The organism is Sphingobacterium sp. BIGb0165 (assembly GCF_024810095.1).
GTDB lineage: Bacteria > Bacteroidota > Bacteroidia > Sphingobacteriales > Sphingobacteriaceae > Sphingobacterium > Sphingobacterium detergens.
Window position 1 is genome coordinate 346029 of record NZ_JANUEB010000009.1, and the last position, 51249, is coordinate 397277.

33 protein-coding genes and 5 tRNA genes (1 of these 38 cut by a window edge) are annotated in these 51249 nt (G+C 39.5%); 24 read left to right on the plus strand and 14 right to left on the minus strand.

Translation table 11 applies throughout. The annotated features are described in order from the left end of the window. From M2408_RS21425 to M2408_RS21475, 11 genes are all read right to left on the minus strand, one after another. On the minus strand, positions 1–1272 hold the 5' portion of the coding sequence (locus M2408_RS21425) for an ABC transporter permease (RefSeq protein ID WP_259186510.1). 1119 nt of this gene lie to the left of the window's left edge; the window shows 1272 of its 2391 coding nt (coding positions 1–1272); it begins with the start codon at positions 1270–1272; its stop codon lies beyond the left edge, outside the window. 213 nt (positions 1273–1485) lie between these two features. Next, positions 1486–3852 (minus strand): ABC transporter permease, encoded by a 2367-nt coding sequence (locus M2408_RS21430; protein ID WP_259186511.1) that lies wholly within the window; start codon positions 3850–3852, stop codon positions 1486–1488. Between the two features lie 90 nt (positions 3853–3942). Next, positions 3943–6324, minus strand: coding sequence for an ABC transporter permease (locus M2408_RS21435; RefSeq protein ID WP_259186512.1), 2382 nt, complete (start codon positions 6322–6324; stop codon positions 3943–3945). Between the two features lie 58 nt (positions 6325–6382). Continuing rightward, entirely contained in the window at positions 6383–8791 is a 2409-nt protein-coding gene (locus M2408_RS21440) for an ABC transporter permease (protein ID WP_259186513.1), read from the minus strand. Between the two features lie 38 nt (positions 8792–8829). Beyond that, on the minus strand, positions 8830–11232 hold the full coding sequence (locus M2408_RS21445; RefSeq protein WP_259186514.1) for an ABC transporter permease: 2403 nt from the start codon (positions 11230–11232) through the stop codon (positions 8830–8832). A gap of 57 nt (positions 11233–11289) precedes the next feature. Further along, positions 11290–13707 (minus strand): ABC transporter permease, encoded by a 2418-nt coding sequence (locus tag M2408_RS21450; protein WP_259186515.1) that lies wholly within the window; start codon positions 13705–13707, stop codon positions 11290–11292. Positions 13708–13907: 200 nt separating this feature from the next. Continuing rightward, a complete protein-coding gene (locus M2408_RS21455) occupies positions 13908–16313 on the minus strand; it encodes an ABC transporter permease (RefSeq protein ID WP_259186516.1) in 2406 nt (801 codons plus the stop codon). Between the two features lie 43 nt (positions 16314–16356). Further along, the gene (locus M2408_RS21460; protein ID WP_259186517.1) at positions 16357–18774 is read right to left on the minus strand and encodes an ABC transporter permease; all 2418 of its coding nucleotides are present in this window, start codon (positions 18772–18774) and stop codon (positions 16357–16359) included. Between the two features lie 94 nt (positions 18775–18868). Next, positions 18869–19561, minus strand: coding sequence for an ABC transporter ATP-binding protein (locus tag M2408_RS21465; RefSeq protein WP_259186518.1), 693 nt, complete (start codon positions 19559–19561; stop codon positions 18869–18871). A gap of 101 nt (positions 19562–19662) precedes the next feature. Then, the gene (locus M2408_RS21470) at positions 19663–22029 is read right to left on the minus strand and encodes an ABC transporter permease (protein ID WP_259186519.1); all 2367 of its coding nucleotides are present in this window, start codon (positions 22027–22029) and stop codon (positions 19663–19665) included. Between the two features lie 88 nt (positions 22030–22117). Next, the gene (locus M2408_RS21475; RefSeq protein ID WP_259186520.1) at positions 22118–23371 is read right to left on the minus strand and encodes an efflux RND transporter periplasmic adaptor subunit; all 1254 of its coding nucleotides are present in this window, start codon (positions 23369–23371) and stop codon (positions 22118–22120) included. A gap of 324 nt (positions 23372–23695) precedes the next feature. On the opposite strand from M2408_RS21475, the gene M2408_RS21480 reads away from it, so the two are divergent. From M2408_RS21480 to M2408_RS21495, 4 genes are all read left to right on the plus strand, one after another. Beyond that, positions 23696–25078, plus strand: coding sequence for a TolC family protein (locus M2408_RS21480; protein WP_259186521.1), 1383 nt, complete (start codon positions 23696–23698; stop codon positions 25076–25078). Between the two features lie 31 nt (positions 25079–25109). Further along, positions 25110–26471: a sigma-54 dependent transcriptional regulator gene (locus tag M2408_RS21485; RefSeq protein WP_259186522.1), complete on the plus strand. Its 1362-nt coding sequence runs from the start codon at positions 25110–25112 to the stop codon at positions 26469–26471. Positions 26472–26474: 3 nt separating this feature from the next. Continuing rightward, positions 26475–27794: a PAS domain-containing sensor histidine kinase gene (locus M2408_RS21490; RefSeq protein ID WP_259186523.1), complete on the plus strand. Its 1320-nt coding sequence runs from the start codon at positions 26475–26477 to the stop codon at positions 27792–27794. A 259-nt stretch (positions 27795–28053) separates the two neighbouring features. Next, on the plus strand, positions 28054–28581 hold the full coding sequence (locus M2408_RS21495) for a hypothetical protein (protein ID WP_259186524.1): 528 nt from the start codon (positions 28054–28056) through the stop codon (positions 28579–28581). A 149-nt stretch (positions 28582–28730) separates the two neighbouring features. On the opposite strand, the gene M2408_RS21500 is transcribed toward M2408_RS21495, so the two are convergent. Next, positions 28731–29894 (minus strand): outer membrane protein assembly factor, encoded by a 1164-nt coding sequence (locus tag M2408_RS21500; RefSeq protein ID WP_259186525.1) that lies wholly within the window; start codon positions 29892–29894, stop codon positions 28731–28733. Between the two features lie 325 nt (positions 29895–30219). Here M2408_RS21500 and M2408_RS21505 point away from each other — a divergent pair. The 8 genes from M2408_RS21505 (at position 30220) to nusG (ending at position 32959) form a co-directional block, all read left to right on the plus strand. Beyond that, positions 30220–30292, plus strand: a tRNA-Thr gene (locus M2408_RS21505). A gap of 26 nt (positions 30293–30318) precedes the next feature. Further along, positions 30319–30399 (plus strand) — tRNA-Tyr (locus M2408_RS21510). Between the two features lie 49 nt (positions 30400–30448). Beyond that, a tRNA-Gly gene (locus tag M2408_RS21515) sits at positions 30449–30521 on the plus strand. 95 nt (positions 30522–30616) lie between these two features. Further along, positions 30617–30688: transfer RNA gene (locus M2408_RS21520), tRNA-Thr, on the plus strand. Between the two features lie 72 nt (positions 30689–30760). Beyond that, positions 30761–31945, plus strand: a complete 1185-nt coding sequence (tuf, locus tag M2408_RS21525; protein WP_120261630.1) for an elongation factor Tu — start codon at positions 30761–30763, stop codon at positions 31943–31945. 160 nt (positions 31946–32105) lie between these two features. Beyond that, positions 32106–32176 (plus strand) — tRNA-Trp (locus tag M2408_RS21530). A 23-nt stretch (positions 32177–32199) separates the two neighbouring features. Then, positions 32200–32394, plus strand: coding sequence for a preprotein translocase subunit SecE (secE, locus tag M2408_RS21535; protein ID WP_028072657.1), 195 nt, complete (start codon positions 32200–32202; stop codon positions 32392–32394). 19 nt (positions 32395–32413) lie between these two features. Beyond that, positions 32414–32959 (plus strand): transcription termination/antitermination protein NusG, encoded by a 546-nt coding sequence (gene nusG / locus M2408_RS21540; protein WP_046672242.1) that lies wholly within the window; start codon positions 32414–32416, stop codon positions 32957–32959. A gap of 114 nt (positions 32960–33073) precedes the next feature. Here the strand turns inward: nusG and M2408_RS21545 are convergent, their stop codons facing one another. Further along, positions 33074–33367, minus strand: coding sequence for a helix-turn-helix domain-containing protein (locus M2408_RS21545; RefSeq protein WP_120261632.1), 294 nt, complete (start codon positions 33365–33367; stop codon positions 33074–33076). Positions 33368–33517: 150 nt separating this feature from the next. On the opposite strand from M2408_RS21545, the gene M2408_RS21550 reads away from it, so the two are divergent. After that, entirely contained in the window at positions 33518–33658 is a 141-nt protein-coding gene (locus M2408_RS21550; RefSeq protein WP_167457347.1) for a hypothetical protein, read from the plus strand. Here M2408_RS21550 and M2408_RS21555 read toward each other — a convergent pair. After that, positions 33655–34299: a rhomboid family intramembrane serine protease gene (locus tag M2408_RS21555; protein WP_259186526.1), complete on the minus strand. Its 645-nt coding sequence runs from the start codon at positions 34297–34299 to the stop codon at positions 33655–33657. The genes M2408_RS21550 and M2408_RS21555 overlap by 4 nt on opposite strands. A gap of 98 nt (positions 34300–34397) precedes the next feature. On the opposite strand from M2408_RS21555, the gene M2408_RS21560 reads away from it, so the two are divergent. The 11 genes from M2408_RS21560 (at position 34398) to rpoC (ending at position 50755) form a co-directional block, all read left to right on the plus strand. After that, a complete protein-coding gene (locus tag M2408_RS21560) occupies positions 34398–35501 on the plus strand; it encodes an HlyD family secretion protein (protein WP_259186527.1) in 1104 nt (367 codons plus the stop codon). 68 nt (positions 35502–35569) lie between these two features. Then, entirely contained in the window at positions 35570–37732 is a 2163-nt protein-coding gene (locus tag M2408_RS21565; RefSeq protein ID WP_259186529.1) for a peptidase domain-containing ABC transporter, read from the plus strand. Between the two features lie 58 nt (positions 37733–37790). Next, entirely contained in the window at positions 37791–39116 is a 1326-nt protein-coding gene (locus M2408_RS21570; protein WP_259186530.1) for a TolC family protein, read from the plus strand. Between the two features lie 5 nt (positions 39117–39121). Beyond that, a complete protein-coding gene (locus M2408_RS21575) occupies positions 39122–39439 on the plus strand; it encodes an HTH domain-containing protein (protein WP_259186531.1) in 318 nt (105 codons plus the stop codon). A 92-nt stretch (positions 39440–39531) separates the two neighbouring features. Continuing rightward, entirely contained in the window at positions 39532–39687 is a 156-nt protein-coding gene (locus tag M2408_RS21580) for a class IIb bacteriocin, lactobin A/cerein 7B family (RefSeq protein WP_120261638.1), read from the plus strand. Positions 39688–40285: 598 nt separating this feature from the next. After that, positions 40286–40729 (plus strand): 50S ribosomal protein L11, encoded by a 444-nt coding sequence (rplK, locus tag M2408_RS21585; protein WP_028072660.1) that lies wholly within the window; start codon positions 40286–40288, stop codon positions 40727–40729. Between the two features lie 22 nt (positions 40730–40751). Then, positions 40752–41450 (plus strand): 50S ribosomal protein L1, encoded by a 699-nt coding sequence (gene rplA, locus M2408_RS21590; RefSeq protein WP_046672240.1) that lies wholly within the window; start codon positions 40752–40754, stop codon positions 41448–41450. Between the two features lie 2 nt (positions 41451–41452). Continuing rightward, the gene (gene rplJ / locus M2408_RS21595) at positions 41453–41971 is read left to right on the plus strand and encodes a 50S ribosomal protein L10 (RefSeq protein ID WP_223583976.1); all 519 of its coding nucleotides are present in this window, start codon (positions 41453–41455) and stop codon (positions 41969–41971) included. Positions 41972–42049: 78 nt separating this feature from the next. Continuing rightward, a complete protein-coding gene (rplL, locus tag M2408_RS21600; protein WP_002992785.1) occupies positions 42050–42427 on the plus strand; it encodes a 50S ribosomal protein L7/L12 in 378 nt (125 codons plus the stop codon). 168 nt (positions 42428–42595) lie between these two features. After that, a complete protein-coding gene (gene rpoB / locus M2408_RS21605; protein WP_223583977.1) occupies positions 42596–46405 on the plus strand; it encodes a DNA-directed RNA polymerase subunit beta in 3810 nt (1269 codons plus the stop codon). 72 nt (positions 46406–46477) lie between these two features. Next, positions 46478–50755, plus strand: coding sequence for a DNA-directed RNA polymerase subunit beta' (rpoC, locus tag M2408_RS21610; RefSeq protein WP_259186540.1), 4278 nt, complete (start codon positions 46478–46480; stop codon positions 50753–50755). The last annotated feature ends 494 nt before the right edge of the window (positions 50756–51249 follow it).

Consider the following 51249-nt stretch of genomic DNA (forward strand, 5'->3'; position numbering starts at 1 on the left):
GGTGACCAATACCTTGCTAAAAGAAATCCCGCGTTGTTTCTCCACCAATTTCCGTTTGAAAATAGACATTGGTTTTGAGCTGGCAATGGAATAGGCTGGCCATCCACCAGAAATTAGTGTCAATAGGATAAAAAATAAAAACAGGATAGCATAGAACCTAGGATCTGTCCATACTGTTAATTGCATTTCGCTTCCCATGTACGAACTGAATACGGGCAATAATAGAAATGTAGCCAGCAAACCTAAAGAAAGGGAGAGCAATACCATCAAACTACATTCAAAGAAGAATTGCAAGAAAATCGTTTTTCGAGCAGCGCCTAAAACTTTCTTAACTCCAATTTCCTTTTTGCGTTCGATGGCATGTGCCAATATTAAATTTGTGAAGTTAATGCTCGTCAAGATAATAAGCGCAGCTCCTAGAGCCATCAAAATATAGATATATACCAGGTTGCCAGAACCCGCAGCTTTAGAATGCAGATGAATATCTATTAGTTTTTCAATTGAAAAGCTAAATTGATAACCTTGTTTGGTTGCCTCGGCAAATTTCGCTTTGGTGATCTGATCTAATTTTTGTTGAATGGCGCCAAAACTGTCTTTGTTTTTTAGTAGCGCAATGGTAATGTCATTTGCCGAAGACCATTCTGGTTGCTTGTAGCGTGCTAAATCTTTGTTGGAAAGAATGGCCGTGAAATTTATCTGCGTATTTGTCGGTAAATCTTGTATGACACCAGAGACTTTCCAATTGACTTTATCTATCGCTAAGGTTTTTCCTAATGCGGATTGTTTTGGGAAGTATTTTTCGGCTAGTTTTTTGGTTAATACGATTTGATTCGGTTCAGTTAATGCATGTTTTGCATCGCCCTCGATAAATGTGTAACCTAATGTATTAAAAAAATTAGGATCAGCATACATCAGTTTTTTTTCCTTCGTCGTTTCGTCTTTCGATTCTACATTTCCGGCTTTGGAATATTCAAATAATCGGGTTGCCTGTTCGATTTCGGGAAGCTCTGCTTGCAAGGTGGGAGCCAAGGCTGTTGGTGTTACACTGGAATTTACCTCTTCGGTACTATTGGGTGCCTTATAGGTCAGGCTGAAATAAGCTAAACGGTCAGCATTTGGAAAAAAACGTTCATAACTTGATTCGTGAAATATATAGGCTGCCAGTAACAGAAAGCAGGTAATGCCCAAACTTAAGCCAAACATGTTTAACAAGGAAAACCCCTTATTTTTTTTGATATTCCGCCAGGCAATTTTAAGGTAATTCTTAACCATCGTATTGAGTTTTTGACTTTTTCATAATTTTCTGTCCCGCAAAGTCGTTTATCCAGATGGATAGGCTTTTGCTGGTCATGCCACAATAGAAATAGCTAATTCAATTCGTTTGCCACAAGTGTAACTTGTTGATTATTAAATGGTTTTTTGTTTTGATGGCCTGTTATATGTTCGGAAACGGACAGTCTGCTGTCCGTCGCCGAACATGTGGATCTACTCGTTCCGTAATGTGGTCACGGGGTTAGCCAATGCTGCTTTAATGGCTTGATAACTGACCGTGATTAGGGTGACACCCAGTGCAGTTAATCCCGTAAAGGCAAATACTGTCCAGCTAATTGAAATGCGATAAACATAATCGTCGAGCCATGTTTCCATTAACAGATAGGCCAGAGGAGCGGCGATAAGAAAACCGATCAGTGTCAACCAGAGGTATTCGGTGCACAATAATCTCCATAAACCAACCTCTGATGCGCCAAGAACCTTACGAATACCAATTTCTTTTTCGCGTTGCTCGGTTAGAAATGCGACCAATGCATATAGCCCAAGACAGGAAATCAGTATGGCAAGCCCCGTAAAAATACTGGTCAGGCTTTTGATCATTTCCATTTGTTCAAATTGCTTGGCATATTCTTTATCTGTGAACGCATAATCAAAAATGAGATCTGGATCAAAACGATTGAATTGTTGGGCTATTGCTTTCATCGTCTGACTGATATCTTGTTGTTCATTCAGTTTGAGTGTTATTTTATTTTTTGGTAGAAAATCAAGAAAATAGGCAGTAGGTGTAATGGACTTGAATGGCGATTCGGATAAGGTGTTCTGTATAATACCGATAATGGTATAGTTGATACCTCTTTTGGATAGCTGTTTGCTCGTCAGGTCTGTAACCCCCATAAATTTGGCTGCTGCTTCATTGATGATTATTCCCGTGGAATCTGTCTTGAAATCTTTGGAGAAATTTCTTCCCTTCAAAAAATTCCATTGTACGGTTTTCGCAAAGTTTTCGTCTATCGTGAAAATCCCCATAATGGATCCTTCCTTTGTTTCATTCCCCTGCCAGTTAAAACCACCGCCAGTTAAGGAGAGGCGATTAACGAAACTAGAAGAAAGGGAAGCGTCCTGGATCAAACGGTGATTGATCAGTTCTTTTCTCAGGATATCAAAGTTTTTGACAATTAACTCGCTACGACTGGTAACATTCACTAGGTTTGAGCTTTTGTAACCAATCGGACGATCCTTTGTATAGTGCAATTGTTTTATCACCAAATAGGTTGCAATCATCAGAAAGATGGAAATAGCAAACTGCACGATTACCATTCCTTTTCTGGCACTGAATCCACCTCTACCGATGTTCATCTTTCCCTTGAGCGCAAGGATTGGATTAAAAGAGGATAAGAATAGCGCGGGATATAGTCCGGCCAGAACTCCGATAGCGATAATCCCCAAAATGGAGTATAGGTAGAACTGAATACACATAAATGGAACTTGCAATGAGGTGTTGGTGATGGTATTTATCCATGGAAGAAACAAGGTCGCTATTATAATCGCCATCAGAAAAGCACAGGATACAGATAGGATAGACTCAACTAGAAATCCGGCAATCAGTTGCCGGCGGTTTACACCAACAGATTTTAGAATACCAATTTCCTTTCCTCTTTTTAAACTTCGGGCTGTGCTGAGGTTAATAAAGTTTATACTGGCCAGCAAAAGAATAAATATACTGATCCAGGCAAACATCCACACATATTGAATCTGTCCACCTGCATTTTTACCATTTTTGAATGAATCATAAAGATTCCATTTGGAGATGGGGTGCAACAGAATCTCAGGGTTGATATCTGTAAGATTTGTTCTAAAGATGTTGGTTAGTTTTTGCTCAAGCCCTGGGATGTTTTGTGGGTTCTCGATCTTACCATAGGTACTAAAAAAACAGTTTGACCACTTTTTTTCGATACCCTCATTTTTGTGGAGGTAATCGACAAAGGGCAGGATATATTCCAGTTCGCGAAATGTGTTGTTTTCAGGAATGTCTTTAAAAATACCTTGTATCGTATATTGCTCTTTTCCGTTGAGCTGAATGGTTTTTCCGATCACATCAGTTGACCCCATTAAGCGATTGGCTAATGATTCCGAGATAATCATGGTAGATGCTGCGGTTGGGGTGGAAATATTTCCTTGTACGGATTCGAACGAGAATAGTTCCGAAAATTTGCCCATGGCATAGAAGCCATTGGCATTCAATTTCTTGTCACCCACCTTAATATTACTGCTTTCAACATCTGTAATTAATGTGACGTCTCGGATTTCGTCTTTGAAATCCGATGCAATAAGCTTTGCTAATGGGATAGGAGTAGCACTTCCATCTGTGGATTTTTCATTATTGAAAGTACCGGTCATCATCAACTGATGGATCGTGTCATAATTCTTGTAATAGTGGTTGAAGGAAAACTGTTTCAAGATCCATAGGGTGCTCACCAAAGCAACCGTAAATCCCAAAGACAATCCGAGAATGTTGATTGCCGTATTTAAGGGGTTGCGTTTAAGATTGCGTAAAGCGGTTTTCAAAAATAATTTAATCATGGCGGTACTTGATGGTTATGTTTGTTATTTCGGTGTGCTAATTAATTGTTCAAAATATATTATACGGGGTTGATTTTTTATGAATAAAAGCTATTCGTCTTTTAAACTTTTGACGGGGTTGGCGATAGCTGCTTTGATCGATTGAAAACTAACAGTAAACAGGGCAATCATAATCGTTAGGAAGCCTGCACCTAAAAATATGGTTATCGGCACTGTTGTTCTAAAGGCAAATCCATCTAACCAGTTCGAAGTGAAATATAAGGCGACAGGAAGTGCGATAATATTAGCGATAATGATCAAAAGCAAAAATTCTTTATTCAGCATTTGCATAATATTGAAGACAGTTGCACCGAGGACTTTTCTGATGCCAATTTCCTTGGTTTTCAGTTGTGCGGTATACGTGCATAGCCCAAGAAGTCCCAGACAAGAAATAAGTATCGCTATGATGGCAAAGAAATTAAACAATGTTCCTTGTTTTTGCTCGCTCATATATTGCTGTTGGTAGCTTTCGTCCAGAAAACTATAACTGATCGGCATATCGTCATAGTAGCTTTTCCAGATCTGTTGCAGCGCATGCAATGCCGATTCGGTTCCGGTAGGGTTTGTTTTTATATAAAGCTGCTGGCAATCTTTTGGACTAAATTGAAAGACCATAGGTTCGATCTTTTGACGTACACTTGCGTAATTAAAATCTTTGACCACACCAATAATGGTTCCCGGAACAGTTCGGATTCGTAAACGGGCACCAATTGGATTCTTCAATCCCATCTCACGCACGGCAGTTTCATTGATAAGAAAATGTGTAGAATCTGCGATTGAGCCGGTGAAATTTTTTCCTTGAGTCAGTTTTATCTTGAAAAAATCAAGTGCATAGTGATCCGAATGCGTAATGCTGAACCAAAGATTTGAATTGCTGGGTTTTCCGTCCCAATCGTTATCTCCTGTCGATCCGCCACCATATACCATATCCCTTCCAAGTCGAATGACATCACTTACGCCTTTATTTTTCAGGAGATCACTTTTGACGGCATCAAAATGTTGCGCCATTTTTGGGGCCATTGAGACAGCTATAATATTGCTCTTTTCGTAACCCAGGTTCTTGTTGCGTATATATTCCAATTGTCGACCGATGACGATCGTCATTGTGATGAGAACAATAGATACCGTAAACTGTAACACGACTAGTATCTTTCTAAAATTTGATTTCTTCATTCCGAATCTGCCCTTTAATACTTTGATCGGGTCAAAGTTTGAAAGTAATAATGCCGGATAAATGCTGGTCAATAGTAACGTACCGATCAACATGATTAAAATATAGCTCCAGAGATCAATACTAGATAGCTGCAAAGAAATATGCTTGCCCGAGAAATTGTTGAAAAAGGGGAGAAAGATAAAAACAATGCTGACTGCTAAAGTCGCGGCGATCGAGAAGAGCAGTGTCGTCTCCAGAATAAATTGGAAAAATAACTCCTTTCTTCCGGCCCCGATAATTTTACGGATACCCACTTCTTTGGATCTGGATAAGGAGCGCGCTGTGGAGAGGTTGATGTAATTGATACTAGCAATAACAAGAATCATCAATGCGACACCGATAAAGATACGGACAGTACCAATTCCTCCATCGCTGCCATCCATTTGGTAAAGGTGCATTTGCGCCAATTCTTGTGTGACATAGGGCACGGGAGTATCTTCGGGTTTATTGCGTTCATGTATCTTTTGTAATTTCTGAGCCACCACAGCGGGGTTTGCATCAGGTCTCAACTGCAGGTAGGTTCCAAAGGAGAAACTCGACCAATCTTCATCCATCGATGACAGATAGGTTTTATTGTCATAGGTGGTTTTGTTTTTGATGTAAGCCTGTTCATTAAACCGTGAAAGGGGGAGTAGTACCTGAAATTGAAAGGAGGAGTTTTCGGGATAGTCAGGGATAACTCCGCTCACTACACATAAATCTTCTATGCCCAATACCACCGTTTTACCAATTGGATTTTCATCACCAAAATACCGATGGGCGGTAGTCTCAGTAAGAACAACCGAATTGTTGTTGGGAAAAGGTTGTTTCTGGTTGCCCTGAATGAGCGGGAAATCAAAAACACTAAAATAACTGGGATCTACAAAAGCGAAATTCTTTTCTCTAAATCGTTTGTCTTTATACTTTATGGCAGCATCACCGATCCTAAGGATACGCACGGCGTCCTGAACCTCGGGAATTTCTCTCTTAGCAAAACTCCCAACTGGGGCAATGATAGATCCAAATATTCGTTTTGAGATCCCCGTTCCACCTTCAATCCCAATTTTGTAGATCGAGCCTTGATTCTTGTGAAAACGATCAAAGGACAATTCATCCTTTATCCATAGTAATAGGAAGATTCCCACAACTAATCCTGCGGTTAACCCGAGGATATTGATAGCGCTATAGAATTTGTTGGAAAAAATACTGCGCCAAGCGGTTTTGATGAAATTCTTTATCATTGCGATCTGTATTAGATTCAAAATTAACGGTATACCATTCTCGCCGCCATCAGCTGATCTATTCGTCTCTTAGACTATCGACTGGATTTGCTTTTGCGGCCATAATACTTTTGGTTGATAGCACGAAGCTTGCGAATGCAATCAAGCCTAGGGCAGATAAGCCAAAAATCCATGGATTTATTGCGGTGCGATATGCAAAATCATTTAACCAATGATGCATAAAGTAATAGGCAATCGGGAACGCGATCAAACAGGCTATAGCCACTAGCGTAAGTAAATTCTTAAGCAATAAAAAGGTAATCTGTAACACGGAAGCACCCAAAACTTTACGTATGCCGATCTCTTTTGTCCTTTGATTGGCTGTAAATATGGTTAACCCAAATAATCCTAATCCCGCAATAAATACGGAAAGCCCTACAGCCCAGGACAACAATTTGGAAAGCCGTTTTTCCTGGTCATAGAATTTTTGGACAATCTCATCCACAAAGCGGAGGTCGATCTCGTCGTCAGGGAAGGAAGCTTTGTAAGTAGATGTAATCTTATCAACAGCTGTTTTCCAATTTTCCGGATGCTTTTGGTCTAAAGCGATATGAAGCACATAACCAGTCTTGCTTCCGATGTATAGAACAGGTTTGACAGCCTGACGGGCCGAAGCGATGTCAAAATTTTCCATAACACCGACGATAATGGACTCCCCATTTTCAAATGTTTTACCGATTGCATCCTGTGGATCTTGGATACCTAGTAATTCTAAACCTTTTCTATTGATCAACATTTCGCTTGTTGAGTCCAGTAAACGAATATTCCTTCCTGCCAAAAGTGGAATTTTATAAACATCTAAATAGTTCTCATCTCCTGATCGGTTATCAAAAGTTAAGGATTTTTTGTCCGAAGATTGATCATAAACCATTGACGTGGTCATAAATCCATTCATTGCTGGCGCAATATTGCCAAAGCTTATGGCTTTCACCTCAGGAAGTTTCAGTAATTCATTTTTGAGCATAAGCCCTTTGTCCGAGTTTTGAAATGCTCCGGGGATATCTATGTTGATGATTGCATCCCGTTGAAATCCCATGTCCTTGTGGGATAGATAATTGATTTGTCGGATTACAATCAACACACAGATCAGAAAAGCTTGGGCCATCACAAATTGAAAAATGGTCAGTGCTTTACGTATCCATGCACTTCTGGAAAGATTGGTGTTTTTTCCCAATTGATTTTTGAGGGCTAATACCGGAGCATATCCCGTCAATACCCAAGCAGGGTAAAAACCAGCCAATAACGTGACCAGAATAAGTTGGGCAAACAGGAACAGCACGATCAATTTTTTATCTAGCAATTCCAGACTTAAATTTTGGGGGATAAATCCTTCAAAAACACGTAAAAACAAGGGTAATAATAGGACAGCAAACAGTGTCGCTGTTAGGGTGATCAGGAATGTCTCTACTAAAAATTGTTTAATTAACGTGGATTTTGAACTGCCCAATGTTTTGCGAATACCCACCTCTTTTGCTCGTTCGATAGATTGTGCGGTAGATAAGTTGATAAAGTTGACAGCTCCCAATGCTAACAGAAATATGGCGAGTAAAATCAGGTTACGGAGTGTTTCGGGCTTAGTAGCTCCATAATTGAAAGTCGTGTCAAAATGAACCTCCGATAAGGGCTGTAAGATCAGCTTATCCTTAAATGTCTTACCATTTTTGTTTCTGTACTTGTTGAGTAGATTTGCGATGTTACTTTCTACGCCATTTGGAGCAGTACCCGGTTTGGTTTTGATTAATACCTGATGGGAGTCGGAGATACTATTCCAAGCTTCCCAATTAAACATCTCTTTCAGGCTGTTGTTCTGTGGAATTGTTTTTTCGGAGATAAAACTGTCAAAATTAAAATCTGAATTTTGCTGTGCATTTTCAACTACGCCTACAACTTGGAGTGGGATACTGTCTGCATACACAATTGTTTTGCCAATGACATCGGCGGGTAACTCATCTCCATAGAATTTTTTCAGTGTTTTTTCTGTCAATACGATATGGTCAGCTGTATTTAGGCTAAGTGGATTTCCGGATAGCCATTTGCGGGGTAAAATATCAAAATATTGACTATTGGTCAGTAAAATACCTTGCTCTTTAGGGAAAACTTGAGCTTTGTTGCTCGTGGATGTGATTTTTAATTTTTGAACATGACTTCGATAGATCGGAGCTACTGCGTCGAGGTTAGGTAGCTCTTCTTCCATAGTTCGTACTAAAGGCATGTATACACCTGCATTTTTAAAATCACCGTTACTGACAATACGATAAACCCGTTCGCGGTTTGGAACATTTTTATCGAAACTATAGTCGTATTGGATCATCAAAAAAATGACTAACGTTGCTGTAATGCCTATGGCTAAGCTCATGACATTGATACAGGTAATCAACTTGTGTTTTTTCAAGAAACGATAAGCAGTTTTTAGTGAGTTTCCAATCATTGTCGTTTAGTTTTAAATTGATTCAACCATATGTAGGTTTATTCGTTCCTTAGACTATTTACCGGATTCAATAGTGCGGCTTTAAATGTCTGGAATCCTATGGTGATAAATGCCACCAGTGTGACTGATAGGATCGCAATCAGATAAGCCCACCAAGGCATCTCAATATGATATACAAAATCATTTAGCCAATGGCTGAAGAGATAATAAGCGATCGGTCCTGCAATAAGAAAGGCAAGCAGAATCAGTCTGATATAATTTGATGATAGTAAATGAATAATGCTAGGAACACTGGCTCCCAAAACTTTGCGGATGCCGATTTCTTTGCTTCGAGCTTCGGTGGTATAGGCTGCTAATCCCAATAGACCTAGACAGGCTATAAAAAGAGTCAGAAACGAAAACATGCTCATGACATTGGATGACCGAATTTCATTTTCATATTGGTCTTGCACATGCTGATCTAAAAAGGAGACATCGAATGCAGCTTCTGGCGCAACAGCCGTATATATCTTCTTTATTTGTTCGATATATCCTTGAACATCTGTTGTTTTATAACGGATCAATAAGTTGCGTGGTGATTCCGAGGGACCATTCATGGTGTAATAGCTGTAACCCCCGATTTCAGATTTCAGGTTTGCATAATTAAAATCCTGGACGACACCAGTGATGATCGAGTTGGTCGGGCTCATCTCAGTGACAATATGTTTTCCAATCGCTTCCTGTGGGGATTTATACCCTAAGTATTTCAGTACTTTCTCGTTGATCAACATATAACAGGTGGAATCTGGACGTCCCCAAATGTCGGGTAAATCTGTTCCGGCAAGCAGTTTTAATCCAAGTGTATTTACTGTCTTTCCATAAGTGACACAACTTAGTGTTGGTAATCCCTGTTTATCTGTGCTGAGTTTATAGGTTGTTTTTCCGCTTTCATTACTTCCTGGTATGGACTGTGCGAATGTGGTGGACAGCGTATGTGATAAGCTTTGGACCTGTTGATTGAGCGTGTTGAGTTTTTCCTGACTCCGGAAAGAACGGATGGGGATAGAGACCACATGTTCAGGTTGATAACCCAGGTCTTTATTTCGGATATAATTCATCTGGGTGAGCATCACACTAATGCCGATGATTAATATAATCGAAATGGTAAATTGGCATATCACCAATATTTGTCTGATCAGAACTGTTTTCCCTTGTTTGTTATAACCTTTATTCATCAATGCGATCGATTTGATTTTTGATAAGAATAGGGCTGGGTAGCTGCCTGCAATAAACGTAATCATAAACCAGGATAGCGCCAATATCCCTAGCATATCCCAGTTGAGAAGTTGTCTGATGGTTATATTTGTACTGCCGATGGAATTAAATAGCGGGATCAAAATAATGGACAGAACTACACCTAATGTCATTGCAAATAGACTAATCGTTGCGGTTTCGACAAAAAAACGGACAATAAGCTGGCCTCGAGTAGCTCCAAGTACCTTATTTACCCCCACCTCTTTAGCATTCTTTTGTGACTTTGCCGTGGCCAGGTTCATATAATTGATACAGGCAATCACGATGACAAGAAAAGCAAGGACAGATAGTGTCCGAATAGTGTCAATATTCCCAATACGTTTGGTGACTCCCTCTCCAAGAGTTGAGGAGTATAGATGGACCTTTAATAGTGGTTGTAGGAAAAATTGGGTAAAATATCGGTTGTCTTTTTCGATATATTTGTCAATCAGCTTCGTTGCTTCTTGTGCAACGGCAGCTGGATCTGATCCTTTTTTTAGTAATATATATGTTTCATAGCTGGCATTACTCCAATAGACATTTTGTCCCATCCAGGAATCCATAATATTCATGACCATATTACAGTCCAGTGTACTATTTATGGGAAGATCCTTGAATACACCGGTAACCTGTACGGTATCTCTTTGGTTAATGGAAATGAGTTTTCCGAGTGCTTCACTCTTACCAAACAATTTCTCTTTTGTTGATTGAGAAAGGACAATACTTTTTTTATTTAGAAACGCTGCATGAACATTGCCTTCAATAAACTGGAAATCAAATATGGAAAACAGCGTTGAATCGGCTAGGTATAATTGTTTCTCATTGAAATTTTCCTCTCCGGTGCGGATGGAAGCTGTTGCTCCAAAGCCATCTTTTACAAGTCGCACCATATTGTCGACCTGGGCAATATCTGATTTCAGAGCAGGCCCCACAGCATTTGGTAGATTGATCATTTTCTCCCGATTGTATTCTGCCGACAGCTGCATGTGCAAACGATAGATATTATCGGCCTTTGAATACATAGTATCAAAGCTCAGTTCCTGACGGATAAAAGCAAATAGCAGAAGGGATATACAGATACCAATCGCTAATCCGCTAATATTAAGGATGCTGAAAAATCGGTTGGCCCGAATACTTCGCCAGGCTGTTTTTATGTAGTTCTTGATCATGATCGTATCTATTTGTTTCGTGCTGATATATTAAGTTTATTCTTGATTGTATACTATTTATTCGTCTCTCAGACTATCTACCGGATTGGCTTTAGCAGCTTTAAACGTTTGGAAGCTAACAGTGACCAGGGCAATAAGAACAGCTGAAAATCCGGCAAAAGCAAACATCCACCATTTTGGCTCAATATGGTAGGCGAAATTATCCAGCCACTTGTTCATTGCTATCCATGATAATGGTGTAGCGATACAAAGCGCAATGACTAATAATCTGATAAAATCGGAAGAAAGCAGGAGCACTAAATTGTATATGGATGCACCAAGCACTTTGCGAACCCCGATTTCTTTGGTACGCTGTTGCGCCGTATAGGTCACCAATCCCAGTAAACCTAGGCAAGCAATAAAAAGTGCGAGACTTGAAAAGGCTGTAAAGAGTCTTCTGAAATTAAAATCGGCTTCGTATTGACGGTTAAAATTATCGTCTAAGAAACTATATAGAAAGGGACGGTGAGGGGCGAGTTCAGTCCATAATTTGCCAATTCGTGCGATTGTTTGTTGATTGACATTTTGTAGATTCACGGCCAGATAACGGCTGCTACTTGGCTCAAGTCGTAGCGCTAATGGCTCAATTTTGCGATGCAGGGACAGGTAATTGAAATCTTTTACAACTCCGATGACCGTACCTTCTTTGCCCCACTGTCTAAATTGCTTTCCGATGATATCCTGTGGGTTTGAATAGCCCCATAACTTGGCTGCAGATTCATTAATCACAAGTGAATGGGTGCTATCTGCTGGGAAATCGCGTGAGTAAGCTCTTCCTGCTGCCATCTTGATGCCCATATTGGGGATAAAGTCTATATCTACCTCATATAGTGAAGGAGCGAAATCTGTCATTTTGCCATCGGTAGACATAATCTCTGTTCCGGCATTTGGAAAAAATGCTCCCGGAACGGTGCGTGAAGCCGTTACCGACTGTACATCTTTATCTTTTGCGAGTGTATTTTTGATTGCCTCTAAGTTATTGTTGACTTTTTCATCGAAATTATAGTCGATAATTAGACGTTGTGCTTTTTGAAATCCAAGGTCTTGCTGCTGCAGTTGATTCAATTGTGAGAATACAATCACAGTACCTGCGATGAGTGCAATGGAAAGACAGAATTGGAAAACGACGAGAGCCCGACGTAACAATGTCCCACCTTTACTGCTGCTAAACGTTCCCTTCAGAACTTTAATCGGTTTAAAATTTGCCAGGATCAATGCGGGGTAGCTGGCGGCTAATATCCCGGTTATAAGTGTTACCAAAAAGAAAATCGTCCATGTCGTGCTGTTAAGGAGGGTTGAATAACCAAACTGTTTACCGGAAAAAACTTCCATAAAAGGGAGAAAGGCAATGACCAAAGCGATAGCTAATATACCGCCGATAAATACGAGTACCAGCGACTCAGACATAAACTGTAGAATCAGATTGCTTTTATTGGCGCCAATAGCTTTTCGGACACCGACTTCCTTTGCACGCTCCATGGATCTGGACGTAGCAAGATTCATAAAATTGACACAGGCAATCAGCAGGATAAATCCGCCGATAATTGCGAAAATGTACAAATTTTGAAAGCTACCCGTTGTTCCCGGTTGGCGATCCGCAGTGGAATGCATATATGCCTGAAGCATGGGCTCGAGATGGAAACTGTATTTTGAACTGGCGTTTTCGTGTACCGGGATGTGCCGTTTGAGAAAGTCAGGTATCTTTTGATTGAATTTTGTAGGATCAAATTCTTTCGATGTCAAAAAATAGGTGTAAAAGTCTACATAATCCCAGCCTTCTTTTTCGAAGACACCAGGTCTTGCTTTCCGGAAGGTGCTCATAGATAACAGCGCATCGAAGGTAAAATGTGAGTTGGCCGGTACGTCTGCCATCACAGCCGTTACCGTATACAGACCGGCATCAGCGCGACCTGCTGCTAATCCCCCTTCAATGGTTTTGCCAATGGGATTCTGATGACCGAAATACTTTTTAGCTGTGCTTTCTGTTAATACAACAGAATATGCGTTTTTTAATGCTGTATGTGGATTTCCAGCCAAAATTTTCCAACTGAATACATCGAATGCTGTAGAATCCATGAAAAATACATTTTCTTCCTGGAATCTATTTTCTCCTTGCTTGAGTAGGATGGACGTTTGCCCGGAGAATTGAACGATCTTCTCTATCTCCGGGAAGTCGGCTTTCAGGGCTTCACCAATTGGGGCATTTCCCCAGATCTGATGCTGTTCTGTACTGCCGACTTCTTTATAATCATGTACGACGCGAAAAATGCGGTCTTTGTTGACATGATATTTATCGTAGGAAAGTTCATTCTGTACATAAATAACAATTAATAAACAGCAAGCCAAGCCAATGGCGAGACCTACAATATTTATGGTGGCATAACCTCTATTCTTTAGAATATTGCGCCAGGCTATTTTAATATAATTTTGTATCATGGTTGCTGTTCTTTAAAATTATCTAGTTCAGTAAGGTGCCTTTTCCTAGCAACGCTAACTTTAGTATTTCATTTATTCGTCTTTTAAACATTTATCGTGATAAATATTGCTCTTACTTCTAATTGAGATGATGTATGTAGAGAGCGCAATGGGCTCATTTTTGAGACCCATTACTTTCTCTGATCACTATTGAGCTTCTTTTATTCATCTCTTAAACTGTTGACTGGATTTGCACGTGCGGCCCGCAATGATTGAAAACTTAATGTCAAAAATGCTATTCCTATCGTGAGTACTGCAGGTATAAAAAATAACCACCATTGTATCTCAATTTTAAATGTGATGTCCTGCAACCATTCGTGTATGGCCCACCAGCCAATTGGTGTTGATACCAAAATTGAAATGATGATCAGTTTGATGTAATCTTTAGACAGTAGACCAATGATGCCCGTAACTGTACTTCCCAATACTTTGCGGATTCCAATTTCTTTAGTGCGTTGTACAGTTGTTATCGTGACTAAACCGACGAGGCCCAGGCAGCTCAGCAATAAGGTGATTGTAGTTGCCAGATTGATAATCTTGGACAAGCGCATATCCGTTTCGTAAAGAGATTTGATCTCCTGGTCATAAAAGCGATAGCTGAATTTGGCGTGTGGATAAATGCTTTTCCATTCTTTTTCGAGGTTTGCCAAGGCAGTCGACCATTTTTTTGGATCATGATCCAGGCGGATGTTGATGTGTCCGAGTGGGCCTCTATTGGTTGAAACTTCCATCACAATAGGATTAAACTGTTGGTGAAGATCTTTGCTGTGGAAATTGGCTATAATACCTACAATTTTTACATTTTTGTCTCTGGAGATAACAGATTGTCCGATTGTTTCATCAACATTCTTATATCCCAGTTCGGTCATTGCCTTTTCGTTGATTATGATCCCCGAACTCGTATCAGACATCATCAATTTGCGGCCAGCAAGAAGTTTTATATCATAGAGATCAATGTAATCCTGATCAACATACTTGTATTGCATGATTCTATTTTTGATTTCCTCTTCACCATATCTACGGATTCTATTTCCCCAATAACTATCATCCATAGGAAAATGTCCCAAGGAGACACGGGTGATTTCGGGATATTTGGATAAGGCCTGCTTAAATACAAATGGATCTGTTGTTGCTTTATCAGCAGCCCGATTGGGAATTGATACGGTCACAATAGCATCTTTAGTAAATCCCAGATCGCTCTTGAGCATATGTTTGATCTGAATGGTGATCACGAAAGTGCCAATAAGAAAGACCTGAGCAATAATAAATTGAAAGATAATCAGTCCTTTGCGGAGGTATACTCCTTTGGTTGAGTTATTGGATAAACTCTTTATTTTCATGACTTCGATCAATTTTACTTTGTTGATCAATATCGATGGATATATTCCAGCGAAGCATGTGATTAAGACAAGTAACCCAATGATGAATAACAGCAAATTGAACTGATCGTTGTAGTTGTTGATATCCGAAGGAATAAAATCGCTGAACAGTATTTCCATCATTTTTGTAAAAGGCCAGGAAAGCAAGAGGGCGAATAGTGAGACCAAGAAAGTCTCTGTTAGAAAGCTTCGGGTCAAATAGACTTCCCGTTCCCCCAGTGTTTTCCGTATACCAATGGATCGTGCGCGCATAGGTACCATCGCGGTACTTAGATTGATATAATTGATCGCAGCTAATAGAAGTAGAAAAGCAGCTATTCCGATAAGTCCATAGAGCACCTTGATGTTGCTATGATTTTGTATAATAGGGTTAAAATGCAGCTCAGATAATGGTGAAAAACGAGCGGTTTGCTTATAGTTCTCTTTTTTATATTCTTCGCCATTCATCTGCACTAATTTTTGATCGATGGTATTCGCGAGATTTTTAAGATGATCGGCAGATTTGACTTTGACGAATAACTGATAATAGTTCATCAGCATCATCCAATTGTTTAGGTTCGCATCCTGATCAGGTACTTTGATAAATTCCTTACCAATAAAAGTACTTGGATAACTTAGGTCTTCTACAATGCCAGATACGGTAAACTGTGTCGTATCATAAGAAATGGTCTTGCCTATAATATCCTGACTTTGCAGTTTTGGGAAATAGGCTTTCGCACGCGATTCCGTAAGAACGACTTCATTCTGGAGCTTGAAAAGTTGATGCGGACTTCCGGCAAGCCATTTATAGGATACCATTTTAAAATAGTCGGCAGTCGTTGCAAAAATCTTTTCCTGTCCGGCAAATTCTGTGGGCGTTTCACTTTTCGAAGCTGGTGTTACGACTTCAAAATAACGATTATAATAAGGTACAACCAATTCGACATCTTGCGAGTTCTCTTTTAGGTAATAAGGAAGGGGAAATGGTACTGCATCAAAATCTCCGCTTTCTTTTTCGCTTTGTGTATGCGAGAATACTTTGTATATCTGCTCTTTGTCTGGATGTTGTCGGTCAAAACTAAATTCATAATTGACGATACGAAAGATAAACCAACATGCACTTATGCCAATAGCAAGTCCCAATACATTTAGAAAAGTAAAAAGACGATGTCGCCAGAGTTGTCTAAAAATCAATTTCATGTTACTCATCACAATTCAGTTTTATTGGGTTTATTTTTTATAAAAGGCCTCATTATTCATCTCTTAAACTGTCTACTGGATTTGCACGGGCGGCACTGACGGATTGATAGCTCATGGCTAAAAATGCTACTCCAATAGTTACTATCGCTGGAATAGTAAACATCCACCAGCTGAGCTCTATTTTAAAAGCAAAGTCGGTTAGCCATTTATCAATCGCCAACCAGGCAATCGGTGTAGCAATTAGGATCGAGATAACAATTAGTTTGATGTAATCTTTTGATAGCAGTAGCACAATTCCACTGACCGTGCTTCCCAAAATTTTTCGGATACCGATCTCTTTTGTCCGTTGATGTGTAGTTAATGTCACTAAACCGATCAATCCCAAGCAGCTTAATAAAATGGTAATTGACGTTGATAAATTGATTATTTTATAAAAGCGATAGTCTTTCTCATAGAGTTCCTTGATTCGCTCATCATAAAATTGGTAGGTAAATGGTGCATTTGGATATACGTTTTCCCATTCAGTCTTTATGGATGCAATCGCCTGTTGCCATTTTTTAGGATCTCCATTTAATTTGATATTAATATTCTGCAGCGTGCCCTTGTTGGTTGATATTTGCATCGCAATGGGCTCTAATGGAGCGTGGAGATTAAAGTTGTGGAAATCCGCCAGTACGCCAACAATTGTCGTTGGATGATCGTTTACAGATACGGTTTTTCCAACGGCTTCAGTAGGTGATTTAAATCCAAACTTACTAATGGCCTTTTGATTGACCAGTATTCCTGAAGTTGTATCCGAAAGCTTGAGTGCCCGGCCGGCCAGTAGTTTCATTCTAAATACATCCAGGTAATTTTCTTCGATATATTTAAAAGGCATATTGACCAAGATCTGACCGGTATCACTCTGCATCATGATATTATTTCCCCATTGCTCGTTATTCATTGGGAGGTGACCTAGTGAAACCTGCTCTATTTCAGTATATTTTTGGAGAAGTTCTTTCAACAGAAATGGACTTTTACCTGAATCTTCTGCTTTTTTATAAGGCAGTTTGAGTGTAATAACAGCATCATCCTGAAAACCAACATCGCTGTTTAAAGCATGTTGTAGCTGTAAACCCATGATCACTGTCAGGACGACAAAAGCCTGGGCGATTACAAATTGAAAGACAATGAGAATTTTTCTGAGCGAAATACCACCAAACGAAATTTTGTCTGTTGCATGGATTTTGATGGCCTCTACGACATGTATTTTATTGATGAGATAAGCTGGATATAGGCTGGAAATTAACGTCAATAGGATAATAAGTCCCAATAGAAAGATAAAGACGGGTAGACTATCTGAATAGGTGTTTATATTTTCCGGAAGATATGAACTAAAGGTAAGTTCAAATATCTTGACCAATGGCCAAGAGAATAACAGCCCAAATAGACAGGTAAAAAAGGTTTCTTTGATAAAAGACAGTGTCAGGCGTCTGGGTTGTTCTCCCAATGTTTTCCGAATACCAATTTCTCGGGATCGGGCAGGAACACGGGCAGTAGTTAGGTTGATATAATTGATACTTGCCAGTATAAGGAGAAATACGGCTATACCTATGAGTCCGAACAACACCTGCTTGTCACTTCCGTTCAAGACGAATTTATTGAAATGCAAGTCCGTTAGTGGCGCTAATTCGTAACCAGGAGTTATATTATGCTGTTTAAATTTCTCGCCAATCATCTCCTGAAACTTCTTGGTTGCTAGTGCAATTACTTGCGAAGGCGTTCCATTTTTAGTTAATTTAACATAAACATGGAAATTTGAACTTGAATTCTCCCAATTGTCTGCTTCCTGAGGGTTGGGGTTGACACGGATAAATTCTTTATTGATAAAACTGCTCGGATAGTCTAAGTCGGCAACAACCCCGGTTACCGTGAGAAGCTGATCATCGTATTGTATTGTTTTGCCAAGAAGGGATTTTAATTCTGCATCGGGGAAATATTGTTTTGCGCGGGAGGCCGTCAGGATAATTTCATTGTTGTTTTTGAGTGCAGTATTCGGATTACCAACAATCCATTTGTAGGGAACAAGTTTAAAATAGTCCGTAGTGGCTGCAACAATTTTGTCCTGCGCATTGAATTCCAATGTTTCGTTGTTGGAACGCTTTACTTTAATGCTTTCAAATGATCGGTTAGCGATAGGTGCAACCAATTCCAATCCGGTCAGATCTTTCTTTAAATTATCACCGAGATAAGCACCAAGAGGGTAGGGTGTCCCATCAAAACGATGGATATTTTCACCTTCCTTAAACGCCGAGTAAAGTTTATAAATCCGTTCCTTGTCGGGATGATTCTGGTTAAAACTGAATTCGTAATTGACAATTCGAAATACGATCCAGCTTGCGCTGATCCCGATCGCTAGACCGATAATATTAAGGAAGGTAAACAGACGGTTACGTCCCCATTGTCTCAAAATTAATTTTAAACCTTTCATCGTTTTATACTTTAAACTCGTTTAACAGCTCTTGGTCCTTTATAGGTAAGCGCTTTAGATTTTTAAGAATATTTCTTGTTCTTAATAAGGTTTGCTAGCTTTGCTGGGATCCTAATGATGTCGTTTCCATAATGACCTGACCATCCAGCATACGGATGACACGATCCGAAAATTTGGCGTCATGTTCACTGTGGGTTACCATGACGATGGTTGTGCCAGCTTCGTTCAGTTCGGTTAAGAGCTGCATCACTTCGTTACCATTGTTTGAGTCCAGATTACCGGTAGGCTCATCGGCAAGAATTAATTTGGGATTATTGACGACTGCACGGGCAACGGCTACACGTTGTTGCTGTCCTCCGGAAAGCTGTTGCGGAAAGTGATTGCGGCGGTGCATGATCTGTACCTTCTCCAGTACTTCTTCGACACGTTTCTTACGTTCGGCTGCAGGAACATTGGTATAGACAAGAGGTAGTTCCACGTTTTCAAATACCGTCAGTTCATCAATCAGATTAAAACTCTGGAATACGAAACCGATATTGTGCTTACGCAGATCCGAACGACCGCGTTCCTTAAATTTGGCCACCTCGATCTCGTTGAATAGATAGCTCCCTTCATCCAGATCATCCAATAGTCCGATTATATTCAGTAAAGTTGATTTTCCACAACCAGAAGGACCCATGACGGCAACAAATTCACCTTCTTTTACGTGAATATTCAAATTGTTCAATGCGACAGTCTCTACTTCTTCCGTGCGGTAATACTTTTGAAGATTGGTTATTTTAATCATATTTTTTGCGCTCATGGTTTTATGTTTTGGGCCCTCGGCAATCGCTTTAGGCGGTTATTATTCTGTTTAATTCTATTCTTTTAAACTGTTTATTTTTCTGTTTATTCGTCTCTGAGTGTCTTGGTCGGATTGGCTATCGCTGCTTTAAAAGCTTGTGAGCTAATCGTTAATAAGGCTATTATTATTGCAGATAGGCCACTCAGTACAAAGACTGTCCAAGAAATAGTGACATGATGTGCGTAATCTGCGAGCCATTTGTGCATGAAAATCCAGGCAATCGGGAATGCAATGATACAGGAGATACCAATAAGGATAATAAATTCGCGATTGAGCATCTGAATAAGACCTGAAACAGAGGCACCGAGGACTTTACGTATACTGATCTCTTTGGCACGTTGTTCTGTCGCAAAGGCGGCTAAACCAAATAGGCCTAAGCATGAAATAATAATGGATATAATCGCAAATACGCTGGATAGCTGTTGTATAAAAAGTTCAGCCTGAAATTTGCTATTGAAGGTTTCATCCAAAAATTTGTAATCGAAAGGAAATCCGGGATTATTTTTTACAATAATCTTTTCAATTTGCTGAATAGCTTGTGGGAGGTCAATCCCTGCTTTTGTCCGGATATTCAATAGGCCGCTCTCTCTGACTAGCGGAATAAATAACATCGGATCTGGATCGGCATATACGTTGTTATAAACAAAGTTTTTGACGACTCCGGCAATAGTGTAATTTTCTTCGCCATAATTAAGGATACTACCCACTACATGACCATCTTTGCGGATTAATTTAGCTAGGGTTTCATTAATAAGAACTGAAGTGCTGTCACCTAGTAAGTTGGAGTGGAAGTTTCTTCCATCAAACATTTTAAGATCTAATGCTGGTACTAAGCCTTCATCTGCACGCAACATTCCGATCAGAATACTCGTGTTGGGATCTTTTCCTTCCCAATTGAAACCAGAGGTATTATTGTAAATGTTGAGAATACTCACATCACTGACGCCAACCTGCTCCACTAGCCCTGTTGCGATAAGCTGGTTTTTGATCAGGGGAAGATGTTTGGCCATGTCCCCTTGCAATGCAGTGGTCAATACCTGGCTCTTGTCAAAACCCAGATCTTTATTTTTGTTGTGTTGTATTTGCTGATAAATGATAATCGTACAAATGATCAGTACAACTGATGCGGTATACTGTAGCACAACCAATCCCTTGCGGATAAGACTTCCAGCCCCAGTTTTCTGCTTTGCTCCTTTGATGGTCGATAGTGGTTTAAAAGCAGACAGAAAGAATGCGGGATAACTTCCAGCAAATAGTCCGCATATTAAAGTAATCGTGATGACAAAGGCAAGATGCATCGGTTTTAATAAATCGACCTGAAGGTCTTGATCAATCATGGTATTAAATGGCCGAATACAAATATAGACCAATAAAATAGCGACTAAAGAGGAAATAGAGGCTAGGACCAACGATTCTGCGAGAAATTGTCCAATCAACGATTGACGACTTGCGCCAACAACTTTGCGCATACCGACTTCTTTTGCTCTTTTTTCGGATCTGGCGGTAGCGAGATTCATAAAATTGATACAGGCAATCAGCAAAACGATCCAAGCAATAATGCTGAACAGACGAATATTTTTTAAGCTTCCTTCTTTCTCATTTCCACTGTTATCAAAACGGTTATGCGTAATCCATCTTTCCATTGGATAGAGGAAGTTTTGTGAAAAAGTAACCTCACCACTGGTTTTGTTTTTGACGTAGTTCATTAGCTGTTTGTTGATACGATCAACATTTGCATTGTCTTCAACCTGAATCAACGTCTGGAGGCCATTATTGTCCCATCTGGTTAGCCAGTCTTGGGTAGACTCAAATTTTTTGAAGGGAATTAACCATTGAAATTCATAAGTACTATTTTTAGGGAGGTCTTTTGTAATGGCTGAAACGATGTAAAGATCTTTGTTATTGGTCTTCACTGTTTTGCCTAGAGCTGGTTGATTACCAAATAATTTTTTCGCACCAGATTCTGATAAAATGATGTTATCTACTTTGTCAAATGCGGTCTTACGATCTCCCTCCATAAATTCAAGGGAAAGCACGTCCGCAACGGTCGCGTCAGCATATAGCCCATTTTGAAATAAATTGTTGTCACCAACAGAGAATAACATTGGGCTAATCCATGTCATGCGTACGGCATGTTTAATGCCCGGAATCTCTTTCGCTATATTTTGTGCCAGGGGACCGGGGGTTGATTCGAACACAAAGGTTGCACCATCATAGGTCTGTTTTGACTTGACGATGTAGATATTCTTTTTGTTGGGGAAGTTATCGTTATAACTTAACTGATTTTCTACCCATAAAAAGATCAACGATGCCGCTGCAATGCCGATCGCTAACCCAAAAATATTGAGAAAGCTGTAGCCTTTGGTTTTCCAAAGGTTACGAAAGGCTGTTTTTATAAAGTTCTTTATCATCGTGGTATTGTGTAATTGGTGTTGCTTATTCGGATTGTGCTTAAATAAGCCAGTGGATTACTACTGGCTTTATTTTGTCAATTTAAACTTACCTTTTAATACTTAATTCCTGAACCTTGTCATAGGTCTCGTAGCTTGATACGACTACTTTGTCTCCCGGTTGCAATCCTTTGATAACTTCATAGTATTCTGGATTCTGTCTACCCAGTTGAATGTCGACGCGGTAAGCGGTATTTCCATTCTTATCAAGTTTGAAGATCCAGTTGCCGCCAGTTTGCTGATAGAAACCACCTTTAGCTAATAATAATGCTTTCGTTTCATCACTTAAGGCGAGACGTATCTGTAAAGTCTGTCCACGACGGATTCCTTTAGGTACTTCATTGATAAATTCCATATCGACCTGGAACCGGCCATTGGTTACCTGTGTGTATACCTTTTTAATACGAAGCTTGTAGGTTTTGTCACCAATGGAGAACTCGCCTTGAAGATCTGGGAAAATACGATTGATATAATGCTCGTCAATATCAGCACGCACTTTAAATCCAGTCAGTACGTCAATCTGTCCCAAACGTTCGCCCGCATTTTTGTTTTGTCCGATTTCGGCATCAAAAGCTGTTAACTGACCATCTACAGGTGACCGTACAATAAGGTCACCAATTTTCCTTTTCATTAATTCCAATGCACTTTGTGTACGTTGGTAAGTCTGTTTGTCCTGATTGGTTTTCTGAGCGTTGGATATTTCGTCTTGTTTTAGGATCTGTTTCGTTAGATTGACCCGTTCCTTTTGGTAATTATATTCATTTTTTGATTTTTCAAATTCCTGTGATCCAATGGCCTTTTCGGTAAGCAATTTTTGATTTAGACGATAGATCCGCTCTGCTTCTCTAAAAGCCTGTTCGACATCTGCCATCTGGTTGCGGTTGTTAATAGATGCTTGTTGGGCATTGGTCTGCGCGATCTGCGACTGTGTCAAAAGGTTCAGTACTTGTGTTTCTTGTTGAACTAATGTGAGTTCCTGATCAGTATTGGATAGACGCATAATCGGATCACCTTTTTTTAAGACAGTACCATCTTCAACAAATTTTTCCTCCACACGACCACCTACAGAAGCATCGAGATAGATGCTGCTGATTGGAAGCACTGTACCATTGATTGGAATGAATTCCTGAAAGTTACCATTTTTTATTTCGACAATAGAGATACGATCCGCTTCTACATTTAGCTTGCTTTTGCCCGAGGTAAAGTAAAAGCTCGCGCCGATTAATCCAACGATGCCAGCAATCCCTACAATGGTCATAATGCGTTTGCTATTCCACTTCTTCTTTTCTAAAGGTCTGTCCATAATTTAATATCAATTTGCTATGTAACTATGAAAGCTGTGCCAATAATTTAACGTATTGATTTTTAGTTGTTTATTTTGTGTGTGCCACTGTTCGGTGTTCGATAGCGGACACTTCATGTACGATGGCGTACAACCCTGGTCTTATCTGTGTTTTTCGCTGTTTATTTTTATTGTATTTTAATAAGATTCTACGGGTGTTCAATATCGGACAGTTGATTGTACGAACTTGGACATTGATCTTTCGTGGTTTTGTGCATCTTGTTGATAATCAGAAATTTTATTGTTTGGCATGGGGATGGTCTGCTTGGAAAACAAAAAGTGGATATGAAGAGAATCTATATATATAGTACATTGTGTTTTTTGCTGACTTACATGAAAGTTGACGCACAGCAGATTGAGCAAGGAACAGGGGAGAAGGATGTTGTAAAAGTAGAAACTGCCACTAACGGAGATAAGCAGGATGCAAAACGCAGCTTAGCCGAATGTATCCAATTGGCGATAAAAGCCAATCCTACCTTATTACAAAATGAATTAGCTGTTAGACGTGCGGAGGTGAATCTTTCGCAAGCCAAATCGAATCGATTGCCTGATTTAAACGGACGTTTAGGCCATAGCCTTACTTCAGGACGTTCGGTGGATAACGCGACAAATCAGTATATTACTAGAAATAACTCATCTGGAAATTTTGGGTTGGATGCTAGTGTACCCGTTTTTAATGGATTTCGCATATTGAATGATATTCGGATGCGGGCAGATGCGAAGACGGCTGGAAAGCTTGAATTTGATTCGCAGGTCAACGCGTTGAAACTGGATGTTATTACGGCTTATATTCAAGTGTTAACAGCACAAGATGTGTTGAAGCAATCGGAGATGCAGACAGAGGTCACACGTGAGCAGGTGCGTCGTGCAGAATCGATGCAAAAAGAAGGAGCAATTAATCCTGGTGATTATTTTGATCTGAAAGGGCAACTTGCTAACGATATCAATATGATCGAAAGCAATAAACAGCGACTTTATACGAACCGTGTGAAGTTGGCCGGGTTTTTAAATGTAGACGAGGCACAATTGGGCGATTTACAAGCATTGGAATTAAAGACTGATGCGCAAAAATTGGACGCTACAGCACTTTATAAATTGGCGACGGAGAGCCTTCCAGATATTCCGGCACTGGAATGGAGGATTAAGGCGGCCGAAAAGAATATCAAAATAGCACAATCATCCTATTGGCCTTCTTTATCTTTAAATGGTGGGTTGAGCTCTAATTATTCCAAAAATGTAACGACGGGAGGTTATTGGTATCAGATGAAAAATAATCTTGGAAAGGCTGTATCATTAAATCTTTCAATCCCTGTTTTTAATAGATTTAAGGTTAGGAATGATGTTAAACTGGCTAAATTGGATTTGGAATCAAGTAAATTTCAACGCGAGATTGCGCTGAATAATTTAAGGGCTGAGACTGCAAATGCGGTTTTTAACCTGAAAAATGCTAGCAATACGATCACGCAATTGCATGAGCAAAATACAAATTATGCGGAATCATTTCGTATCGCTAAGGTTGTCTTTGAACTGGGAAATAGTAATTCAGTCATATTTTTAACTGCAAAGACAAAATATGATAATAGCCAGATTCAATTGGTTGTCAAGCAGTATGAGTGGTTGCTACAAAAATATATCAATGATTATTACGCAGGCTCGTTAAATTTATAGTTATCTTAGTGTCTGAATGAAGCCAGGGAATATGAAAAAAGCATCTATTTTAGTAGTTGACGATGACCAAGATTTACTTACAGCAGCAAGGATCTTGCTAAAACCTAAAGTCAGCCATGTTCAAGTCGAATCTAATCCAGAGAATCTGATTGGGCATTTGGAGAAAATGCCTTATGACCTTGTGCTTCTGGATATGAATTTCAAAAGCACAATCAATACTGGAAATGAGGGTTTATATTGGTTGTCGCGGATTAAGGAAAAATTTCCGCAAGTTCATGTGATTATGATCACTGCCTATGGTGCGGTGGATCTGGCTGTAAAATCGCTGAAACAGGGTGCCGCTGATTTCGTGGTCAAGCCTTGGGAAAACGAGCATCTGTTGGCAACAATTGAAAGCACACTTGCTGAATCAAAAAATAAAGAGAAGAAAAATAAGAGTTCGCTGTTACGCTCCAGTAATAGCCCGGATCTGATCGGTAACTCGGTGGTCATGGACGAACTGCAATATAAGCTTGAGAAAATAGCACCAACGGATGCCAATATCTTGATCTTGGGTGAAAATGGTACCGGTAAGGATTTGATTGCACAGGCTATTCAACGGCGCTCGTTGCGATCGGATCAGGTCTACGTGAAAGTAGACGTAGGTGCATTGACGGAGACTTTGTTTGAAAGTGAACTTTTCGGCTATAAAAAAGGGGCATTCACAGATGCGCGGGAAGACCGTCAGGGACGTTTTGAAGCGGCAAATGGTGGAACGTTGTTTCTGGACGAAATCGGAAATATCTCCTTACAACAACAGGCCAAACTATTGACTGTACTGCAAAATCGACAAGTTACACCGCTGGGCTCTTACCAACCGATACCTGTGGATATACGCCTAATCTCCGCAACAAATGTATCCCTTAAACACTTGGCTGACGAAAGCCGTTTTCGGAAGGATCTGATTTATCGGATCAATACCGTGGAAATTCAGGTTCCTCCTTTACGGGATAGGGGAGAAGATATTAGACTATTGGCGGCACATTTTCTGGATATCTATGCGAAGAAGTACAATAAACGGATAGAAGGATTTGAACCGGATGCCATTAAAAAGCTCTTTGCTTACCACTTTCCCGGAAATGTGCGTGAGTTGCAATACAGTATCGAACGGGCTGTTATCATGGCCGATCAAGTAAGTATTGCTGGAAATGATCTGTTTTTCTCTCCTATTGAGCAGCAAGCAGAACAGGTCGTTGTTGAATCCGTTCCTAGCAGTCAAAATCTGGAAGAGTTGGAGCGAAAAGCCATTAAGTCGGCCATCGAACGTTATAATGGAAATATAAGTAAGGCAGCAAAGGAACTGGGGCTTACCCGTGCGGCACTCTATAGGCGTTTGGAGAAATACGATATCTAGTCTATGAGACATGGAAAGATTTTAAATGTAATTAAGATTATTTTGCTGTTGGTAGCTGCGGTTGTGGGTGGCTACCTCTTAATGAAGCGTGAGTATGTACAAGCATCTTTGATCTTTTGTATTATGCTCTATCTTGGCTTTAATCTATATGCCCAGTATAATTTTTTGGAGAGACAGCTTGTGGAATTTGCTGAGGCAGTTAAATATCGCGATTTCACACGACGTTTTTTGGTAAAAAACCCAAAATCGGTTGAGGGACAGCTTTTTCTCGCTTTTAATCAAATTAACGAAACGTATAAGGAAATTAACATTAAACAGGAGATACAGCATCAGTATCTTGATCGTGTCATCAATATGCTTAACTCGGCTATTATCTTTTATGAAATGGATACGGGGAAAGTAATGTGGGTAAACGATGCCTTCAAGCAGCTTTTTCATCTACCACACCTGGGGAATATTGCCGGCTTAAAAAAGAAAAATCCTGACCTTTATGAAAAGACCATGTTACTCGATAATGGGCGGCAACAAATGGAGTCTATTCAGTCAAGTAAAGGAAAGATAAAATTGTTAATTCAGAGTTCTAGTTTTGAAACACAAGATGCCATATTTCGCATTGTCGTTTATCAAAATATCAACGAAGCTATTGACGAGACTGAGACAAAGGCCTGGCATAAATTATTGCGTGTACTTACACATGAGATCATGAATTCTATCGCGCCGATCAGTTCGTTGGCTGAAACACTCAACGGCCGTTTGGATCATTTCAGGGGACATGAGGACATTGATGATTTAAAAACTGGTATATCTACCATCAAACGTCGAAGCGAGGGGCTTTTACATTTTGCAAAAAGCTACCGCATGATCAACAAAGTGGATCAGCCACAGGTGGCTCCGATTCAGGTTTCCCAATTATTTGAACATATCTATCAGTTGCTCGAGCCGACGCTAATTCAGAAAAATATTGATGTTGATATCATCTTAAAGAATACCCGGTTGATACTGTATGCTGATGTCAACTTGATTGAGCAAGTTATTATCAATTTGATGCTAAATGCGATTGATGCAGTAAAGACCAGGGAGGAAGCTTATATCAGTTTGTCTGCACTGGAAATTGACGGAAGTGTGCAGATTCGTATCGAAGATAATGGTTCGGGGATTCCCGCTGATCTCCAGGAACAGATATTTACACCTTTTTTTACAACAAAAAAAACGGGAACGGGGGTTGGTCTGACCCTGAGCAAGCAAATTATGTTGCTGCATAAGGGTACGATCTTTCTCAATAGTATTGAGGGGGAAGGGAGCGCTTTTATACTCCAATTTTAGCGTATCATCTCAGCTACACTATATTTTTCACAGCCTTTCTCAGTATCCCGAATAGGGTTAAAATGACTTGTTCATGTCTTTGTGCTTGAATGTTCCATGTGAAATAATTAGTAAAAGCGGTATTGTGGTGTGTAAAACTAAGGTCAACTATTCTGGATTCTGAGTGAAATGATTTTATAGGATTGTAGTTGATGAAATACCACTACAGAGTGAGAATTTAATTGTATATCAGGGTAAATTTTTCGATGTTTGCAGCAAAATGAATTACCATCTGAAGTATTGGCGCCATTATTTCATCTCCCATAGCCGGCATGGGACACATTCTCCCTTTGTTTATAAATTGGTCGATGAAGTAATTTATCAGAAAGATGATCCTGATACGATCTTAAACTTGCCCCAAGACATCAGGGCAGGGGGAAAGGCAGAGGAAAAAAAATATCTGCTGGTCGATCGTCTACTAAAGGTTTTTGCTTATGACCAATTTGTATTTTTGACGGAAAAGCCCCTAGCAAATTATGAGACACTATTTAAAGATAGGGTCGGAAGTTATTCTTTTCGGAAGATCTATTATGTAGATCAGATAAATCTTGACCTGAATTTGCTAAATGCTATCAATGAAAGGGATATGCTGATTGTGAACGAACCGCATTTGTCAACAGAACGTGATGACTATTGGGACAAGCTAAAGGATGACGGTCGCGTAGTTGTCACCATAGATTTGTATCGAATTGGCTTGGTCTTTTTTAGAGCCGGACAACGTAAAGAAAATTTTCTGATCAGGTTTTAGCATTTTCGCTGTCCTTCATAAAGTCTTTATTTAATGTTTAATTAGGATATTGAAAGCCATCAAAGAACTCGCTACGTTCGGTTTATAGACCAGTAAAAACCTTCATGCGTTCATAGCTGAATCTGCCTGTGAACGCATGAAGATATTATTTAAAAAGCTTCGCTTAAAGATAGATAGAAGCCCGATTGACGTTTTTCACCGGCTCTTTGTTCACCGTAAGAATAATCAAACCGAATACTACTATTGTGTTCTAAACTAAAGAAGTAGCGTAATCCGCCGCCATAACTTGGTACATACCTACTGCTATTTTCTTTTGAAAAGGTTGATCCAATTCCCGAAAAACCGACAATGCCAAAACGAGGATGAAAACGATAACGCAATTCGGCTTGCGAAGCGAGGTAGTTTTTGTCACGATAACGGCCGAGGTAATATCCGCGCATCATCATATCACCACCAAGTTCACGGTAATTATAGAAAGGAATTGTTTTTCCGAATGTCGAACGAAAGATCCCCTGAAGGGCCAATGTGACTTTCTGATGTAATGGAATAAATCCGCGAAGGTCTAAATCTAGATTTGTTCCATTAAAGTCTTCTCTGGTCCATAATTTAGGTGCATATGACAGTCGTAATTTGGCATAATAACCACGTGTACTATAAGAAACATTGTCTCGGTTGTCAAATAACTGAGATACGCCGAGCAGCAATTGTTGCCCACCCTCTTTTCCAATGAGATTAGATTGGTTAAATATATGGTCGCTACTATCGCTACGGATCGAAAAATTATCGTACTGTATATTGATTCCGGAATACAGATTGTTGCCGATTTTTTTCTCTGCTTCCAATTTTACGCGAAATAGTTTTTGGTCGACGCGTTCTTCATCGGCCTTCCAGGTATCCATACCAATACCATAATAATTAAATGGCCAGTTGCGGTAACGGATTTCACTGACAAAATGGTAGTCGTTATTTTTAGTCCAAAGATCAGTTTGAAATTTAAAATTTGACTGATGTTTGGACGTAAAGGTTCCCATCAATGTCATCGTGGAGGTACGGATATAAGGGTCTGACTTGTCCATGTAAAAATTATACGAGCTGGCTAATCCATATTCTACTCCTGTTTCTTGTGCATAGCCAACAGCGGGTAAAACCATAAAACTGCCTGAACGGGTAGAGTCCTTTTCGGCAGAAAGGAATTTTTTACTCAATTTTTGAATAATATTTTGAGCTTTCAAATCGCCTGTTCCGGCTATAAACAAGGCACAGAGCGCTGTATACCGGGTAAGTTTTGAAAGTGATTGCGGTAAAATTTGCATGCCCAAAGATAGTACATTAGGCAAATAACCAAAATAGGTAAATAAACAATTAAAAATTATTGTGCTGCATATCAGTATAATTGACAAAAAGTGTTGTTTTTTTTTGACAAATATTTTTGTAAAGTGAGTTTTGTGTCTATCTTTGCATCAGCAAACAAGGGAACAACGGTTCTTAACAACGAAGTTTGCTTAGTTCTTTAAATGAAAAAAAAGTAAAAAATAAACTTGCAATAATCAAAAGTAAATTCGATATTTGCACTCGCTGAAAAGATAAATATATCTGATTAGCGTTGATAGAACGTAAGTTATTTAAAAAATATTAGAAGCCTCTTTAGCTCAGCTGGTAGAGCAACTGACTTGTAATCAGTAGGTCATTGGTTCGATTCCGATAAGAGGCTCTAAATGTAACGAAAGTTACAGGTCTGGAGGGGTTCCAGAGCGGTCAAATGGGACGGACTGTAAATCCGTTGCTTCGGCTTCGAAGGTTCGAATCCTTCTCCCTCCACACTTTTTTTTAATTGGAGTTTAGATTTACTCTAGTTTCTAATTATTAAGCGGAAGTAGCTCAGTTGGTAGAGCGATAGCCTTCCAAGCTATAGGTCGCGAGTTCGAACCTCGTCTTCCGCTCAAATTTTTCAAGTATTAAATTTAGTCTCTATCTTCTTTGATAATAATGTATCTAAAGGTGGGGGCATTAATACGTAAATAAGGTTTTTTAGTAAGCCGAAGTAGCTCAGGGGTAGAGCACTTCCTTGGTAAGGAAGAGGTCGTGGGTTCAAATCCCATCTTTGGCTCGTACTTGTGTAAAAGTTAAGCAAGAGTATATAACAAATAGAAATAATTTATAATTACTAATTCGCATAAACATGGCAAAAGAGAAATTTGACCGTAGTAAACCACACTTAAACATTGGTACTATCGGTCACGTTGACCACGGTAAAACTACAACTACAGCTGCTATCACTAAAGTATTGGCTGATAAAGGTTTGTCAGAAGCTCGTTCATTTGATTCAATTGACTCTGCTCCTGAAGAAAAAGAGCGTGGTATCACAATCAATACTGCACACGTAGAATATTCTACAGCTAACCGTCACTATGCACACGTTGACTGTCCAGGTCACGCTGACTACGTTAAGAACATGGTAACTGGTGCTGCTCAAATGGACGGTGCTATCATCGTAGTTGCTGCGACTGATGGTCCTATGCCTCAAACTCGTGAGCACATCTTGTTGGCTCGTCAGGTAGGTGTTCCTGCGTTAGTAGTATTCATGAACAAAACTGACTTAGTTGATGACTCTGAGTTGTTAGACTTAGTAGAAATGGAAGTTCGTGAGTTATTGTCATTCTACGAATTCCCAGGTGATGATATCCCTGTAATCAAAGGATCTGCTTTAGGTGCATTGAACGGTGAGCCTGAGTGGGTTGAGAAAATCATGGAATTAATGGATGCTGTTGATAACTACATTCCAATTCCTCCACGTTTAACTGAGTTACCTTTCTTGATGCCAGTAGAAGACGTATTCTCGATCACAGGTCGTGGTACAGTTGCTACAGGTCGTATCGAAAGAGGTGTAATCAACTCTGGTGATCCAGTTGAGATCTTAGGTATGGGTGCTGAGAACTTGAAATCTACAGTAACAGGTGTTGAGATGTTCCGTAAAATCTTAGATTACGGTGAGGCTGGTGATAACGTAGGTTTATTGTTACGTGGTATTGAGAAAACTGATATCAAACGTGGTATGGTTATCTGTAAACCAGGTTCAGTAACTCCTCACGATCATTTCAAAGCTGAGGTTTACGTATTGTCAAAAGCTGAAGGTGGTCGTCACACTCCATTCTTCAACAAATACCGTCCTCAATTCTATTTCCGTACAACTGACGTAACTGGAGAGATCTCTTTACCAGAAGGTACTGAAATGGTTATGCCAGGTGATAACGTTACAATCAGCGTGAAATTAATTTCTGCTATTGCAATGGAAAAAGGTCTACGTTTCGCTATCCGTGAGGGTGGTCGTACAGTAGGTGCTGGTCAGGTAACTGAAATCATCTAGTCTGTAAAGATCTAGAAAAATATAAAATAAGCTAATCGACTGAGGTTGATTAGCTTATTTTTTCGATAAGCGATTTATCGGATTAAAATAAAAAAAAGTTAAAAAAGATTTGCAGAAAGTGGTTTAAAACACTATATTTGCATCACAAAATAAGAAATACACGGGCATAGTTTAAAGGTAGAACGAAGGTCTCCAAAACCTTTGGTCTGGGTTCGAGTCCTGGTGCCCGTGCTTATAAAAACAGATAAACTAAAATGGCAAAAGTACTTGATTTTTTTAAAGACTCTTATGTAGAGATCACTGAGAAAGTGACTTGGCCTACATGGTCTCAGTTGCAAAGTTCAGCTGTTATTGTGCTTGTTGCATCTCTTCTTATTGCATTGGTAGTCTTTGTAATGGATAAGGCTTCAAGTGTAGGGTTAGAGTTCTTGTACGGTATTGCTTCTTAATTTTCAATAGTATTTATTTATGGCAGATCAAGGTTTAAAATGGTACGTAGTTCGTGCTGTAAGTGGGAAAGAGAAGAAAGTAAAGCAATATATTGATGCCGAGGTTAGTCGTTTAGGTATTGAACACTTGATTCCTCAAGTGTTGATTCCAATGGAAAAATATTACTTGATGCGTGATGGTAAGAAGGTCGCTAAAGAACGTAACTACTACCCTGGGTACGTTTTGTTAGAAGCAGCGCTAGATGGAGAGTTGGAGCACATCATTAAGAATATCAATAGCGTAATTGGTTTCTTGGGAGATAAAGCTGGAAACGCTGTCCCTTTACGCCAAGCAGAAGTTAACCGTATCTTAGGTAAGGTTGATGAAATGGCTGAGCAAGGTGAAACCATTAATGTTCCTTACTACGTTGGTGAAACTGTAAAAGTAAACGATGGTCCTTTTAATGGTTTTACAGGTGAAATTGAAGAGGTTCATGAAGACAAGAAGAAATTGATCGTCATGGTGAAGGTCTTCGGTCGTAAGACGCCACTTGAATTGAACTACATGCAAGTAGAAAAAGAGTAAGATTAGTAATTAACGATAGAGAAAAGCTTTCCACGAAAATTGGAAGGCTTTTTTTGTTTTTAGCCAAAAAAGCGGGGGACAGCGATGCTTCTTAAGAAACAACCTAATTTGGCTTTAAACAGTCTTACGGTCTTTTTTAAGCCAGCGGTTGATATAATGATATAATAAGCTTAATAGGTTTTCGCCGGTAACGTCACTGGCTAATGATGGTGGTAATAATTCGTAAACACTAATTCCAAAATAATCTGCTATTTTGTATACCTGATCTACTTTTATCTTGGTTTCATTCCGTTCAATTTTTGAATATGCTGCCTGTGACATATCCAATACATAGGCAACTGCCTCTTGCGATATCCTTAGGCTCTCCCTCTTTTGTCTGATATAAGTTCCGATTTGCGCCACTGCCATTTCTTTTAAAAATATAGCGATTCTAATTTAATAAATAAAAGTTGAATTTGTAGTATTTTTTATTTCAAAACTTATAGTTGTAAAATATAACTTGTAGTTCTGGTATATAACAGCTATTTCTAGCAAATTTGAAATGTAAAAATTTAAATTATGATGGAAGATAAAATCACAACAATCGACATTCAAGAAATGACTTTATCCGAAATGATGGATACTGAAGCTGGAGGCGAGCGAAAAGATGAAAAAAGTGGAAATTTTTGGGAGGCAATGCTCCTCTTGATTTCCTTCTAATTAAATGCTTCCCGTAACTCAACGGTATATGGACTGATCAGAAGTGCTAAAACCGATCCCAAAATAAAAGCAATCAGATGCAACGATCTATTAATCTTGGTATTCCTTATAAAGGAAGACAAGATTAACAGCAGTAAAATATAGATCCAATACTGAGCGGAGTTATGTATCCAAGGAACAAAGAGATGATTGATCTTTTGTAACGGAAAAAACAGCGCCGAAAAGCCATATAAGCCTAGGGATAGTCCCGATGCTCCAATAGATGTGAAGATAAAATTCTTACGATGTAAGTAGGTTTGACATAAATTAGGTAGCACAATCAATGTAAGCATCAAAATAGGGGTTACTAAGTAAGAGACCGTCTGTCCAAACTCCTGTTTGAGTACACTATTCATATCATAGACCAAACTGAATATCACAATACAATTAAACAGTAAATGTAGCCAACCGCGATGGATAAAAGCTGATGTAAGTAAAGTATGTGTCCGTTTACCATTTGCAATTTCATAAGGGTGTAGGATCAGCGCATAAAAGAAAGGCTTATAGTAAAAACCAATGATGCTGCAGATCATAACTACAGGAACAAGTGTATACGAATAAGGTGACTCTGAGAAGGTTGGAAATATATCAAAAAATTTCATTTGGTTCGCTTTCCTAATGCTGCTAAAATAGATAATAAATTTCAAAATATAACTCTGGGTTGTAGTGTGTATGTAATCCAATGTTCAAATTTGTAGAAATGAAAAGAGCGAATTATATCTATATATTGTTGATTTTAGCGGTTATCGGCAGTATTGCGATGCTACCGGTTATAAAAGTTCCGATTTCTATTTCCGCCCGCGGCGCCATTCGACCAATTATTGATAACACAAAGATTCTGTCACTGGTGAGTGGACTTGTCGTGGATAATCGTATCACGCATAGTAACCAGCAAGTCAAACAGGGGGATACGTTAATGATCGTAGTTTCCAAAGACCTAGAGAACAAACTTGTATTGAACCGGGACCTGCAAACTGATTATACGCAGCAAATCTCGGATCTGAAGTTGATTCTTCATGGAAATGCAGCAAGTCTTCCCGCCGGACAATATAAACTCGAGTATCTTTCCATGGAACAGCGGATGTCGGAAGTGAAGTCTCAACTTACCTTGGCACGTCGGGAATATGAACGAAACAATCAATTATATACACAAGGTGTCGTAGCACTGGCCGAGCTGGAAAAAAGCAAATATACTTTTGAGCAACTCGAAAATCAGGTTTTGTCCATAAAGAAACAGCAGATGGCAGAATGGAGTGCGAAGCTGGTTGAGCTGCAGCAAAAATCACAATCGCTGTCTTCGGAGAAGAGATCCATCCTGATCGACGGTGAAAACTATGTGGTCCGGGCCCCACTCAGTGGTACTGTCGTTAATTTTAAGGGATACCAGAAGGGAAGTCCAATTGTACAGGGACAGGATCTTCTGGAGATATCTCCAGAAGATAATCTCATCGCCGAATGCATGATTCCAGCGAAATCAATTGGATATATCAGGAATGACCAAGCTGTGAAGTTTCAGATGGATACCTACAATTATAATCAATGGGGCTTACTTAATGGAAAAGTAACCGATATAGATTATAATCTTATTGAAGACCAACAGAAGGGGGCCTTTTTTAGGGTACGTTGTCATATAGACCAAAATTACCTAAGCCTACCAAATGGAAATAAAGTTTTCGTCGGAAAGGGAAATACGTTTAATGCACGTTTTTATCTTTTGGACCGAACATTATGGCAGTTACTATTTGATCGGGCAGATGAGCTATTCAATCCCAATTTGGGGACTAGTACATCTTCGATTCAATAAAGTTTACTTGCTCACCGGTTATTAACTATCTCTCGACAAACGACCAAACATTTAAATAAGCTAATCCGATGAAAAAATCACCAGTTTGTATTCAACAACATGATATCCGGGACTGTGGTGCTGCCTGTCTCGCTTCCATCGGTAGCTATTATGGGATCGATATGCCCATTGCTAAGATCAGACAGTATTGCCATACCGATATTCGAGGTACAAATGTATTGGGAATGGTACAGGGGCTTCAACAAATGGGGTTTAATGCGAAGGGAGTCAAAGGTGCAATAGATGCGATACCACAAATTCCTTTGCCAGCCATTGCGCATGTCATTCTGAAGGGGCAGCTGAATCATTATGTCGTTATTTACAAGGTAGACAAAAAAATGGTGGTGGTCATGGATCCGGGGCCGGGAAAGCTGGAAAAATATACAATTGAGGAGTTTCAGGAAATATGGACGGGTGTTCTTATCTTGATGGAGCCTAATGAGTATTTTGAACAGAAAAACGAAAAAACGAGTGTCTACAAACGTTTTTGGAATCTGATCAGACCTCATCGTTCGGTTGCTGTTCAAGCACTGGTTGGCGCAGCGGTATATACTCTCCTGGGATTATCAACTTCATTTTATATACAGAAAATAACAGATTATGTCCTGATCGACGGAAATGTCAGGTTACTCAATCTGCTTTCCATTATTATGCTGGTTATCCTGGTTTTCCAGCTGTTAATAGGAACGCTCAAGAGTGTGATGGTTTTGCAGACAGGACAGCGCATTGATAAATATCTTATTCTAGGTTATTATAAGCATCTTCTGACTTTACCACAGCGTTTTTTTGATACGATGAAAGTCGGGGAGATCATTTCTAGGGTCAATGACGCAGTAAAGATCCGTGCTTTTATCAACGATGTGGCAATCCAGGTAGTGGTTAACGTATTTATTGTCGTCTTTTCCTTCGCATTGATGTTTACTTACTTCTGGAAGCTTGCGCTCCTGATGTTGTTGGTCATCCCGTTTTATGCTTTGGTCTATTGGCTATCCAATAGGCTTAATAAAAAAGTCGAACGGAGAATGATGGAAGAGAGTGCCGAATTGGAATCCCATTTGGTTGCTTCTCTGAATGCGGTAAAGACAATTAAACAATTCGGTATTGAAACGTATTTTAATAGTGAAACCGATAAGCGGTTTTCTCGGCTACTACGGACTATCTACGCTTCAGTAATGAATGGTCTGTTCTCAGGTACGACGGGCGAATTTCTTTCTCGATTATTTACGATTATTCTGTTATGGGCCGGTTCATATTATGTGATCGAGCGTGCCATAACTCCTGGTGAATTATTGTCGTTTTATGCATTGATCGGATACTTTACAGGACCAGTTACACAGCTTATCGGGATGAATAAGACTATGCAAAATGCCCTTATTGCTGCTGACCGGCTATTTGAAATTATGGATCTGGAATGTGACGAAAATGAGAACAGGTTACATCTAACATCGAATCTTATTGGGGATATTGTATTTGATAATGTTCGTTTTTCCTATGGTTCAAGGGTGGAGGTGTTCCGGAATTTTAGCTGTAAGATTAAGCAGGGAAAAATGACAGCCGTTATCGGTGAAAGTGGAAGTGGCAAGACAACCTTGGGGGCTTTGATCCAGCAGCTATACCCTGTGCAGGAGGGCAAAATCAGTATCGGTGAATACGACCTGAATTATATTTCCAAATCATCTTTGCGTGAACGCATATCTATTGTTCCGCAACAGATAGATTTATTTTCAGGCAATGTGATCGATAATATAGCGGTTGGAGAAGATGTTCCCAATTTTCAACATCTTTTGGAAATTGTCAACGAACTGGAGATGATGCCATTCATAGAAAAACTACCTTCGGGCTTTGATACATATTTGGGAGAAAATGGCTCTATGCTTTCTGGAGGACAACGTCAACGCATTGCTATTGCAAGGGCCTTGTACCGAAATCCAGATATATTGATCTTGGATGAGGCGACCTCAGCGCTCGATTCGTCTACAGAGCAAGTCATTCAACGCGCCTTTCATCGTTTCCGGGATTCAGGCAAAACAATGGTCGTCATCGCTCATCGTCTCAGCACAATTGCTGCTGCTGATACCATTCTTGTCCTAAAAGACGGCGTACTTATCGAGCAGGGGGAACATGATCAGTTATTGGCCCAGGAGTCAGCATATAGAGAGATGTGGAAGAAGCAGTCTATATTGTTAAACTAAAGTAGCATACAGGGGTAACTATAAGCAAAAAGTGATAATGAATAAACGAATGATCCTTATGAAGAAAACAATAGGCCTATCTGTTTTGTTTGTTCTAATGTGTGTACATGTGGTTGCTCAGGAAGCTTGGACACTACAAGAGTGCATCGATTATGCGTTAGTACATAATTTGCCGATAAAGCAACAAGATCTGAAGGCCACAATAAAAGAACTGGATCAAGAAATGGCCATCCGGGAACGCTTACCTAGTATCAACGGGTACGTTAATGGTTATACGACGTTTGGCCATTCACAAGATGTCTTTGGTACAATCAGAAGGAACGACAATATGAATAGTAATATGGGTATAAATAGTGAAATTACTTTATATCAGTACAACTATTTTCGTAATCAGGCAAAAAAGGCAGCTTCAGAAGCTGAGCAGGAGCGGATCGAAAAGGAAATATTGAAGAGAGATCTGACGGTTCGGGTAATGGAATCTTATTTGGAGTCTTTATTGACAAAGGCACTTGTCACAACCCAGGATTCTGCCATTCGCTTTTCAATGCAGTTACTTCTTAAAGCTGAGAAAAGCACCGCTATCGGAACGACCGCTCAGTCTGTCGTTGCGGAAGCGAAGTCCAATTTATCAAGGGAGAGACAGCAGTATCAACAATACCATAAGGAATTGCAGAAGTCTGTACTCAAGCTAGCTCAGTTATTGAATTTTGTCGATTATAAAAAGCTTAACCTAGCTGATCCGATATTAGAAAATGATCTATCAAGCTATAAAGTTTATCCTGATTTAATGTCAATAAGAGAAGAGGCGTACCTGCATAATCCTATGCTCAATAAATATAGAGGACAGATCGATCGATTAGGGATAGAATCTAAGCTGATCAAATCCGCTCTGTATCCTACAGTCAAAGGATCTGCGAGTCTCGGAAGTACTTATTTTAATGCATTCAAGGCTCCCGGTGAAAGATCCTTTTTTATTCAGAGTAAAGATAATTTTGCACAGCAACTGGCGGTGACGGTGTCTGTCCCCATTTTTAATAGAGGGAAAACAAAACGGCAATTGCAGCAGGTCGCGCTTAATAGACAGGCGATCGAGCTCTCGTCCGAAAATGAGAAACTCCTCCATCAGCAGATTTTGGACAAGCTATTGCTCGAATTGGAGGAAAATAAGCAGCTGTACGCGATTGCTCAGGAAGCGAGCGCAGCTACAGGTCAGTCTCTTATGTATACATTGAAGAGTTTTGAGGCGGGCAAAGTATCGATTTATGATATCAATACGAGCAAAAATAATTTAATTAAAGCTGATACAGAAGCAATACGGGCGAAGTACAATGTATTGTTCAATCAGATCATGCTACAATATCAGATTTACGGAGATATAAACTAACGACTATGCAGCTATTTAAATATATTGACAGAATAAACCTGCTGGACAAATTGATCCGGCAGCGTAAAACAGGCACGCAGAGTGAATTAGCTTCACGGCTAGGAATTTCAGTATCACGTCTGGCACGTATTATTGAACATCTGAAAGATCTTGGCGCTCCAGTTGCATTTGACCGATCGAATAGTACGTATTACTATGAGAATGATTATTCCATCCAAATTAAAGTGGATATTCAACAGCTTAATCTTAACCAGATGAAACATATCTCAGCAGGTAATTATTTTGGTCAAACTAATTTTTTAAATGCTTTTTTTGTGCATTGAACAAATGTAATTTAGTATTGTTGATCAACGCAGCAGGAATCCGAAAAAGCTTGAAATAGAGTAGGAAATTAATTTTTATAAACTTAACTAAGATGAATAAGTCAGATTTAACAAAATTGGGTCTTCAAGAAATGAACCAACAAGAGATGGTAAATGTAGAAGGCGGTTGCATTACGTTAACAGGAATTATCAAAGGTGTAACTAATGTCCTTGTCAACACGATTAACTTTATTAAAGGTTTGTTATAAAAATATTTAAGGTAAATGGAGAACTGATTCAGGAGGTTGGTTCTCTATTTACCTTATCAGTTATCCTAGAAGTTATTCTTCTGGATTTATCGTTTGTGACAGGAAGGGGATTCCTGTTTTTGTTTTGATGATACTGTATCGTATAGTTCCCGCTTTCAATATTTTCAAATTGCTTCGCGAGATTTAGCAATCATTCCGGCTCCGGTATTTTGTGTTTGCCCTGATTCCATATTATTTTACTGTTTTGCTTCTTGTTCTTCCGTTGTTCTAAAGTTCTGGCTTCCGATCTTGCCATGTCAAGCATGTTCTATAGTTTAGGGTTTGTGGTAATATCATATTGTAATTTTTGTTTTTGATGAGACGCGAACGAATAGGTTGGTCATATAAAATAAAAAGCCTTTAAGAGGTTTTGTGATTTTGGCTGGCATTAGAAAAAAAACATAAATTCCTGAAAAATTAAAAGTTAGATACTTGCAGGATTCAAATCTTCTTATTAACTTTGCACCTCGGTTGGGGTGTTACGTCCTGATCGATGAATGTTACGTTATTTGCTTCCAACTTACTAACAGACATTTAACAAAATTAAATTCAAAACAAAATGGCAAAAGAAGTCAGTGCGTTAGTAAAATTACAAGTTAAGGGCGGAGCTGCGAATCCTTCACCTCCAGTAGGACCTGCATTAGGTGCTAAAGGTGTGAATATCATGGATTTCTGTAAGCAGTTCAACGCTCGTACGCAAGACAAACCAGGTCAAGTATTACCTGTTGTCATTACAGTTTACGCGGATAAGTCATTTGATTTTATCATCAAGACTCCACCGGTAGCAGTTCAGTTGAAAGACGCTGCTAAATTAAAAAGTGGATCTGGCGAGCCTAACCGTAAGAAGGTTGCGGCTATCACTTGGGAACAAGTTGAGACAATCGCTAAAGATAAAATGCCTGATTTAAATGCATTTACTGTAGAGGCTGCTATGAGAATGGTAGCTGGTACAGCACGTAGTATGGGTATTACTGTATCCGGTAATGCTCCTTGGAACAATTAATTAAGAAATCAATTTAAGAAAAGTGGCTAGATTAACAAAAAATCAAAAAGCGGCACTATCCAAAATTGAAGCTGGTAAAGCATACTCTTTAAAAGAAGCTTCGGCTTTAGTTAAAGAAATCTCATTGACCAAATTTGATGCTTCTGTGGATATCGACGTTCGTTTGGGCGTAGATCCTCGTAAAGCAAATCAAATGGTGCGTGGTATTGCAACATTACCTCACGGTACTGGTAAAACTGTTCGCGTTTTAGTTTTGTGTACTCCTGATAAGGAAGAAGAAGCTAAAGCAGCAGGTGCAGATTACGTAGGTTTAGATGATTACATCAGCAAAATTGAAGGTGGTTGGACTGACGTTGATATCATTATTACTATGCCTAGTGTTATGGCTAAAGTTGGTAAATTGGGTCGTATTTTAGGTCCAAGAAACTTGATGCCTAACCCTAAAACTGGTACAGTTACAACAGAAGTTGGTAAAGCTGTAACAGATGTAAAAGGTGGTAAGATCGATTTCAAAGTTGACAAAACCGGTATCATCCATACTTCTATTGGTAAAGCGTCGTTCGATGCAGATAAAATATATGATAACGCATTAGAGGTATTACAAACTCTAGCACGTTTGAAACCATCTGCAGCTAAAGGAACTTACTTTAAAAGTATTCACATTTCCTCAACTATGAGTCCTGGTATTCATATTGAGACTAAATCAGTAGCAGGTATTTAATCATGAGAAAAGAAGAAAAACAAGAAATTGTTCAAGCTTTGGCCGAACAGATTAAATCTTACGGTAACTTCTATATTGCCGATACTGCTGAGTTGTCAGTTGAAAAAGTGAATAACATTCGTCGTAAATGTTTTGAGCAAGGTATCGAAATTAAAGCTGTTAAAAACACTTTAATTAAGAAAGCATTGATCGAAGCTGGTGTTGAAGAAGAAGATATTTTTGGAACGCTTAAAGGTGCGTCTACAATGATGTTTTCTGAAGTCGCTAATGCACCTGCAAAATTGATCAAAGAATTGCGCAAAACAGGTGAGAAACCGTTGTTAAAGGCGGCTTTCATTGAGGCAACAGCATTCGTAGGAGATAATCAATTAACTGCATTAGTTAATCTTAAATCTAAAAACGAACTTATTGCTGACGTTATCGCGGCATTGCAGTCACCTGCGAAAAATGTTATTTCGGCTCTTCAATCAGGAGGAAATACTGTTGCAGGTTTAGTAAAAGCTTTAGAAGAAAGAGGTTAACGAATCCTCTAGAACAGAATTATTCGTTACAATTTAATTAACAATTTTTACAAAGTACATTCAAAAATTCAAAATAAAATGGCAGATTTAAAACAACTTGCTGAACAGTTAGTTAACTTAACAGTAAAAGAAGTTAAAGAATTAGCTGATATCTTAAAAGACGAGTATGGCATCGAGCCTGCTGCTGCTGCTGTTGCTGTAGCTGCTGCTCCAGCTGAAGGTGGTGCTGCTGCTGCAGAAGAGAAAACTTCATTTGACGTTATCTTGAAAGAAGCTGGTGGTCAAAAATTAGCTGTAGTTAAATTGGTTAAAGATTTAGCTGGATTAGGCTTGAAAGAAGCTAAAGATTTAGTTGACGGAGCACCTAAAGAATTGAAAGCTGGTGTATCTAAAGACGAAGCAGAAGCTTTGAAAAAACAATTAGAAGAAGCTGGTGCTGTTGTTGAGATTAAATAATCTCAACTAATTAGCCCGAAAAGGTTTAGACTCTGACGATTTTTCGTCAGAGTCTATTCCTATTTATATCAATACGCCACTATGCTGTGTATATGCTGGGCACAGTGGACATGTGGTTTACAGCATGCATGTAAGCGCAGTTTTTTTAAAACTAAAATTCATATTCCCTTGGCAAACAATAATATTCAACAAGAAAGAATAAACTTTGCAACAAGTAAGAAAGTATTGGAATATCCAGATTTCTTAGATGTGCAATTGGAATCTTTCAAGGAGTTTTTTCAATTAGAAACTACTTCTGACAACCGCCATCAGGAAGGGCTGTTCAAGGTATTCTCGGAAAACTTCCCTATTTCTGATTCAAGAAACATTTTTGTGCTAGAGTTTTTGGATTATTTCATTGATCCACCACGTTATGATATCCAAGAGTGTATCGAACGCGGCTTGACTTATAGCGTTCCTTTAAAGGCTAAGTTAAAGTTATCTTGTAATGATGAAGAACACGAAGATTTCGAAACTATTGTTCAGGATGTATATTTAGGGACTATCCCTTATATGACTCCTAAAGGTACTTTCGTGGTAAATGGTGCAGAGCGTGTCATCGTATCGCAATTACACCGTTCACCGGGCGTTTTCTTTGGTCAAAGTAGACACACAAATGGTACTAAACTTTATTCTGCAAGGGTAATTCCTTTCAAAGGGTCTTGGATCGAATTCGCTACGGACGTAAACAACGTCATGTATGCTTATATCGACCGTAAAAAGAAATTCCCAGTTACTACCTTATTGCGTGCGATCGGTTACGATTCAGATAAAGATATCTTAGAATTGTTTGACCTAGCTGATGAAGTAAAAGTTAGTAAATCTGGTCTTAAGAAATATGTTGGCCGTCGTCTTGCGGCTAGGGTATTAAAAAAATGGGTAGAAGATTTCGTGGATGAGGATACTGGTGAAGTAGTATCTATCGACCGTAACGAAATTATCCTTGAACGTGAAACTGTTCTAGAAGAAGATCACATTGATTTGATTATCGAAGCTGGCGTTAAGTCTATTATCTTAGCGAAAGACGATGAGTCAAATAATGCAGATTATTCTATTATATATAATACTTTACAAAAAGATACTTCCAATTCAGAAAAAGAGGCGGTAGAGCATATCTATCGTCAATTGCGTAACGCTGAACCACCAGATGAGGAAACTGCTCGTGGTATCATCGATCGTTTGTTCTTCTCTGATAAACGTTATGACTTAGGCGATGTAGGTCGTTACCGTATCAACCGTAAGTTGAAATTGGGTACACCAGATGAGACCAAGGTCTTAACGCGTGAAGATATCATAGCAATCGTGAAGTATTTGATCAACTTGATCAACTCCAAAGCTGAGGTGGATGATATTGACCACTTGTCAAATCGTCGTGTACGTACAGTTGGTGAGCAATTATATGCTCAATTTGGCGTAGGTCTATCTCGTATGGCGCGTACAATCCGTGAGCGTATGAACATCAGAGATAACGAGGTGTTTACACCAACGGATTTGATTAATGCACGTACTTTATCGTCAGTAATCAATTCGTTCTTCGGTACCAACCAGTTGTCTCAGTTCATGGACCAAACTAACCCTCTTGCTGAGATTACGCACAAACGTCGTTTGTCAGCTTTAGGTCCAGGTGGTCTTTCTCGTGAGCGTGCAGGTTTCGAGGTTCGTGACGTTCACTATACACACTACGGTCGTCTTTGTACAATCGAAACACCAGAGGGACCAAACATCGGTTTGATTTCTTCTTTGGCTGTACATGCGAAAATTAACCATTTAGGTTTTATTGAAACTCCTTACCGTAAGGTAAAAGATGGTGTTGTTGTTGTAGACCAACCTGTGGTATACTTATCGGCAGAGGACGAAGATGGTAAAACAATTGCGCAAGCAAATGCTTTGTATGATGACAAAGGTAATTTTGAAGATGCAAAGGTAAAAGCCAGATACGAAGGTGACTTCCCAATTATCGAGCCTGAAATGCTTGATTATATGGACGTTGCTCCAAACCAAATTACATCTATTGCGGCTTCATTGATTCCTTTCTTGGAGCACGATGATGCCAACCGTGCATTAATGGGATCCAACATGCAACGTCAGGCTGTGCCTGTATTGCGTCCACAGGCTCCTATCGTAGGTACTGGTCTTGAAGGTCGTGTAGCGAAAGATTCACGTACATTGATCAATGCCGAAGGTCACGGTGTGGTTGAATATGTAGATGCTGATGAAATTAAAATCCGTTATGACAGAAATGATGATGATCGTCTAGTATCATTTGATGATGATGTCAGAACATATAAATTGATCAAATTCAAGAAAACTAACCAGAATACTTGTATGAACTTGAAGCCTATCATTAAGAAAGGTCAACGAGTTGAACCAGGACAGGTATTGTGTGAAGGTTATGCTACTGAAAATGGTGAATTAGCATTGGGTCGTAACTTAAAAGTAGCGTTCATGCCTTGGCAAGGATATAACTTTGAGGATGCGATCGTAATTTCTGAGCGTGTAGCGAAAGAAGACTGGTTTACTTCTCTTCACATTGAAGAATTCGAACTTGAAGTTCGTGATACAAAACGTGGTGAAGAAGAGTTAACAGCTGATATTCCTAACGTATCTGAAGAAGCGACGAAAGACTTAGATGAAAACGGTATTATTCGTATCGGTGCTGAAGTTGGTGGTGGTGATATCTTGATCGGTAAAATCACGCCTAAAGGTGAGTCTGATCCTTCTCCAGAGGAGAAATTATTACGTGCAATCTTTGGTGACAAAGCTGGTGACGTGAAAGATGCTTCATTGAAAACTCCACCTTCATTAAAAGGTGTTGTTATCGATACGAAGTTATTCTCTCGTGCGAAGAAAATGTCTAAAGAAGTTGAACGTAAAACTTTAGAGAAATTAGAGGTTGCTCACGATAGAGCTGTTAAATCATTGAAAGACCGTTTGGTAGAGAAATTATTCATTGTAGTGAATGGTAAAACAAGCCAAGGTGTATACAATGTATATAAAGAGTTGTTAGTTGCTAAAGGTGCTAAGTTTACACAAAAAATCTTAGCTGAATTAGAATACAACAACATCAACCCAATGGGATGGACAACTGACGAGGATAAAAACGAGTTGATCAAAATGGCCCTTCATAATTACAATATTAAAATTAATGAAGAATTAGGTTCATTCAAACGTGATAAGTTCGCAGTATCTGTTGGGGATGAGCTTCCATCAGGAATCGTGCAGATGGCGAAAGTTTACGTAGCTAAGAAACGTAAATTGAAAGTAGGGGATAAGATGGCGGGTCGTCACGGTAACAAAGGTATTGTTGCACGTATCGTGCGTGATGAAGATATGCCTTTCTTAGAAGATGGTACTCCGGTTGATATCGTGTTGAACCCATTAGGGGTACCTTCACGGATGAACTTGGGTCAGATCTATGAAACCGTATTAGGTTGGGCTGGTCAAAAATTGGGTATTAAATTTGCTACACCAATCTTTGACGGTGCTGAGATGGATCAAGTACAAGACTGGGTTGCTAAAGCTGGTTTACCAAAATCAGGTCGTACATATTTGTACAACGGATTGACAGGTGACCGTTTCGATCAACCGACAACAGTAGGTGTAATCTACATGTTGAAATTAGGTCACATGGTTGATGATAAAATGCACGCACGTTCAATTGGTCCTTACTCATTGATCACACAACAACCTCTGGGTGGTAAAGCACAATTCGGTGGTCAGCGTTTTGGTGAGATGGAGGTTTGGGCATTGGAAGCATTCGGTGCATCTAACATCCTTCAAGAGATCTTGACCGTGAAATCGGATGACGTAGTTGGTCGTGCCAAAACTTACGAAGCAATCGTTAAGGGCAACAACCTTCCGACACCATCGGTGCCAGAATCGTTCAACGTATTGGTACACGAGTTGCGCGGATTGGGGCTAGATATCACATTGGATTAATTAAGCAATTAGGGCTTTGAAGGACTGCGGTTCTTCAAAGCTTCTCTATAAAGCTTTAACTTTTGAATAAGTATGTCTTACAAAAAAGATAATAAAATTAAAAGCAACTTCACTTCGATTACGATTAGCTTGGCTTCTCCAGAAACTATTTTGGAGCGTTCAAGTGGTGAAGTTACAAAACCAGAAACGATTAACTATCGTACCTACAAACCAGAACGTGATGGTTTATTCTGTGAGCGTATTTTTGGTCCTGTAAAGGATTACGAATGTCACTGTGGTAAATACAAACGTATCCGTTATAAAGGTATCGTGTGTGACCGTTGTGGTGTTGAGGTAACAGAGAAAAAAGTACGTCGTGAGCGTATGGGACACATCAACTTGGTGGTTCCTGTAGCGCACATCTGGTACTTCCGTTCTCTTCCTAATAAAATCGGTTATTTATTAGGACTTCCTACCAAGAAATTGGATATGATCATTTACTATGAACGTTATGTCGTTATCCAAGCTGGTATTAAGGAAGAAGATGGTATCAACTTTATGGACTTCTTGACTGAAGAAGAATATTTAGATATTTTAGATACTTTACCAAAAGAAAATCAATATTTAGACGATACTGATCCTCAAAAATTTGTCGCTAAGATGGGTGCTGAGGCATTGGAAGATTTGTTGAAACGTATTGATTTGGATCAATTGTCTTACGATTTACGTCACCAAGCTGCTAACGAGACTTCTCAACAACGTAAAAATGAAGCGTTAAAACGTCTTCATGTTGTTGAAGCTTTCCGTAGCTCGCGTGAAAACATCGAGAATCGTCCTGAATGGATGATCGTGAAGATTGTTCCTATCATTCCACCAGAATTACGCCCATTGGTGCCTTTGGATGGTGGTCGTTTTGCGACTTCGGATTTGAACGACTTATACCGTCGCGTTATTATCCGTAATAACCGTCTAAAACGTTTGATCGAGATCAAAGCGCCAGAGGTAATCTTACGTAACGAAAAACGTATGCTTCAAGAGGCGGTGGATTCTTTGTTTGACAACTCACGTAAAGTGAATGCTGTTAAGACGGAGGGTAACCGTGCATTGAAGTCATTATCCGATATTTTGAAAGGTAAACAAGGTCGTTTCCGTCAAAACTTATTAGGTAAACGTGTGGATTATTCAGCTCGTTCGGTAATTGTTGTTGGTCCTCACTTGAAATTACACGAGTGTGGTCTTCCTAAAGATATGGCTGCTGAGCTTTACAAACCATTCATCATTCGTAAGATGATTGAGCGTGGTATTGTAAAAACAGTAAAATCCGCTAAGAAAATCGTAGATCGTAAAGATCCAGTGGTATGGGATATCCTTGAAAACGTATTGAAAGGTCACCCTGTATTACTTAACCGTGCGCCTACGCTTCACCGTTTGGGTATTCAAGCTTTCCAACCTACTTTGGTAGAGGGTAAAGCGATCCAGTTACACCCATTGGTCTGTACAGCATTCAACGCCGATTTTGACGGTGACCAGATGGCAGTTCACTTACCTTTAGGTAACGCTGCAGTTTTGGAAGCCCAAATCTTGATGTTGGCAGCACACAATATCTTAAACCCTGCGAACGGTTCACCAATCACTGTACCATCTCAAGACATGGTATTGGGTCTTTACTATATTACTAAAGGCCGTAAGACTGCTGGTGATGATATCGTAAGAGGTCAAGATATGATTTTCTATTCAGCTGAAGAGGTTATCATTGCTTTGAATGAGAAGCAAATTGACCTTCACGCTTGGATTAAAGTGAAAACAAAAGTTAGACAAAAAGATGGTAGCATCGTTGATACCTTATTAGAGACAACTGTAGGTCGTGTGATCTTCAACCAGGTTGTTCCTGAGGAAATGGGATTTGTCAATGAATTGCTGACTAAAAAATCTTTGCGTAATATTATCGGTGAGATTGTGAAGACTACGGGTATGGCTCGTGCAGCACAATTCTTGGATGATATGAAAGAGTTGGGATATCAAACAGCCTTCAAAGGTGGTCTTTCTTTCAACTTGGAAGATTTGAACATTCCTGCTGCGAAAGCTGAGTTGATCCAACAAGCAACAAACGAAGTTGAAGAAGTAATGAGCAACTATAACATGGGTTTCATTACGAACAACGAACGTTATAACCAAATCATCGATATCTGGACACGTATCAACAACAGATTGACTGCGCACGTAATGGATATTCTTTCCAACGATAACCAAGGTTTCAACTCAGTTTATATGATGTTGGATTCTGGAGCCCGTGGTTCGAAAGAGCAGATTCGTCAGTTGTGTGGTATGCGTGGTTTGATGGCGAAACCTCAAAAATCCGGTACTTCAGGTGGTGAGATTATTGAGAACCCGATCTTGTCGAACTTTAAAGAAGGTTTGTCCGTATTAGAGTACTTTATCTCTACCCACGGTGCGCGTAAAGGTCTTGCCGATACAGCCTTGAAAACGGCGGATGCGGGTTACTTGACACGTCGTTTACATGACGTTGCTCAGGATATGATCGTTGTTGAACAAGATTGTGGTGGTTTACGTGGTATCTACACAACAGCATTGAAAGATAATGATGATGTTGTTGAACCATTATTCGACCGTATCTTGGGTCGTACTCCATTACATGATGTATTCCATCCAGAGACAGAGGAGTTGATCGTTTCTGCAAATGAAGATATCACTGAGGAAATCGCTGAGGTTATCGAAAAAGCAGGTATTGAAGGTATCGAAATTCGTACTGTATTAACTTGTGAATCGAAACGTGGTGTGTGTGCTTGTTGTTACGGTCGTAACTTGGCATCTGGTAAACGTGTTCAATTGGGTGAAGCTGTCGGTGTTATCGCAGCACAATCAATCGGTGAGCCAGGTACACAGTTGACACTTCGTACGTTCCACGTGGGTGGTACGGCATCAAATATCGCCGCTGACTCAAGCATCATTTCTAAATACGATGGTAAAATCGAGTTTGAAAATGTGCGTACCGTTTCGCAAACAAATGACAATGGTACACATCAGGTTGTCTTAGGACGTTCTGGTGAGGTTAAGATCATTGATGTACATAATAAGATTGTATTTCAACAAAATATCCCTTATGGTTCACAGTTGTTCGTTGAGGATGGCGGTACAGTAGCTAAAGGTGATAAATTGGTAGAGTGGGATCCATATAACGCAGTAATTATCTCTGAGTTTGCTGGTAAAGTTGAGTTTGATGCAATCATCGAAGGTGTTACCTTCCGTGAGGAATCAGATGAACAAACTGGTCACAAAGAGAAAGTAATTATTGAAACACGTGATAAAACGAAAAACCCATCCATCAAGATTCTTGATAAATCCGGAGAGGTTATTCGTACGTACAATATCCCAGTAGGTGCCCACGTTGCTGTTGCTAACGGTGTGACTGTTAAAGAAGGTGGTATCTTAGTTAAGATTCCTCGTTCTACTGGTAAAACACGAGATATCACGGGTGGTCTTCCACGTGTAACCGAGTTGTTCGAAGCACGTAATCCTTCTAACCCAGCTGTTGTAACAGAAATCGACGGTGTGGTAACATTAGGTGGTGTGAAACGTGGTAACCGTGAAATGTCGATTGAATCACGTGATGGTCAAATCAAGAAATACTTGGTGCCACTTTCTAAACATATCCTTGTTCAGGATAATGACTTCGTGAAAGCAGGTATGCCATTATCGGATGGTTCGATCTCACCAGCGGATATCTTATCTATTAAGGGACCATCAGCGGTACAACATTACATCGTGAATGGTATCCAAGAGGTATACCGTCTTCAAGGTGTGAAGATCAACGATAAGCACTTCGAAACGATCGTTCACCAGATGATGCAAAAAGTTAACATTGAAGATCCAGGAGATACACGTTTCTTAGAGAAAGAAGCTGTAAACAAATGGGACTTCATGGAAGAGAATGATTCCTTGTTCGACAAGAAAGTCATTGTTGACGCTGGAGATTCCAATAGCTTACGTCCAGGACAGATTGTTTCTTTACGTAAGTTGAGAGAGGAAAACTCAAGCTTGAAACGTCGTGACTTAAAACTTGTAGAAGTGCGTGAAGCAATTCCAGCGACTTCAAGTCCATTGTTGCAAGGTATCACTAGAGCATCATTAGGTACCAAATCGTTTATCTCTGCTGCCTCTTTCCAAGAGACAACAAAAGTATTGAATGAAGCTGCTATCGCAGGTAAACGTGACAACTTGTTAGGTTTGAAAGAAAACGTAATCGTTGGTCACTTGATTCCTTCAGGTACAGGTATCCGTCAGTACAGCAACCTAATTGTCGGTTCTCGCGAAGAGTACGATCAATTGTTGGCTTCGAAAGAAGAAGATTAATCTATCGTAGATTATTTTATATAGAAAGGTCCAGGCATATGTCTGGACCTTTTTTGTGTCTATAGCAACTTTATGTGGTATAGAATAAAGCAGTAAATAGTATTTAACTTGTCCTTTTAGCTGTGAAATTGTTTGTTAAGGGGGGCTTCGAACTGAAATTTATAACGGAGTAGCTTGGCCGTTTAATTGGTTAATTTAATCTTATTGGACGTTTTACAGCATATCTGTCTTAAATGAATCGTTCAATGTTACAGTTAGTTAACCTTAATATTAAAAAATAATAAACAAAAGGCTTGGAAGTTTGTTAGTAAACTCCCTATCTTTGCACCACTCCGCAAGGGAGGGACGGTTACTTCGAAAGGGGTGACCAATGAAAAAAGAAGGGTTTAACGGAAGTTGAGCGCGGAAATCGGGAAAAAGAAAAAGAAAAAAACTTCAAAAGTTTTTTGGAATTTCAAAAAAGATTTCTACCTTTGCAGTCCCAACGGAAACGG

Excerpts from the sequence above, each read along its gene's own strand:
- M2408_RS21480 (WP_259186521.1), top strand. The coding sequence starts at position 23,696 with ATGAAGAGAATCTATATATATAGTACATTGTGTTTTTTGCTGACTTAC.
- M2408_RS21485 (WP_259186522.1), top strand. The coding sequence starts at position 25,110 with ATGAAAAAAGCATCTATTTTAGTAGTTGACGATGACCAAGATTTACTT.
- M2408_RS21465 (WP_259186518.1), bottom strand. The coding sequence starts at position 19,561 with ATGATTAAAATAACCAATCTTCAAAAGTATTACCGCACGGAAGAAGTA.
- M2408_RS21450 (WP_259186515.1), bottom strand. The coding sequence starts at position 13,707 with ATGATACAAAATTATATTAAAATAGCCTGGCGCAATATTCTAAAGAAT.
- M2408_RS21575 (WP_259186531.1), top strand. The coding sequence starts at position 39,122 with ATGCAGCTATTTAAATATATTGACAGAATAAACCTGCTGGACAAATTG.
- tuf (WP_120261630.1), top strand. The coding sequence starts at position 30,761 with ATGGCAAAAGAGAAATTTGACCGTAGTAAACCACACTTAAACATTGGT.
- M2408_RS21555 (WP_259186526.1), bottom strand. The coding sequence starts at position 34,299 with ATGAAATTTTTTGATATATTTCCAACCTTCTCAGAGTCACCTTATTCG.
- M2408_RS21550 (WP_167457347.1), top strand. The coding sequence starts at position 33,518 with ATGATGGAAGATAAAATCACAACAATCGACATTCAAGAAATGACTTTA.
- rpoC (WP_259186540.1), top strand. The coding sequence starts at position 46,478 with ATGTCTTACAAAAAAGATAATAAAATTAAAAGCAACTTCACTTCGATT.
- M2408_RS21475 (WP_259186520.1), bottom strand. The coding sequence starts at position 23,371 with ATGGACAGACCTTTAGAAAAGAAGAAGTGGAATAGCAAACGCATTATG.
- M2408_RS21580 (WP_120261638.1), top strand. The coding sequence starts at position 39,532 with ATGAATAAGTCAGATTTAACAAAATTGGGTCTTCAAGAAATGAACCAA.
- nusG (WP_046672242.1), top strand. The coding sequence starts at position 32,414 with ATGGCAGATCAAGGTTTAAAATGGTACGTAGTTCGTGCTGTAAGTGGG.
- M2408_RS21500 (WP_259186525.1), bottom strand. The coding sequence starts at position 29,894 with ATGCAAATTTTACCGCAATCACTTTCAAAACTTACCCGGTATACAGCG.
- M2408_RS21455 (WP_259186516.1), bottom strand. The coding sequence starts at position 16,313 with ATGAGTAACATGAAATTGATTTTTAGACAACTCTGGCGACATCGTCTT.
- M2408_RS21435 (WP_259186512.1), bottom strand. The coding sequence starts at position 6,324 with ATGATAAAGAATTTCATCAAAACCGCTTGGCGCAGTATTTTTTCCAAC.
- M2408_RS21430 (WP_259186511.1), bottom strand. The coding sequence starts at position 3,852 with ATGATTAAATTATTTTTGAAAACCGCTTTACGCAATCTTAAACGCAAC.
- M2408_RS21445 (WP_259186514.1), bottom strand. The coding sequence starts at position 11,232 with ATGATCAAGAACTACATAAAAACAGCCTGGCGAAGTATTCGGGCCAAC.
- M2408_RS21565 (WP_259186529.1), top strand. The coding sequence starts at position 35,570 with ATGAAAAAATCACCAGTTTGTATTCAACAACATGATATCCGGGACTGT.
- M2408_RS21570 (WP_259186530.1), top strand. The coding sequence starts at position 37,791 with ATGAAGAAAACAATAGGCCTATCTGTTTTGTTTGTTCTAATGTGTGTA.
- M2408_RS21560 (WP_259186527.1), top strand. The coding sequence starts at position 34,398 with ATGAAAAGAGCGAATTATATCTATATATTGTTGATTTTAGCGGTTATC.
- M2408_RS21470 (WP_259186519.1), bottom strand. The coding sequence starts at position 22,029 with ATGATAAAGAACTTTATAAAAACAGCCTTTCGTAACCTTTGGAAAACC.
- M2408_RS21460 (WP_259186517.1), bottom strand. The coding sequence starts at position 18,774 with ATGAAAGGTTTAAAATTAATTTTGAGACAATGGGGACGTAACCGTCTG.
- rplJ (WP_223583976.1), top strand. The coding sequence starts at position 41,453 with ATGAGAAAAGAAGAAAAACAAGAAATTGTTCAAGCTTTGGCCGAACAG.
- rplL (WP_002992785.1), top strand. The coding sequence starts at position 42,050 with ATGGCAGATTTAAAACAACTTGCTGAACAGTTAGTTAACTTAACAGTA.
- M2408_RS21440 (WP_259186513.1), bottom strand. The coding sequence starts at position 8,791 with ATGATTGGAAACTCACTAAAAACTGCTTATCGTTTCTTGAAAAAACAC.
- M2408_RS21545 (WP_120261632.1), bottom strand. The coding sequence starts at position 33,367 with ATGGCAGTGGCGCAAATCGGAACTTATATCAGACAAAAGAGGGAGAGC.
- M2408_RS21490 (WP_259186523.1), top strand. The coding sequence starts at position 26,475 with ATGAGACATGGAAAGATTTTAAATGTAATTAAGATTATTTTGCTGTTG.
- secE (WP_028072657.1), top strand. The coding sequence starts at position 32,200 with ATGGCAAAAGTACTTGATTTTTTTAAAGACTCTTATGTAGAGATCACT.
- M2408_RS21495 (WP_259186524.1), top strand. The coding sequence starts at position 28,054 with ATGAATTACCATCTGAAGTATTGGCGCCATTATTTCATCTCCCATAGC.
- rplK (WP_028072660.1), top strand. The coding sequence starts at position 40,286 with ATGGCAAAAGAAGTCAGTGCGTTAGTAAAATTACAAGTTAAGGGCGGA.